Source organism: Bradyrhizobium jicamae, assembly GCF_001440395.1.
GTDB lineage: Bacteria > Pseudomonadota > Alphaproteobacteria > Rhizobiales > Xanthobacteraceae > Bradyrhizobium > Bradyrhizobium jicamae.
Genome location: NZ_LLXZ01000227.1, coordinates 30,513 through 72,817, shown reverse-complemented (window position 1 = coordinate 72,817; position 42,305 = coordinate 30,513). Strand labels below are relative to the sequence as shown.

48 protein-coding genes, 1 tRNA gene and 3 pseudogenes are annotated in these 42,305 nt (G+C 62.7%); 31 read left to right on the top strand and 21 right to left on the bottom strand.

Annotated elements, in window-relative coordinates; all coding sequences use genetic code 11:
- The first annotated feature begins 299 nt into the window (after window positions 1-299).
- Window positions 300-2,978 carry a glycosyltransferase gene (locus tag CQ12_RS40485; RefSeq protein WP_057840809.1) on the top strand — a complete coding sequence of 893 codons (2,679 nt, stop codon included), beginning with the start codon at window positions 300-302 and terminating at the stop codon, window positions 2,976-2,978.
- A 146-nt stretch (window positions 2,979-3,124) separates the two neighbouring features.
- Window positions 3,125-3,200, top strand: a tRNA-Lys gene (locus CQ12_RS40480).
- A 214-nt stretch (window positions 3,201-3,414) separates the two neighbouring features.
- On the opposite strand, the gene CQ12_RS44755 is transcribed toward CQ12_RS40480, so the two are convergent.
- The gene (locus CQ12_RS44755) at window positions 3,415-3,573 is read right to left on the bottom strand and encodes a hypothetical protein (protein WP_157088791.1); all 159 of its coding nucleotides are present in this window, start codon (window positions 3,571-3,573) and stop codon (window positions 3,415-3,417) included.
- Window positions 3,574-3,741: 168 nt separating this feature from the next.
- On the opposite strand from CQ12_RS44755, the gene CQ12_RS43170 reads away from it, so the two are divergent.
- Window positions 3,742-4,062, top strand: a complete 321-nt coding sequence (locus CQ12_RS43170) for a hypothetical protein (protein ID WP_083519708.1) — start codon at window positions 3,742-3,744, stop codon at window positions 4,060-4,062.
- A gap of 374 nt (window positions 4,063-4,436) precedes the next feature.
- Entirely contained in the window at window positions 4,437-4,733 is a 297-nt protein-coding gene (locus CQ12_RS40475; protein ID WP_057840808.1) for a hypothetical protein, read from the top strand.
- 1,412 nt (window positions 4,734-6,145) lie between these two features.
- On the opposite strand, the gene CQ12_RS40470 is transcribed toward CQ12_RS40475, so the two are convergent.
- Complete coding sequence (locus CQ12_RS40470) at window positions 6,146-6,352, bottom strand: hypothetical protein (RefSeq protein ID WP_057840807.1); 207 nt, start codon at window positions 6,350-6,352, stop codon at window positions 6,146-6,148.
- On the bottom strand, window positions 6,352-6,585 hold the full coding sequence (locus tag CQ12_RS40465; RefSeq protein ID WP_057840806.1) for a hypothetical protein: 234 nt from the start codon (window positions 6,583-6,585) through the stop codon (window positions 6,352-6,354). Before CQ12_RS40465 ends, CQ12_RS40470 begins: the two co-directional genes overlap by 1 nt.
- On the opposite strand from CQ12_RS40465, the gene CQ12_RS40460 reads away from it, so the two are divergent.
- The 7 genes from CQ12_RS40460 to CQ12_RS43165 all read left to right on the top strand — a co-directional run bounded on the left by CQ12_RS40460 (window position 6,575) and on the right by CQ12_RS43165 (window position 9,472).
- Complete coding sequence (locus tag CQ12_RS40460; RefSeq protein WP_245310357.1) at window positions 6,575-6,997, top strand: hypothetical protein; 423 nt, start codon at window positions 6,575-6,577, stop codon at window positions 6,995-6,997. The genes CQ12_RS40465 and CQ12_RS40460 overlap by 11 nt on opposite strands.
- Window positions 6,994-7,254 carry a hypothetical protein gene (locus CQ12_RS40455; RefSeq protein WP_057840804.1) on the top strand — a complete coding sequence of 87 codons (261 nt, stop codon included), beginning with the start codon at window positions 6,994-6,996 and terminating at the stop codon, window positions 7,252-7,254. The genes CQ12_RS40460 and CQ12_RS40455 overlap by 4 nt, the downstream gene beginning before the upstream one ends.
- A 282-nt stretch (window positions 7,255-7,536) precedes the next feature.
- Window positions 7,537-7,791: a DUF3551 domain-containing protein gene (locus CQ12_RS40450; protein ID WP_057840803.1), complete on the top strand. Its 255-nt coding sequence runs from the start codon at window positions 7,537-7,539 to the stop codon at window positions 7,789-7,791.
- A gap of 213 nt (window positions 7,792-8,004) precedes the next feature.
- Complete coding sequence (locus CQ12_RS44750) at window positions 8,005-8,277, top strand: hypothetical protein (RefSeq protein WP_157088790.1); 273 nt, start codon at window positions 8,005-8,007, stop codon at window positions 8,275-8,277.
- A 313-nt stretch (window positions 8,278-8,590) separates the two neighbouring features.
- On the top strand, window positions 8,591-8,713 hold the full coding sequence (locus CQ12_RS47345; protein ID WP_283807443.1) for a hypothetical protein: 123 nt from the start codon (window positions 8,591-8,593) through the stop codon (window positions 8,711-8,713).
- Between the two features lie 18 nt (window positions 8,714-8,731).
- The gene (locus CQ12_RS40445) at window positions 8,732-8,989 is read left to right on the top strand and encodes a DUF3551 domain-containing protein (protein WP_057840815.1); all 258 of its coding nucleotides are present in this window, start codon (window positions 8,732-8,734) and stop codon (window positions 8,987-8,989) included.
- 300 nt (window positions 8,990-9,289) lie between these two features.
- The gene (locus tag CQ12_RS43165) at window positions 9,290-9,472 is read left to right on the top strand and encodes a hypothetical protein (protein ID WP_083519707.1); all 183 of its coding nucleotides are present in this window, start codon (window positions 9,290-9,292) and stop codon (window positions 9,470-9,472) included.
- Window positions 9,473-10,145: 673 nt separating this feature from the next.
- On the opposite strand, the gene CQ12_RS40440 is transcribed toward CQ12_RS43165, so the two are convergent.
- Entirely contained in the window at window positions 10,146-10,403 is a 258-nt protein-coding gene (locus tag CQ12_RS40440; protein ID WP_057840802.1) for a hypothetical protein, read from the bottom strand.
- Between the two features lie 804 nt (window positions 10,404-11,207).
- On the opposite strand from CQ12_RS40440, the pseudogene CQ12_RS47890 reads away from it, so the two are divergent.
- From CQ12_RS47890 to CQ12_RS40420, 5 genes and pseudogenes are all read left to right on the top strand, one after another.
- Window positions 11,208-11,306 (top strand): annotated as a pseudogene (locus tag CQ12_RS47890) (choice-of-anchor K domain-containing PEP-CTERM protein); the annotation flags it as partial.
- 999 nt (window positions 11,307-12,305) lie between these two features.
- Window positions 12,306-12,458, top strand: a complete 153-nt coding sequence (locus CQ12_RS44745) for a hypothetical protein (protein ID WP_157088789.1) — start codon at window positions 12,306-12,308, stop codon at window positions 12,456-12,458.
- Window positions 12,459-12,645: 187 nt separating this feature from the next.
- A complete protein-coding gene (locus tag CQ12_RS40435; RefSeq protein ID WP_057840801.1) occupies window positions 12,646-12,828 on the top strand; it encodes a hypothetical protein in 183 nt (60 codons plus the stop codon).
- 836 nt (window positions 12,829-13,664) lie between these two features.
- Window positions 13,665-14,042 carry a hypothetical protein gene (locus tag CQ12_RS40425; RefSeq protein WP_057840799.1) on the top strand — a complete coding sequence of 126 codons (378 nt, stop codon included), beginning with the start codon at window positions 13,665-13,667 and terminating at the stop codon, window positions 14,040-14,042.
- 214 nt (window positions 14,043-14,256) lie between these two features.
- Window positions 14,257-14,655: a hypothetical protein gene (locus CQ12_RS40420; RefSeq protein WP_057840798.1), complete on the top strand. Its 399-nt coding sequence runs from the start codon at window positions 14,257-14,259 to the stop codon at window positions 14,653-14,655.
- Window positions 14,656-14,684: 29 nt separating this feature from the next.
- Here CQ12_RS40420 and CQ12_RS40415 read toward each other — a convergent pair whose 3' ends face one another.
- From CQ12_RS40415 to CQ12_RS40405, 5 genes and pseudogenes are all read right to left on the bottom strand, one after another.
- On the bottom strand, window positions 14,685-15,161 hold the full coding sequence (locus CQ12_RS40415; protein WP_083519704.1) for a response regulator: 477 nt from the start codon (window positions 15,159-15,161) through the stop codon (window positions 14,685-14,687).
- 11 nt (window positions 15,162-15,172) lie between these two features.
- The gene (locus tag CQ12_RS47885) at window positions 15,173-15,709 is read right to left on the bottom strand and encodes a sensor histidine kinase (protein WP_430642309.1); all 537 of its coding nucleotides are present in this window, start codon (window positions 15,707-15,709) and stop codon (window positions 15,173-15,175) included.
- Window positions 15,710-15,751: 42 nt separating this feature from the next.
- Window positions 15,752-16,528, bottom strand: a pseudogene (locus tag CQ12_RS47880) (PAS domain-containing protein); the annotation flags it as partial.
- Between the two features lie 48 nt (window positions 16,529-16,576).
- Window positions 16,577-17,506, bottom strand: a pseudogene (locus tag CQ12_RS47875) (PAS domain S-box protein); the annotation flags it as partial.
- Window positions 17,507-17,709: 203 nt separating this feature from the next.
- Window positions 17,710-18,108 (bottom strand): hypothetical protein, encoded by a 399-nt coding sequence (locus CQ12_RS40405; RefSeq protein WP_057840796.1) that lies wholly within the window; start codon window positions 18,106-18,108, stop codon window positions 17,710-17,712.
- A 150-nt stretch (window positions 18,109-18,258) separates the two neighbouring features.
- Here CQ12_RS40405 and CQ12_RS40400 point away from each other — a divergent pair, with 150 nt between their 5' ends.
- The 4 genes from CQ12_RS40400 to CQ12_RS40390 all read left to right on the top strand — a co-directional run bounded on the left by CQ12_RS40400 (window position 18,259) and on the right by CQ12_RS40390 (window position 20,282).
- Window positions 18,259-18,504: a hypothetical protein gene (locus CQ12_RS40400; RefSeq protein WP_057840795.1), complete on the top strand. Its 246-nt coding sequence runs from the start codon at window positions 18,259-18,261 to the stop codon at window positions 18,502-18,504.
- A 121-nt stretch (window positions 18,505-18,625) separates the two neighbouring features.
- Window positions 18,626-19,225, top strand: coding sequence for a formyltransferase family protein (locus CQ12_RS40395; RefSeq protein ID WP_057840794.1), 600 nt, complete (start codon window positions 18,626-18,628; stop codon window positions 19,223-19,225).
- A 204-nt stretch (window positions 19,226-19,429) separates the two neighbouring features.
- On the top strand, window positions 19,430-19,783 hold the full coding sequence (locus CQ12_RS43155; protein ID WP_083519702.1) for a hypothetical protein: 354 nt from the start codon (window positions 19,430-19,432) through the stop codon (window positions 19,781-19,783).
- A complete protein-coding gene (locus CQ12_RS40390; RefSeq protein ID WP_057840793.1) occupies window positions 19,728-20,282 on the top strand; it encodes a hypothetical protein in 555 nt (184 codons plus the stop codon). Before CQ12_RS43155 ends, CQ12_RS40390 begins: the two co-directional genes overlap by 56 nt.
- 95 nt (window positions 20,283-20,377) lie before the next feature.
- Here the strand turns inward: CQ12_RS40390 and CQ12_RS40385 are convergent, their stop codons facing one another.
- A complete protein-coding gene (locus CQ12_RS40385; protein ID WP_057840792.1) occupies window positions 20,378-20,578 on the bottom strand; it encodes a hypothetical protein in 201 nt (66 codons plus the stop codon).
- A 71-nt stretch (window positions 20,579-20,649) separates the two neighbouring features.
- Window positions 20,650-21,048: a RidA family protein gene (locus CQ12_RS40380; protein ID WP_057840791.1), complete on the bottom strand. Its 399-nt coding sequence runs from the start codon at window positions 21,046-21,048 to the stop codon at window positions 20,650-20,652.
- Window positions 21,049-21,206: 158 nt separating this feature from the next.
- Between CQ12_RS40380 and CQ12_RS40375 the strand changes: the two genes are divergently transcribed.
- Together CQ12_RS40375 and CQ12_RS40370 are read left to right on the top strand one after the other, a co-directional pair.
- Window positions 21,207-22,085, top strand: coding sequence for a DMT family transporter (locus tag CQ12_RS40375; protein ID WP_057840790.1), 879 nt, complete (start codon window positions 21,207-21,209; stop codon window positions 22,083-22,085).
- 176 nt (window positions 22,086-22,261) lie between these two features.
- Window positions 22,262-23,695: a caspase family protein gene (locus CQ12_RS40370; RefSeq protein ID WP_057840789.1), complete on the top strand. Its 1,434-nt coding sequence runs from the start codon at window positions 22,262-22,264 to the stop codon at window positions 23,693-23,695.
- An 84-nt stretch (window positions 23,696-23,779) separates the two neighbouring features.
- On the opposite strand, the gene CQ12_RS40365 is transcribed toward CQ12_RS40370, so the two are convergent.
- Both CQ12_RS40365 and cysK read right to left on the bottom strand, forming a co-directional pair.
- Complete coding sequence (locus tag CQ12_RS40365; protein ID WP_057840788.1) at window positions 23,780-24,019, bottom strand: BrnA antitoxin family protein; 240 nt, start codon at window positions 24,017-24,019, stop codon at window positions 23,780-23,782.
- Between the two features lie 2 nt (window positions 24,020-24,021).
- On the bottom strand, window positions 24,022-24,999 hold the full coding sequence (gene cysK, locus CQ12_RS40360; RefSeq protein WP_057840787.1) for a cysteine synthase A: 978 nt from the start codon (window positions 24,997-24,999) through the stop codon (window positions 24,022-24,024).
- A 233-nt stretch (window positions 25,000-25,232) separates the two neighbouring features.
- On the opposite strand from cysK, the gene CQ12_RS40355 reads away from it, so the two are divergent.
- Window positions 25,233-25,448 carry a hypothetical protein gene (locus CQ12_RS40355; RefSeq protein ID WP_057840786.1) on the top strand — a complete coding sequence of 72 codons (216 nt, stop codon included), beginning with the start codon at window positions 25,233-25,235 and terminating at the stop codon, window positions 25,446-25,448.
- A gap of 9 nt (window positions 25,449-25,457) precedes the next feature.
- Here the strand turns inward: CQ12_RS40355 and tgt are convergent, their stop codons facing one another.
- On the bottom strand, window positions 25,458-26,591 hold the full coding sequence (gene tgt / locus CQ12_RS40350; protein WP_057840785.1) for a tRNA guanosine(34) transglycosylase Tgt: 1,134 nt from the start codon (window positions 26,589-26,591) through the stop codon (window positions 25,458-25,460).
- Between the two features lie 306 nt (window positions 26,592-26,897).
- Between tgt and CQ12_RS40345 the strand changes: the two genes are divergently transcribed.
- From CQ12_RS40345 to CQ12_RS40320, 6 genes are all read left to right on the top strand, one after another.
- Window positions 26,898-30,239, top strand: coding sequence for a peroxidase family protein (locus CQ12_RS40345; protein WP_083519706.1), 3,342 nt, complete (start codon window positions 26,898-26,900; stop codon window positions 30,237-30,239).
- Window positions 30,240-30,450: 211 nt separating this feature from the next.
- The gene (locus CQ12_RS40340; RefSeq protein WP_057840783.1) at window positions 30,451-31,629 is read left to right on the top strand and encodes a patatin-like phospholipase family protein; all 1,179 of its coding nucleotides are present in this window, start codon (window positions 30,451-30,453) and stop codon (window positions 31,627-31,629) included.
- Between the two features lie 130 nt (window positions 31,630-31,759).
- Window positions 31,760-32,500 carry a TetR/AcrR family transcriptional regulator gene (locus CQ12_RS40335; RefSeq protein WP_057840813.1) on the top strand — a complete coding sequence of 247 codons (741 nt, stop codon included), beginning with the start codon at window positions 31,760-31,762 and terminating at the stop codon, window positions 32,498-32,500.
- A 357-nt stretch (window positions 32,501-32,857) separates the two neighbouring features.
- Window positions 32,858-33,385 carry a PepSY domain-containing protein gene (locus CQ12_RS40330; protein ID WP_245310356.1) on the top strand — a complete coding sequence of 176 codons (528 nt, stop codon included), beginning with the start codon at window positions 32,858-32,860 and terminating at the stop codon, window positions 33,383-33,385.
- Between the two features lie 239 nt (window positions 33,386-33,624).
- Window positions 33,625-34,650, top strand: a complete 1,026-nt coding sequence (locus CQ12_RS40325; protein ID WP_057840781.1) for an aspartate-semialdehyde dehydrogenase — start codon at window positions 33,625-33,627, stop codon at window positions 34,648-34,650.
- Window positions 34,651-35,023: 373 nt separating this feature from the next.
- Complete coding sequence (locus CQ12_RS40320) at window positions 35,024-35,542, top strand: SgcJ/EcaC family oxidoreductase (protein ID WP_083519701.1); 519 nt, start codon at window positions 35,024-35,026, stop codon at window positions 35,540-35,542.
- Window positions 35,543-35,641: 99 nt separating this feature from the next.
- Here the strand turns inward: CQ12_RS40320 and CQ12_RS40315 are convergent, their stop codons facing one another.
- The 6 genes from CQ12_RS40315 to coaD all read right to left on the bottom strand — a co-directional run bounded on the left by CQ12_RS40315 (window position 35,642) and on the right by coaD (window position 40,373).
- A complete protein-coding gene (locus tag CQ12_RS40315) occupies window positions 35,642-36,943 on the bottom strand; it encodes a PQQ-dependent sugar dehydrogenase (protein WP_057840779.1) in 1,302 nt (433 codons plus the stop codon).
- A gap of 286 nt (window positions 36,944-37,229) precedes the next feature.
- Window positions 37,230-38,306, bottom strand: coding sequence for a tRNA preQ1(34) S-adenosylmethionine ribosyltransferase-isomerase QueA (gene queA, locus CQ12_RS40310; RefSeq protein WP_057840812.1), 1,077 nt, complete (start codon window positions 38,304-38,306; stop codon window positions 37,230-37,232).
- 89 nt (window positions 38,307-38,395) lie between these two features.
- The gene (locus CQ12_RS40305; RefSeq protein WP_057840778.1) at window positions 38,396-38,860 is read right to left on the bottom strand and encodes a peptidylprolyl isomerase; all 465 of its coding nucleotides are present in this window, start codon (window positions 38,858-38,860) and stop codon (window positions 38,396-38,398) included.
- Complete coding sequence (locus tag CQ12_RS40300) at window positions 38,836-39,276, bottom strand: hypothetical protein (protein ID WP_057840811.1); 441 nt, start codon at window positions 39,274-39,276, stop codon at window positions 38,836-38,838. The genes CQ12_RS40305 and CQ12_RS40300 overlap by 25 nt, the downstream gene beginning before the upstream one ends.
- Window positions 39,277-39,280: 4 nt before the next feature.
- Complete coding sequence (locus CQ12_RS40295; protein WP_057840777.1) at window positions 39,281-39,823, bottom strand: peptidylprolyl isomerase; 543 nt, start codon at window positions 39,821-39,823, stop codon at window positions 39,281-39,283.
- Window positions 39,824-39,875: 52 nt separating this feature from the next.
- Window positions 39,876-40,373, bottom strand: a complete 498-nt coding sequence (gene coaD / locus CQ12_RS40290; protein WP_057840776.1) for a pantetheine-phosphate adenylyltransferase — start codon at window positions 40,371-40,373, stop codon at window positions 39,876-39,878.
- Window positions 40,374-40,651: 278 nt separating this feature from the next.
- Between coaD and CQ12_RS40285 the strand changes: the two genes are divergently transcribed.
- Window positions 40,652-40,909: a hypothetical protein gene (locus CQ12_RS40285; protein ID WP_057840775.1), complete on the top strand. Its 258-nt coding sequence runs from the start codon at window positions 40,652-40,654 to the stop codon at window positions 40,907-40,909.
- Window positions 40,910-41,027: 118 nt separating this feature from the next.
- Here the strand turns inward: CQ12_RS40285 and CQ12_RS40280 are convergent, their stop codons facing one another.
- On the bottom strand, window positions 41,028-41,810 hold the full coding sequence (locus CQ12_RS40280; RefSeq protein WP_063799902.1) for a GntR family transcriptional regulator: 783 nt from the start codon (window positions 41,808-41,810) through the stop codon (window positions 41,028-41,030).
- 127 nt (window positions 41,811-41,937) lie between these two features.
- On the opposite strand from CQ12_RS40280, the gene CQ12_RS41550 reads away from it, so the two are divergent.
- Window positions 41,938-42,305: lyase family protein (locus tag CQ12_RS41550; protein ID WP_245310355.1), on the top strand; the 368-nt coding region annotated here is incomplete at its 3' end.

Genomic DNA, 42,305 nt, shown 5'->3' with positions numbered 1-42,305 from the left:
CGCCGGCAGCCCCCGCGACCGCGGGCAACGCGGCGCCCGCGCCGGCCGCTTCGCCTTCACCGGCACCCAGCCCCGCACCTGCCCCGCCGGCGAAATAACCGTCCGGCATTCAGGAAACGTTCAGCGGAACGATCCTATTTTTTCGACGTTTCGATTGGTAACGCCCTTAAAAAGTCATGGGCGCCATACCAGTTGTGAATTCGTGCGGCAGGATTATCCTAATGATGCCGCTATGTCGGTCGAGCCTAGGGGACAGGTTCGCTTTCCATAAATCTCAGCCCCGTATGGTTTAGCCGCCGATGCGTGCCGTCGTCGCCGTTCTGCTGTTTGTCACCGCAGCTCACGCCGGGTTGTGGGGCCTGTTCCAGCAAAAGCTGCCCGCCCCCGATTTCCGCGGCATCCTGCCGAGCGTTTCCTATGCGCCGTTCGAAGGCAGCGCGCATCCCGACGTCGACAATCTGCCGCAGGTCGAGAAGATTCGCGCCGACCTGAAGAAACTCTCGACGATGACGCGTGCGATCCGTCTCTATTCGTCGACCGGTGGCGTCGAGCTGGTTCCGCCGATCGCTGCGGAGTTCGGTTTGAAAGTCACGCTCGGCGCCTGGGTCGACAAGAACGCCGACCGCAATGAGCGCGAGATCGACGCCGCCATCAATCTTGCCAAGCGCAACAGCAATGTCATCGGCATCGTCGTCGGCAACGAAACGGTGTTTCGCGGCGAGCAGAAGGTCGAGGACCTGATCGCCCTGATCAAGCGGGTGAAGAAGTCGGTCAACGTTCCCGTCACCACAGGTGAAATCTGGAACATCTGGCGCGACAATCCGGAACTCGGCTCCTCCGTCGATTTCGTCGCCGCCCACGTGCTGCCCTACTGGGAAAACTTCACCGACAAGCAGGCGGTCGATCAGGCCGTTTATCTCTACGGGCTGCTGCGCGAAAAATTCCCGGGCAAACGCATCGTCATCGCCGAATTCGGCTGGCCCAGCGCCGGCTACAATTTGCGGAACGCTGAGCCCGGCCCGTTCGAGCAGGCCGCGGTGCTGCGCAACTTCGTCACCCGTGCCGAAGCCATGGGCATGGAATACAACATCGTCGAAGCGATCGATCAGCCCTGGAAGTTCTTCGAAGGCGGCGTCGGCCCTTACTGGGGCATTCTCGATGCCAACCGCGAACCGAAATTCGCCTGGACCGGACCGATCGTAAACGAGAACTACTGGAAGCTCGCGGCGATTGCGCTGCTCGTCGGCATCCTGATGTCGCTGCCGATCCTGCGACTGGAGCGGCCGACCGTCATGCAGGCGCTGGTGCTCTCGGTGGCCGCCAACGGCGTCGGCGCCTGGGCCGCCACCGTCTTTGCCTTTTGGGCCGGACATTATTTCGTGTTCGGCTCGGCGTTCGCGCTGACGCTCGGCCTGATCCTCTTGGTGCCGCTGATCCTGATCGCGATGGCGCGGATCGACGAGATCGCAGCCGTTGCCTTTGGCATCGGCCCGCGCCGGCTGATCACCAAGAGCGCGCCGCTGGCGCCCGCCACCATCGGCGAGAACCTCGCCTTCCCGAAGGTGTCGATCCATATCCCCGCGTATTTCGAACCGGTCGAGATGCTGAAGCAGACGCTGGATGCGGTGTCGCGGCTCGACTACCCGAATTTCGAATGCGTCTGCATCATCAACAACACGCCCGATCCGGAATTCTGGCGGCCGATCCAGGACCACTGCCGCGCGCTCGGCGAACGCTTCAAGTTCATCAACGCCGAGAAGGTGCAGGGTTTCAAGGCCGGCGCGCTTCGCATCGCCATGGACCGCACCGCGGCGGACGCCGAGATCATCGGCATCATCGACGCCGACTATGTCGTGCATCCGGACTGGCTGAAGGATCTCGTGCCGGTGTTTGCCGACCCGCGCGTCGGCCTGGTGCAGGCGCCGCAGGAGCATCGCGACGGCGATCTCTCGCTGATGCACTACATCATGAACGGCGAATATGCCGGATTCTTCGACATCGGCATGGTCCAGCGCAACGAGTTCAACTCGATCATCGTGCACGGCACGATGTGCCTTATCCGCCGCTCCGCGATGGACATGGCCGGCGGCTGGTCCAGCGACACCATCTGCGAGGACACCGATCTCGGCCTGACCATCCAGCAGCAGGGCTGGCTGACGCACTACACCAACGTCCGCTATGGCGAGGGCCTGCTGCCTGACACCTATGAAGCCTTCAAGAAGCAGCGTCACCGCTGGGCCTATGGCGGCTTCCAGATCGTCAAGAAGCACTGGCGACGCTTCCTGCCCGGCGGCAGCCGGCTGACGCCGGACCAGCGCCGCGAGTTCTCGCTGGGCTGGCTGAACTGGCTTGGAGCCGAAAGCCTCGGCGTGGTGGTGGCGATCCTCAACCTGATCTGGGTGCCGATCGTGGCGTTTGCCGACATCGCCATCCCCGACAAGATCCTGACGCTGCCGATCATCGCCTCCTTCATCGTCTCGCTGGTGCATTTCATCGCGCTCTATCGCCTGCGGGTGAAGATCAAGGCCGGCCAGATGCTGGGCGCGATGATCGCGGCGATGAGCGTGCAGTGGACGGTGTCGCGCGCTGTCGCCCAGGGTCTGATCACCGAGCATCTCGCCTTCGCCCGCACCTCCAAGGGCGGGCTGTCGCGGATGTCGATCGAATTCCAGGCGTTCTGGGAAGCCGTGATCGGCGTGCTGCTGCTGATCGGCGCCGCCGTGCTGGTTGTCACCAACGGCTACAAGGAAGTGCGCGAGATCTATATCTTCGCCGGCGTCCTGGTGCTGCAGAGCCTGCCGTTCCTGGCGGCGGTTTCGATCGCGGTGCTGGAAAACTCCCGCATCAATTCCTTCGCCTTCTGGCGCAACAGCGCGGTGCGGACGGCGGAACTGATCGGGCTTCGCCCGGTGAGCCTGCCGCGGGTCTCCAGCCAGTCCCAGCCGGTCGCCTCCGAAGTCCGCCGCGAGGTCAATTGACGCGGTAGATTGATTGGCCGGGGATAGTTGAAGAAGCTGAACTAAGCTTTAGCTATTCAAGGAGAAATACGGTCAAGCGATCCACGAATTTGTCGCGCCGACGCTATTGACCCGCAAGGGCTCGCCCCCTACACAGCGCGGCAAGTGAGCGCGTAGCTCAGGCGGTAGAGCACGTGACTTTTAATCATGGGGTCGAGGGTTCGAGTCCCTCCGCGCTCACCAATGCACTTTTTGATATTGTGACGCCTCTGGCGAGGCGCTCGTCAGAAAAGGTCTTGAGAAGGCTGGAGTAGAGATCGACCGAGTGAGTTAAAGCTCGCCAGCGTGAACCGGCAGGCTTTGATTTTCGTAGCAATCAAAGTTTTCAGATGCCGCGAGCCGGCACGCACCGTTATTTATTAGTCTTCGGCCTCGCCGCTTCTCCAGCTCTCTCAGCTTACCAAGCATCGTAGGCGGCCGTTCCGGGTCTCGGAGGCGCATTGGCCGGCAGTCCACCCATCCATGACGGCATGTCAGCGACCGGATTGCTGCCGCTGGTCGCGCATCCTGCGATCAGGTTGGCAATGGCAAACAGAAGGATGAGGATGGGCTTCATCGTCGCTCCCCGGTGGCTGGCCCGGCGCGCGACAATTCCGGACGACACACGCCGGGCCATGCCACTGCCGGTCACCCCCGGAATGGCAAGTCAGGCTTACGAATGGGCACTGTGATTCCGTTTGATTCAGATCAACGCAGGGCCCCGAACGAGGTCAACGATCAACCCATGGCGCGGACCGACGGGACGTTTGCATTGTCCATTGCCGCCGCGCTGGCCCTGGCGGTCGGCGCGATCAGCATCCTGTTTGCCGCGACCGGCGCCAACGCCATGCCAATCGCGCCATCCGTGGCGCCAACGTCAAGCGTGGAACAGGTCGGCTGGGTCTGCAACCCCTGGGGACGTTGCTGGTGGCAGCCGAACTCCTATCGTCGCTATGGGTACTATCGTCGACATCGATTTGACGACGATGACTGGCCTCGCCGCCACGGCTATGGTCCATCTTATTGGGGCCCCGGTTACAGTTGGGGCAACGGTCACCGCGGTTAGTGAGCCGTCGGCATGGCCGGCGGCTCCCCCAGATCGACCGATCAGCGTGCGAGGGTGGCGTGACCAGCAGCTTGGATTTCGGGCTAGACGCTCGACTCGATAGCGTGGTCGACACCAATTGGCACGCCGGTGCGAGCGGAAATGATCACGGCAATGCCCTGCCCCGCTGCCCTGGTAAACCTCGTCCGACCAGCAGTGCTAGGCCGCGCTGCCACGCGCGCGCCAAGCGTCTAAGACCTCGCCGCGCCATTTGGGTCTCGGTGAAATAGCCAAATGAGCATGCGAGTCCAGGCCGGGCTTCCTCGCAATGCCTACTGGAACCCCTCGTTTTCGTGCCCGTTACACCTCCCTGAAAAGTCCAAGGAGAACTCCCCATGATGAAAGTCGCTTTTGTCGTTGCGGCAGCGATGGTGACGACGGTCCCGCTCAACACTCCGGTCAGGGCCCAAGGCGTCAAGATGGCCCAAATCGATATGCAGACCGGCCGGCACTACGAAGACCGCGACGACCGCGACTATAGGGACCGCCGGCGTTATGACTCCAACGCCACCGTTGGTGTCGGTCCAGGCGGTGTCACCATCGGCCCACGACAGCGCTGCCGCACGGTGACTACCCAGGTTGAACGGGACGACGGCCGCATGATTACGCGCAGGGAACGCCGCTGCGACTAACGGCGCGCAATGAAGCCCGCCAGCCGGCGGTAGTTGCATCGAATGCCAGCCTAACTCTCAAAGCTATAAATGATGAGCGTAGGTTGAACGCTCACATCATTTCCTATCGCGCGGCGGCAACACCTCCGCTGTTTCTATCGTGGAACAGAAAACCGGACTCCTCATGCATCCGTGTTTGGATCAGTTTCTAGAAGCCGGAGCCGGCGGTTCGTCGTTTCACCACATTGGAATATTGCCCGGCTAAAGCCGCAGTGCGCCAATGCCTGCGGCTATTTAATTAGCCCTGAGCGAGGCGCGCCGATGTCCGCCCGGGTTTCCACGGTAAGCCGGAATATCCGTTGCCGCCGGTCTGAACAGGCCTAGCATGGCCGGCAGGTCGCGCAGAAAAGCCATCGTCCCACACACACCTGCGTACTGCGCGATTAAGGGGCCGCCTCGCTCTGCCCGCGGGCGGTCCCGCCCATTTTGAAACGCTACTCCCTCCCCTCAGGTGCCGTACAGATACGGACTGGCCGCGCCCCAGTCTGCCGATGGCCATAGCTTCCGCCCTGGGCAACCCTTGCAATTAGCTCGTCCCTGCTCTCCGGACTGGCGCAATGTCAAACTCGCCGAACAAGCCAGAACTGCCGCCGAATACCGCTATTGGGAACAGGTTTCAGTCAAGGGAGTTGGCTTGGCGCAGGGATGGCAACGGCAAACGGGTGGACGCCATGACGACACTGGAAGCTATTTGGCTTGGGGCGATGCTAGCCTGGACGCCAGGACTCTTGGCACTTGCAGTGTTGCTCTGGGAAGAACCGCTAGACGAAGCGGACCTGAGAGGCCGTTTTCCTCGAGCGGGTGGCCGCGCGCCGCTACCAGGGAAGAAACCCGCTTCTTATGAACATCCCCGACCAAGTTGCGATTTGGGAATGGCTAGCAGGCGCTATCCCAGACGGGTCGTCGGCGGACGCACGCGATTCCGCTTGATGACCCATCCCAGGGGACTTCACGCACTGCCTGCCCGATCGCGGTGATGCAACTGCGGTTTCCAAAGGTCCCGAGCGGACCGTCCGCCGCGTCGACAACCGCGGACTACTCTATCTCCTCAAACTCCCGAACATCCCAAAGCGAAACTGCCAGGATGATGAGCCCTGGCGTCCATGCGAGCATGGCGCCTAATGCTATAGCCTGCAAAGTGGTCATGGATCGGTCCCCAAATCCTATCAACCAGCGAACGACTCAGCGTTTCGACTTCGACCGGCGCATGACAAGACCAAGGCTTTTATGCGATGTGAACAGCCCCTAGCGCAGCGACCTTTCCGGTTGCGATCATGTGCAATGCAGAACAATCGGTACATGCGGCGCGTTTCCTCCCAAGACTTGGGCCGCAAACGCCGGCGGCCCTTTCTTCGAGCGGAGCTGTCGTGGGGTCAGCCGGTGCCGTAAGGCTTGTTGAGGAAGTAGTCGCGGTTGCCCAGCGCCTTCTCGGCGTATTGGTCGATCGCGACGATGATCGCCTGGACGTGCTGATAGCAATAGCCCTCGCGCGCGGCGCGCTGGCGCACTTCGGCGAGCGCTTGCAGCCATGGCGAGTTGTCAGCCGCCTTCTCGTCGTACCATTTCAGCGGTTCGGGCATCACCAACTCCGGCCACCGAGCACGCGCCCTTTCGTCGGGCCGCCGCGTTCTTTCTTGAGCCGGTCCCGCTCGGTGCACAGCCTTTCGATCTTCGCCAGCATTCGCCCGAGCAAGAGTTCAGCGGCCGCAGTTGCGATGCCGGCGCGCTGAAGCTGCAGGATCTCTTTGCGCTGTCTTCCGACCTGGGTGCGCATGTGCTCGATCTCGGCTCGGTAGAAGTCGATGTCGGGCATGCTATATCCCCCTGAACTGCCAACTTTTCCCGATAAGAACAAAACTAGAACATTTAAGCAAGCCGCTAGTGATGGTGGTGTCTCAGAGCACCGCCCCAACAATTTGAAAGAAGTCATTCCCTTGCCCTGGTCGACCTCGTTTGAGGACCCAATACCGCTGCCCGGGGGCGGACAACTGCTCACGCTGAAAGATGCCGGCGAGTACATCCAGTCGTTGCCAAAGGCGGTGCAGGAAACCGAGCCGTGGCAGACCGCCACGGAGGCCCTGCTGCTGGTCATCAATCAGAACGGACCCGCGATGTTCGCGCGAATTGGGATGATGAAAGCGCTGTATCCGCCGGCTGAGCAGGTGTTCAGCGAGAACCGCAAGAAAACCCATTGGGGCAAGCGCAAGCTGAAGAGAGACCAATGACCGTTTTTGTCTGCGTCAACGCGAGCAAGCAGGTCGACCACCCCGAACACATCAAGGTCTTCGCCAATCAGGACGCCGCGGAGAAGTGGTTCGAGGAGAACGATCCGAAAGGCGTTGCCTTGAATACCCAGTCCTCGAATGAACGAGGGCGCCAAGTGACGGCGCACTCTACGCTGGCGATCCTGGGTTTGCTCGGTCTCGATGGCCAGGTGCGGAGAATCCATTTAAGCATCGCACCGCCTTTCTGCCCGGACTGACCCGGGCGGCTACTGCCCGATCTAATCAGGGCGTTCGAAACCAGCGCGAACCGGCGAACACGGGATCTCTCGACCCCGTGAACTGACTTCACCGCCTCGGTTCCGAAGAAACGATCCCGCAGTCATTTTCTTTTTGAGTGAAGACGGCCGGAAACAATCTCCTGTCAATGTGCGAATGCGACGAGCTCAAGAGGCGCTTTGCTTCTCGGCGCGTTTCCTCCCAAGACTTGGGCCGCCGAACGCCGGCGGCCCTTTTTTTGAGCGGAGCTGAAGGAGGCTTTGATGCGCATTCTGGCCTTGACGATACTGGCGATCGGGACCGTCTTAATACGGCCGGCGGCCGCCCAGATGTACGATCCGGCTTACCCGGTTTGCCTGCGGGTATATGGCCCGGCCACCTATTACGAATGCAGCTACACGTCGCTGCCTCAATGCAACGCGTCGGCATCGGGCCGCTCGGCACAGTGCGTCATCAATCCATATTTCGGGGGCGCGCAGGAGTCCGCGGGTTATCGGCGGCATCCCCGGGTCTACTAGAGGTTGGCCGCAGGACCGCATACGCCGAGCCGGTGCTGCGGCGGATCGTCGACGTCCGCCCCAAGACCGCGGTCGCTGATCGCATTGGAACTGAACATCTCCTAAATTCTCCGTTCAGCGGCCGTTGCGTCCGGGAACGTTACCATCCTTTTTCGGAGAAACCGCGCGCGGCTTTGCCGCGTTTAGTTCCTACAAACCTAATGGGAGACGAAAATGCCTTTGATCAGCGGAGCAGCTGCGGTCCTCGCTCTCCAGCTCGGGATGCCCGCAGTCCAGCACGATCAGAACGAAGTGCCAGTGGTTCAGGTTCGTGGTGGTTCGTGCGGCCACGGCTATGACGTCGATATTCATGGCCGCTGCTATCCCAACGGCGTTATCCCGCCGCAATACCAAGCAGCGCGCCAGGGCTACGCCTACTATCCGTCGCGTCGATACTACAGGGAAGAGTACCCGCCACGGCGCCGCCACTACTATCGCGACTATTGAGGCTTATGGGCCTTGGTTTGGACGATTGCTTTGTAAATCTCGGCGTAGAGCTTTGATCAAAAAGGCCCGCCAGTATCTCTCGCGCGCGGCGCGCTGGCGCGCACTTCGGCCAGCGCGTCGATCCATGGCGAGTTGTCCGTCTTGTCGCCATACCATTTGAGCGGCTCCGGCATCACCAACTCCGGCCACCGAGCACGCGCCGCTTCGTCGGACCGCCCCACTCTTTCTCCAGCCGGGCTCGCTCCGCGCATAGCCCCTCGATCTTCGCCAGCATTCTTCCGAGCAAGAGCTCACCGCTGCTGTCGCGATACCCGTGCTCAAGCAGGTCGGCGACGCTGCGCACATCAAGGTCTTCACCACTGCGGACGCCGCAGAAAAATGGCTTGAGGAAAACGACGCCGAAGGCGTAGCCTTTGAGTATGAGGTCCTGGCGTGAGTGCTGAAGGAGGCTCTGATGCGCATTCTGACCTTGGCAATTTTGGCGATCGGAATGGTCTCAATAGGGCCGGCGGCCTCGCAGACTTACGATCCGGCTTTTCCGGTTTGTCTGCGCTTGTACGACCGGACCATCTATTACGAATGCAGCTACACGTCGCTGCCTCAATGCAACGCGTCGGCATCCGGTCGCTCGGCGCAGTGCGTCATCAATCCCTATTTCGCGAGCGCGCAAGAGCGCGGGTTATCGGCGGCATCGCCGCGTCTACTAAGGTAACCGCATTGATCGCAGGACCGCCCACGCGCAATGCTCGTGAATCCCTGTAGTGGTGATTGTCTGGCAGGTGTTGGAGCGATCACGAACTTGGTACCGGCCCTTGTTCGTCGAGTGCGCGCGACCGAGGCGCCGCGTCACGTCCTTGTAATCAAAGCGTCACGAACCCGCGACAGACTTAACTAGCCGGCATTTCAGGAGCCGGCCAGGGAAATGCCACTGCCGCCGAGCGAAGATATTCCGCTCTGGCCAGCCTGTGGCCTTAAGCAAGGGAATTAACCCACTCGTCAAAGGACGATGATGATGATTGATCAACAATTGGCTCGCTTGCGAACGCATCACCGTAATATTCAACGTTATCGCAACCTACTGCAGACCAGCCTGACAGAGCTTGAGCGCGAGTTTGTCGAAAAGCGACTGACTGAAGAGCAATCAAATCTGGAGTGCTTGGCATCACTCATTCCCTTGCGTCCTGTCTCGCGCTGAAAGGGGCAGCCGTGATTGTAGAAAACAAACAATCTCAATCTACGAAAAGCCCGGCAAAATGCCGGGCTGATTGCGAATATGCTTCCAATTTAGCAATGGCGGGATTTAACCACACGACGTTCTCGTTGTCGGTTCGCTTGTCGACTCCACGGGAGAAATCGGCAAGGCATTTTAGGAACTGGCTTCGTTTATAGGAGTCGAATCCATCGCTCCCGGGGGATCTGTGGAGACGAACCGGGAGAAAGTGGCGGCCCCAGCTATCGCAGCGGCTGGGGCCGTTCGAGCGGGCGATTACGAAGAGGCTGCCAGCGTGAACCGGCGGGCATGAAAAAGCCGCCGCTGGGGCCGTGTCAGCGACGGCTCTACTCCCGCGGTGTTACGACCTCCGCGATTGATCGAATTCTAGGCGGTCCGGGTTAAGGATACGTTGGCGGCCACCTGAGGGTGCCCTTATTGTACCCCAAGCTCGTTGATCGCCAGGGCAGAAATGGCCGCAGGAACGCGCACACCAGCTTTGCCCGATCTCAATTATCTTTTTGGCGATCATCGTCGCCTGCGATATCGCGCTGCGGCTGGTGAACACCGCTCTGCTTTCCGCCGGACACCGAACCGGCGTGATCGCTCCCGGCCGGGCTCGTCTATAAGGCGTGATCTGGCGTCCGCCGGCGTCAGACTAGTGCTGCTCTATCGTCTTCCACGAGGTGTCTGGCGCTTCCTGAGCGGCAGGTACGATCAAACGAGGTGAGTGAATGTTGTCCGGCTCCCCTCGCCTGTTGACCCACCAGCGGCTTCTCAAGATCAGGCTTTCGACGAGGTAGCAATATTCGCTGGATCGCTCGACGCCGGCCGGCGGATCGATCACTCGGGCTGCGGTGCCGGGAAAGCCGAGCCGGTACAGCTTTCCGATTTTCAGACCGTCTGTTGGGTACATCGCTCAGTCTCCACCGCTGTCGCGAATCGTCATGCGATACCCAACCGATTTGGGTCCACGGATGGTTAACAATGAACTAATGGATGGTTGAAGCTGCGGGTGGGAGCAGCGACGATTACCGGATGGATATTGTCAGTCTTGGGATCGCTGCGGGCCTTTACATCGCGGCAAGGCTGGCTTTGCGGTTCTTTCCCGCTCGATACCTGACGCATGGGCGCCCGGATAGACGCCAAGACTCACCCGCCAGAACTCGGGGGAAGCCTCCGGCAGTGCAAAGGTGGCCCGACGCACGACGCTTCCGGACGACACGCGCCGGGCCTCCGCCACCCCGGGTCACTCCCCTTAAATGGCGCATTCAGGCTGGGTCTGATTCTTGGCAAAATTGGGCGCGATGGAGCGCTCCCGGAAAATCACCTTCGGAGAAATGCGCGAATCCGGCGTGCTCGGTATCGTCGTCTTCTGCGGCGACTATCGCTGTAGCACTCAACCACCCTCGCCGCCGACCGCTGGCCCGATCAGGCAAGGCTGTTCGACGTCGAGCCGCAGTTCGTCTGCAATATCTGTGGCAAGCGCGGCGCCGACGTCAGGCCAGACGGAGCAGCGGATCGGCGCGCTACGAGTTAAAATACGGCCCCAGCGGGGATTGGAAAGGGGGGCAGACTGGGGCCGTAAGTAAGGGATATGCGTCCGTGCCGAGAAACAAAACTGAGTTCGGCACATCCCTTGATAACAGATGGCGCCGATCTTGCGCTTGCGCTTTAGGGCGTCCGACAGGATCTTTCGGGGTACCGTTCCTGAGCCTTAGACCCTGAGCCTTGGGCAATGATGATCCTCGGTTTCGCTGGTGTGGGCTTCATGGCCTACCGTTGTCGCAAACCCGCATCTGCGCTTACGGTAGCCTGATCCAATCAGAATCCAGCGACCGCCTTCGGACGGTCATTCTATTTGCGGTTCCAGAATTAACCTCCGCGGCGAACATCAAGCTTAACGCGGGAGTTTCGTTGCGGCCGGCAGAAACAGGTTTAGCGTGGCCATAGGTCGCGCAGATGGCAAGAGTTGCCCCCGCCTGTGTACTGCGCGATTAGGGGCCGCCTCGCCCTCGGGGCGGCCCCGCCCCCATTTGGCATGGGCATTGCTACTTGCCCTGCGACTGAGATTTCAGAGCCAGTCTGAGACATGGCGCCGCCGGGACAATGCATTTCGAGCCCGGCGGCGTATCTTTTTGAGACTTGCCGAAAACAAACGGCCAGGCGGGCGTTACACCGCGTGGCCCAGCTGCATCACGAAGTTGCCGAACGCCGAGCACGCCGCGCCGGAATGACGGGCCGCCATGGAGGCGCTAGTCCTCGTCGCAGAGAAAAGCGGCCGACGATGTTGGCCCGGATCGGCGTCATACTAGTCTGCGAAATTGGTCGCAGCAGGCGCACCGCGGTGTCGAACTCATCGCGCGCAAATCCCGTTCTTTCAAGCTTGGAGGCGCAGTTGCCTGATTTAATGCGCAACTGATGCGGCAGGAGCCAAAAACCCGGCGGCCATTTACGACCGCCGGGCGATAGGCAAATACAACTTGACCTCGAAAGCCGTCATTAAATTGGGAAAAAGCGGTAACGTCTGCCCAAAAGTGAACAGAAGAAATCGATTATTAAAGCGATACCCGGCGTAAACAGACCCAAGCAACAACCCCCTGCGTCGCCGAGGCCGCAGCTCCAGGACTGATGGCGTCGCGATCGGTAAGGTTGACTGGTTAGGTTAAATTGCGAGTTCGGTTGCCGCGCTTCAAGAGTCTGCCTAGTGGTCAGCCACCGGACAATTTCCCAAGTCGTCCGGGCCCACACAGCAAAGCCGTCGGGCGATCATACTCTGCCTGGCGGCTTTGTCTTAAGGATGATCGGTGCGCCACCAATGGCTGAAAGTGAATTACGTCGTCGCCGTCGTGATCGCGATGATTGGCTGGCTTTTTCTCATCGTCTGGATCGTGAGGCAGTTCATTTGATCGGCCGCAACAGGTACGCCGCGAACAACAAAGGCGGCCCCCACAAAGCCAGCAAGCCGTAAATCACGAGCTCCACAACGTCCATGCTCATCCCCAATGACATGTCGTTGCCCAAGCTTTGCCCAGATTCGCGCTCGGCAAAAGCGAAACAATTTGTGCGCTGCACTCTGAGGCCGGTGCGCTGGTTGCCCGGCCTCACATTCGGGTGAAGGGATCATGGCCGGTCACAACACGTTGGAGCGATGCTAGATGCATACGCGGTCCAAACGATATGTCAGGCGCCAGCGCGGACGGCAGAAGGCGGCCGACCGTCGCGCTCGTGCCAAATATGGGCCATCGACGCGATCCGAAAATCGCCTGGCCTTCCAGGTCGCCGCCGGGCTGAAGAAGCGCTGGCCGAACGTCCTCCCCTTCTCCATTCAGCTCCGCTAGCTCGCCAACCGCAGCGTCCGAGATCGCTCGACCGCGGCCTGAAACAAACGGCTGTGTTCCTCGTTGTTAATGAAACAGGGACGCGGGCATGCAATTTTTCTTCAATCTGATCTGGAACCAATCACGCGGCAGATTCCTCGCGGCAATGGGCAAGCGGGAGGTCAAGCAATGATCGAACTCTCAGCAGGAATCCTCGCGTTGGTCAGCATCGGAATCTTCGCTGCCCACGCACTGGATGCTTACCACACCGACTAGCGCGCCAGCGTAGCGCGACGTACAGGCGAAACCTCGCCGTAAGCGCCGCAGTGACACCGGATCAGGCGTCCGCTGCCTCGCGGTGATCCCTGTCCAATGAGGGTCCGTCGATATCGGCGAGACGCGAGCGTGGCTTTAGATATAATCCCAGCTGATGGGCCTTGAAGGCCCCCCCGCCCACGCTCCGATCCATCTTTTCCGCAATTGCCTGGGCTGAATATTCCTGAGCAAGGGCCCTGAGATCTCTAATATCCTCGGCACTCCAGCGCTTGGCCATCCTGATCCCTCCATGCTCCCGCGATTTAAATCGGGAAAAAACGGAAAGTTCCGTGGGCGCTACGATTAAACCAAGTATTGCTGCGGCTACCTCACCGAAAGGCAATCGCAAGACAAGGCCGCCTCCGGGCGGCCTTGTCTTTTCATCCCAGGCTCCCCTGCCGCAGGACGTCGCCTTGCATAACGTCCAATTTTCGTCGCCGTCTTTCCGACAGCTCACACAACATCGATATGGAATCGTACAATCCGCCGTAGCCGTAAGATCGGCTGCCGGGGAGCCGGTGTTCATCGGAGGGAAATGAAAGATGTTCGCAAGCATTGCCGGCATAGCCCTCGCGCTCCAATTGGGCGCACCTGCGCACCCGCAATACGAAAGCGCCCCGTTAGCCCAGGAAATCCGTTACCGGCGTAACGGCCGTCCGCCGCCATGCGGCGACGGCTACGATCTCGATGAGCGCGACGGCAAGTGCTACCCGAACGGAATGGTGCCGCCGCGATATCAGTCGGGTCGGTATTATCCGCTGGAGTACGGCGGCGGCCGGCGGCCGATCCCGTGCGGCCATCGCGCAGACCGCGATATTCGCGACGGGCTCTGCTATCGGACCGGCACGGTGCCACGGCAGTATCAGGCAGGCCGCAAAGGTTATCACACTCGACGAAACGGCTATTACGAGATGCGCTAGCGCGGCGAACCAAGCCGCCTCGATTCGCCGAACCGCGACCAGCCGTTGGTGACGTTGCGGATTTGACTTCCAATATCTGAAATGCGTTCATCGGATATTCAGAGCGTGTTTTGATATATTTGCATGGCGGCACAGCGCCCTTGATCGCGATCGGCAACCGGTCAGCGTATCGTAGGAACGCCAGCCGCCATTGGATTGATCGAAGACCGACCCCATGATTGTCAGCATTGCCGCCGCTGCACTGGCCGCTCAGTTGAGCGTGGCGCCTGAAAGCGTGGCAACCCCTGTCATGCCTCAAACGGTGCAATACGGTGTACCCGTTCGTCCGCCGCCATGCGGCCATGGCTGGGATCTGAGCGCGCGCGACGGCATGTGCTATCCGAACGGTTATCTGCCGCCGCAGGACCAGGCCGCACGGCAATATCGTTACTATGGCGGCGGCTACGGCGGCGGCCGCTACTCCGTTCCATGCGGCCATGGCACGGATCGGGATAGCCGCGACGGTCGATGCTATCCGACCGGAACGGTCCCGCCGCAGTTTCAGTCAGGCCGCCAGCAGTATTACGACGATGACGGATATTATGACCGTCCCCGCCGCTATTACCGATACTGAACTTTCCTGACCGGCTGACGCCGGCAGCTCTACGGCCGGCGCAGCTGCGCAAGAGCTTCGGCGACCACCGCGACGAGTGAAGCCATGGTGTACGGCTTCGGCAGCCATCCGAGCGGCGCATAGGGCTCGGCGCGCCCGCGCGTGTGCACATCGTCATGTGCGGTCGCAAAGATGCAGCGAATGGCGAAGTCCTGATACAATTGGCGCGCGGCATCGATGCCGTCACGACTGCTGGCGAGGCGAATGTCCATCACGGCAAGCGAAGGCTGCGCCTCACCGGCCAGCGCGACGGCTTCCTCCGCCGTCGTGGCCGGACCCACCACTTGAAAGCCGGCCGTGGTGAGCGCGACTTCGGTCTGCATCGCGATCAGAAAATCATCTTCGACGACGAGAACGCGCGGGGGGCCTTGCCCGGCTTCCATCCGCCGCGTCTCCTCGGCCGGCGGCGCGTTCCGGTCCGGCTCGGACGATGGCGCAAAATGCGCTGCGCTGTGCGGATGCGTCATTGGTGACCGCACTAAATTTTTGCCGCAGGAAAATCGAGGCAGGCCCGCGACGGATTTTTCGTGACGTGAAGCGTTCCATGTAGCTGGCGCGCGAGGCCGAGCACGAGCTGGATCCCGGACGAGGTTTTGCGGACGGCTTCCAGGTCGAACCCCTCGCCGTCATCCTCGACGCAGAGCGCCAGCCGTCCGTCCTGGCCGGTCAGGCTGACCCGGACGCCCTGCCTCGCGTGATCCGTGATGCCGTGCTTGACCGCATTCGTCAGCAGCTCGTTCAGTATCAGCGCGAGCGGCATCGCCACGTCGTTGGAAAGCACACCGCGTGCCGCGCCGCACTCAATCCGCACGTCCGCCGGCAGCAATTGCCGGATGGTCTCGCAGACCGCCGGCAGAAATTCTTCAGCCGTGACGCGGCTGGCATCGCTTCGGCCGTACTGCACGCGCTGTGCCGCCGCCATGGCCGCGATCCGCGCACTGGCTTCGTTAAGCACTTTCCGCGCTTCGTCGCTTTGCGCGGTCCTTGCCGCGGAGAACAGCAACGCCTGCAGCATCTGTATGTTGTTCTTGGTGCGATGGTTGAGTTCATCGAGCAGCAGCCGTTGCTGGGTCTCCGCCTGCCGCCGCTCGCTGATGTCGACCAGCATGTTGATGGCGCCGGTGACGTTGCCTGAGGAGTCCCGCAGCGGCGTCGGGAACGGAATGAAGGGCACCCGCGTGCCGTCCGGCCGCTCGGCGACAGCTTCGGCGCCGCGCACAGCGCGTCCCTCTTTCAGCGCAACCGCCATCGGACACGCATCGTGCGGCAGCGGCGTGCCATCCGGCATGAACAGCTTCCACGTGACACACCACTCGTCGCTGCCGAGCGTGGGGGTACGGCCGGAGAATTCGACCGCCGCCTGGTTGAAATAGGTGATCTTTCCCTGCGCGTCGGTCGTGTAGATCGCGGCCGGAATCGCCGCGAGCAATTCGGTGAGCCGTCGTTCGCTCTCCCGGAGCCTGCGTTCGGCCTCCTTGCGACCGGTGATGTCGCGGGCGATCTTCGATGCGCCAACAATCATTCCTGCGCTGTCGCGCACCGGCGAGACGGTCAGCGAAATGTCCAGCAGGCGGCCGTTTTTGCGCCGGCGGACGGTCTCGTAATGGTGGATGCGCTGGCCGCGCCGTATCCGCGCCAGGATGCCGGGCTCCTCGTCCTCGCGCCCCGGCGGAAACAGAAGCGTCACGGGCTGGCCGATAGCCTCGGCGGCGGTATAGCCGAACAGCCGCTCGGCGCCTGGATTCCAGGTCCGGATGATCCCATCGAGATCCTTGCTGATAATCGCATCGTCGGAGGATTCCACGATGGATACGAGTTGCTGCGCGCGCTCCTCGGCGGCGCACCGCGCGTGTTCCGCCCTCAGTCTGGCGATGCCGAAGCCGAGTTGCCGCGCGAGCGTCAGCGCGACGTCGATCTCCGGTCCGGTGAACTGCTGTGGCCTGTCGTAATAGGCCATGAATTTTCCGGCGAGCCGGCCGCCGATCAGGATCGGAATGAAGGCAACGGCTGCGATCTTTTCTCGCGCTACCGTTTCCTTGAGCGTGTCCGGAAGAGCGGAAGCTGCAACATCCTCGAAATAGACCGGACGCGGATTGGCTTCATCCCTGCCCCATGGCGAATGGCCTTCGACGGCCTGCCGGTACTCGTCCGACAAGCCCCGCCATCCGACGAAGCGCATCACGTCGCTGTCGTCGAACAGCAGGATGGAGGCGCGCTCGCAGGCAAGCGCGGCGAGGATGGCGTCGAGGCCGGCGTCGTAAACCTGCGGGAGCGATGTGGCGTATTGGAGCCTTTCGGAGAACTGGAACAGCGCCGCCTGCTCTTCGCTTCGCCGCGCCAGCGCCTGTTCGGCTGCCTTGCGCAGACCGATGTCATTTTGAACGCGCACCGCGTAAAGGAAATTGCCCGAGGGATCGCGGACGCTGGTAGACGTGACCTCCGCCCACAAATACGAGCCGTCCTTGCGGGCGAAACGCTTTTCGATGGTGTAGCGATCGATTTCTCCCGCAACCTGTCGCCTGAACTGCGCCAGATCCTGCACGACGTCCTCAGGCGAGGTCTCGTCAAAAATAGAGCGGCCGAACATGTCGGCCGCTTCGCGTCCTACCAGTTCGCAGGCCTTCTGGTTGACGCGCCTGATACGTCCGGCCTGGTCGATCTCGATGATGCCCACACCCACATGTTCGTAGGTGACACCCAGCCTTTCTTCATGCCCGGACGACCATTCCCCCGCGGGCGCGCGGGCGACGTCAGTCGAGGCGGACCGGCCTGGCTTCGAGAGAGTCTTGGCCGTCCGTTGCTGGATGTTCATTCCCGCCATCCCTGCCTTTAGGGGCAAACCTGCCTCACGCGATACTTGGCTTCGGCACATGCAGGAATCAGCACGCATGACCGCTGAACTTAACTTTGGACAAGTTCGAAAAGAGAAAATTGTTCCCCGCCATGGCCGGCCACCGAGGCCGTCCGTGGCAGGCGCACGTCGTTTGCGGCCGGGATGGATCGGCAACTTGATCGCTAGCAGCCGCGACAGATCCCAGTGAAACTACTCACCTCCGGCCGCCCCCGCCGGACCGGCGGCTTGCGCGGCTTGGCCTGACGCGCGCTGATGATCCGCTGCGAGGCGCTTGGATACGGCGGCGTCACGAGGCGTGTGCGCTGTCTCGGAGATTCGATCGCGCCGGAGGAGATGGACGGAGGCGGCGGATTGGGCCTGAGCGGCGGCGTGCTCGCGGCATTGCCGATGCCGCTGGGATCGGAGAGCGAGCGAGGGTTGGCCGGGCCGAACGGCACGCCCGATATCGACGAATTGCCGGCGCCGGCCGAGCCGGCCGGCGGCGTCAGTTGCGCAAATGCGCTGGCGGGAATGATCAGGCCGACAGCCACGAAGAGAACAAGCGCCGGATTGCAGGACATAGGTCTCTCCAGGAGGCACCTACCCAACGAACATCTAGGGCGCGCGTTCCCGCGCTTCCAGATGTGCCTGTTTTTCCCGCTTCCGGAGTAGGCGTCGGCGGGAGAATCAGACCTAATTGAGGCGCGATCACGTTTTGAGATTCCGGCGGCATGAACCAGCCTGAAACGCTCGATTCCGATATCCGCGCCCTGCAGCAATGGCTGCGCGCCGCCTGGCGGCAGCTCGGCGATCCCGCCCTCACCACCTTTGCCCGGCGCGAGCTGCGCAACCAGATGAAGCAATGCAGCGCCGACTTGCGGGACTGCCTGCAACGGGCGGCCGAACAACAGTCTGAGCCGGTCCGGCCGCCGGCGCCGGCCCATTCCAGGGCGGAACTGCGAATCCTGTCGTGGTAGCCGAGCCATAACCGGCCGGCCCGCCCCTGTTGATAACCCGCTAGCTGCCCAGCCGGCATCGTAACAGGCCGCCATGGTGTGCTATCGGCATACCGGCCTGACTAACCACGGAAGAAAACACATGCGGATCACCCTGGTCGGTTCCCGCCATTTCGGCGTGACGACGTTCAACACGCTGCGCCAACACGGGGTCGATATCGTCCGCGTCGTCGTTCACGATGGCGAGGACCGGCTTGCCGCCACGGGGCGGGCTGCCGGGATCGAAGTCGTGGTGCAGGCCGACCCGAAACACGTCGTCGCGTCTGAAATCGCGCCGAATACCGACCTGATCGTCACGGCGCACAGCCATGCCCGCGTCGACAGAGACGCCTTGGCGGCATCCAAACTCGGCGGCATTGGCTATCATCCGTCGCTGCTGCCCCGGCATCGCGGCATCGCCGCTGTCGAATGGACCATCAAGGAAGGCGATCCGATCGCCGGCGGCACCGTCTACCACCTTGCCGACCGGATGGATGCCGGCGCCATTGCCGCGCAGGAGTGGGTGTTCGTCAAGAAAGGCGAAACGGCCCGGGAGCTCTGGGAGCGCGCGCTGGCGCCGCTCGGCCAGAAATTGCTGGCCGATGTCATCTACCACGCCAAAGCGCACGGCAGCCTGCCGGCGACGCCCCAAGACGAGGAGTTCGCCACCAAGGCGCCAAGCTTGTCCGACGCCAAACACTGAGCTCTACTATAATACCTGCACACCGCGAGAATCAGGCCCGAACCGCGCCAAATTGGTGAATTCTTCCGTTCCCCGGCGGAACCGGATTCACCTTGATGTGTTTGAACCCACAGGAACTTTCCTCAGTGCTGCGTCGCACCCAAGTTTGAACACATTGTGACAAGATAAGGCGCTCCATCACACACATTTCAGGGGATTTGACCCATGCGCGCCAACCGCATCCGCAACCTGTTGCTTGTTCCGTTCCTCGCTTCCGCCGCGACCTTTGCCAGTGCTCCCGCCTCCGCCCAGAACCCTTATGACGGTCTCTGGCAGGTCACCGTTGTCACAAAAACAGGCAGTTGCGATGCGCAGACTACGTCGACCGTGAATGTCACCGACGGCAAGATTTCGGGCGGTCCGGTTTCCGGCAGCGTCGGCTCCGGGGGACTTGTGCGAGTCTCGATCAATGGTGCATATGCGAACGGTCAACTCAGTGGCAACTCCGGATCGGGGAAATGGAATGGGGCTTCAGCTGGTGTCGCATGTAGCGGTCGATGGGAAGCATCCCGTCAGTAAGGCAAGCCAGACTTTTGAATTTTTCGCCAAAGCGCGGCGGCTGACATTGGCAGCCGTCGCTTTTTTTATGACGACTTTTGCAGCATCGACGAGCTACGCGCAGTCCAGCGCCTTCGCCGGCATGGCCGGCACCTGGTCCGGTCCCGGCACCGTGACGCTGGATGACGGTTCGAACGAACGGATCCGCTGCCGCGCTACCTACAAGGTGGCCGGAGCCAACATGGAAATGGTCCTCACCTGCGCCAGCGACGCCTACAGGTTCAACCTGCAGGCCGCCGTGGTCGCGGCGGGGGGCGAAGTCAGCGGTACCTGGAGCGAGTCCAGCCGCAATGTCGGCGGCAGCATTCAGGGTCGTGGCGCGGGAGGCAGCTTTCAGGTGATCGCCCAGGCGGCCGGCTTCGCCGCCAGCATTGCGCTGAAGACCACCGGCAACAAGCAGCAGATCGCAATGAAAGCCGACAGCCAGTTCCGCGCCGCCAATATCACGCTGTCGAAGTAGACTCGTTTTCCCCCCCCCCTCAACTGTCATCGCCCGCCTTGTGCGCAATTGCGCACGAGGCGGGCGACGACAACTGCGGTCGCTTACCTCGTTTTTTAGCTCGTCTTCGGCTGCTCGAGCTTTGCCGCCGTCTGCTTGATCGTCTTGGCGATCAGCAGGGCCTGTTCCTTGTTGAAGGCAAAATCCTGCACGCCGCGCTGCGTGGTCAGCGACAGCACCATGATGTCCGGCTGGTGCTCGGGCCAGCCGGTTGCGAAAGCGGTGACGAAGTCTGCGGTCGTCGATCGATTGGTCATTGGCTCAAAATATCCTCTGGTCGGACAGCGCCCTTGCCTTGGCGCTTGATCTTGGCGCTTGAGATGTTCGGTTACGCCTTGGGCACGAAGGCGGTCACTTCGATTTCGACTTTCGCCCGCTGGTCGACCAGCCCGTCGATGTAGAGCAGCGTCGATGGCGGGAAATTGCGCCCGAGCGTTTCCTTCCACGCCGCACCGATGCCGGGCCCTGCGGCCTCGTATTCGCTGCGGCTGGTCAGGTACCAGGTCAGGCGGACGATGTGTTCGGGACCGGCGCCGGCTTCTCCCAGCAGCTTGACGATGCGCTTCAGCGCGCTGCCGACCTGGGCGGCCATGTCAGGAGCATAGTCGCCCTTCTCGTCGCCGCCGGTCTGGCCGGCCAGCACGATCCATTTGCCAGGCCCATCGACCTCGACGCCGTGCGAGAAGCCACGGGGTTTCGACCATTCGGCCGGTTGCAGAATACGCATGCAGTTTCCTCCTTGAGACCGCCGCTCTTAGCACTGAACTGGCAGCCGCTCCCACAGCGAAATTGCGATGCCACGCATCGCTGTTCAGCGCATTTGCGCGTTGCAAATTGTGGCGCGCTCGCCGATACCGGCCTGCCCCAACCCCTGCTCGCTCCCAAATGGACCGCACACCATCCAAAACCCTGGCCGCGCTGTGGATGGCCGGCTGGCTCACCCTGATGCTGATCATCGCGATCGCCGGACGCGAGGCGGCGCGCGAGATCAACCTGTTCCAGCTGATGGAGATGCGCTCGATCCTGGGCTTCCTGATGCTGTATCCGCTGATCCACGCCGCAGGCGGATTTGGCATGATGAAGACGAAGCGGCTGCCGCTCTATGTCGCGCGCAACCTCATCCACTACGGCGCGCAGCTCGGCTGGTTCCTTGCGCTGACACTGATCCCGATCGGCCAGGTGGTAGCCATCGAATTCACGATGCCGATCTGGACGGCGATCCTGGCAGCAAGCTTTCTCGGCGAACGCATGACGGTCTGGAAGATCACGGCGATCGTGCTCGGCATCGTCGGCGTCGTCGTGATCGTTCGCCCCGCGACCAGCGAGGTCAATCCGGGACAGCTGATCGCGCTGGCGGCCGCGGTCGGGTTCGGTATCGCGGTCGCGATGGTCAAGTCGCTGACGCGCACCCAACAGCCGCTCGCGATCTTGTTCTGGATGCTGGTGATACAGTCGGCGGTGGGATTGCTCCCCGCGCTCTACGTCTGGGAGTGGCCACCGGTCCATCTCTGGGGATGGGTCGTCATCATCGCGTTTTGCGGCACGTTCTCCCATTACTGCATGGCGCGCGCGATGCTGCATGCGGATGCAACCGTCGTGATCCCCATGGACTTCCTGCGGGTTCCCCTGAGCGCCGCCGCAGGCTGGCTGATCTATTCGGAACGGCTCGACATGCTCACCGTGCTCGGCGCCGCGCTGATCCTCACTGGAAATCTTTTGAACCTGAAGCCGAATCCTTCGACTAAGGCATCGGCCCGAAGCTGAATTTTATTTGCCTGGCTGTGATCCAGATCACGCTAAGACGCGTGTCGCGACGGTAACGGATGGTCCCGGATTTGGTTGTGCGCCTGCTTTTTTGTGGTGCGAAGCAGGCGATTCTTTGTAATGTCCCGCCAGCGTTGCAACCAAAGCCTTTTTGTCGATTCTGCAGGGGGATTCCTATGCGTTACCCGACCCTCATTTTGTCCGTCATCTGCTTGGCCTTTACGGCCGGCGCTGCCAGCGCCGAGAAGCGCGTCGCTTTCGTCGTCGGCAACGGCACCTACAAGAACGTCGCGCCGCTTCCGAATCCTTCCGTTGACGCGAAGGCAATGGCGAGCGCGCTGCGCAATGTCGGGTTCGAGGTGGTCGAAGGTTCCAATCTCACGCGCGACAAGATGACGGAGCGGCTGCTCGACTTCGGCAAGAAGGCGCAGGGCGCCGACGTTGCGTTGTTCTTCTATGCCGGCCACGGCATCGCCATCTCTGGAACCAACTATCTGTTGCCGATCGACGCCGACATCAAATCCGAAATGGACGTCAAGCTGGGCGCTGCGATCAACATCGACCTCACCCTCGAGCAGACCATGGGCGACGCCAAGGTCAAGCTGGTGTTCCTCGATGCCTGCCGCGACAATCCGTTCGCCGCCAAGATCAAGTCGAACTCGGCGACCCGCAGCGTCAACGTGCAGACGGGTCTTGCTGAAATGAAGTCCGGCGAAGGCACGTTGATCGCATTCGCGACCGGCCCGGGCCAGACCGCGCTCGACGGCCAGGAAGGCGGCAACAGCCCGTTCACGCGCGCCTTGCTTGCCAACCTCACCCAGCCCGGGATGGAGATCCAGCAGGCGATGACCAAGGTTCGCGCCCAGGTCAACGAGGAGACCAACAAGGGTCAGCTGCCCTGGGGCCACACCAACCTGATCGGCGCCGTCTACCTGAACGGCGCGCCCGCGCCCGGCGCGGTAGCCGCGGCAGCACCAACGGCAACGGGTTCTACAAAGGCGTCGGACGTGGAACTGGAGTTCTGGCGTTCGATCAAGGATTCCAACAAGCCGGAAGAACTCAATGCCTATCTAACCAACTATCCCAACGGTCAGTTCCGCTCGCTGGCCTTGTCGCGGATTGCGTCGCTGGAGAGCGGTGCGAAGGATGCGACGCGCAACCTGAGCTCCGGGATAGATCCTGCGACCTTCAAGGACGAAGCCAACCAGACCACCGAGGATCAGATCGGCCTCGACAAGGGCCAACGCCGCGACGTGCAGCGCCGCCTGACCGGGCTCGGCTTCGACGTCAAGGCCACCGGCCAGTTCGACGCCCCGACCCGCGCCGTGATCACGCGCTGGCAGGCCGCCCGCGGCTATCCGAAGAGCGGCTATCTCAACAAGCTGCAGCACAAGGCGCTGCTGACCGAGATCGTGGCGGCAGCACCGACCGCGAGCACCGACGAGGAGCGCCCGAAGCCGCGCCGCGCCCCAAGCAGCGGTACCGCCCAGGCCCAGCCCCAGCCGCAGCAGGCTCCGCCGCCGCGCCAGTACAGCGCCCCTGCCCCCGGCCCCGATCCGGCCGGTGCCGGCCGCTTCATCGGCGGCGTCGTCGGCGGCATGCTGCGCTAACGGCGAACAGATCTACAAAAAGGCCCGGGATGATCCCGGGCCTTTTACTTTGCGTTTCGGAAAAGTGAGTTCGACGGCGACGCGCTACTTGCCCGCAGCCTTTCGCAGCGCCTCGTTGATGCGATCCTGCCAGCCCGGACCGCCCTCCTGAAACCACTCCAGAACGTCCTGGTCGATCCGCAGCGTCACCTGTTCGCGCACGCCGGGAATGGCGGCTTGCTTGGGGGGCGCCTCCGCCACCTTGGTCGTGGTCCGCTTGAATGCAGCCTCGGCTTCGGTGCGTGCATCGTTCAGGGTTCTCGGCCGCCTCGGCTGGTCCGCCATCGCTATATTCCTTCAAACAGTGCGGTCGACAAATACCGTTCGGAGAATGATGGCACGACGGCGAGAATGGTCTTGCCGGCGCTCTCGGGACGCTTGCCGATCGCCAGCGCCGCCGCGATCGCAGCACCCGAGGAGATGCCGCCGGAAATGCCCTCCATGCGCGCCAGCGCACGCGACATCTCGATCGCCGCCGGGCCGTTGACCCTGACGATCTCGTCGATGACCGAGCGATCCAGAATGTCCGGAATGAAGCCGGCGCCAATGCCCTGGATCTTGTGCGGCGTATGGTGCCCGCCGCCCAGTACCGGGCTTTCCTCGGGCTCGACCGCGACGATCCGCAAGCTCGGCTTGCGGGGCTTGAGCACCTGTCCGACGCCGGTGATGGTGCCGCCGGTTCCGACGCCGGCGACGAAGAAATCGATATTGCCGCCGGTGTCGTTCCAGATCTCTTCCGCTGTGGTGCGGCGATGGATTTCGGGATTGGCGAGGTTCTTGAACTGCTGCGGCATCACCGCGTTGGGCGTCGTCCGCACCAGTTCCTCCGCGGTTGCGATCGAGCCCTTCATGCCCTGCGCCGCCGGCGTCAGGATGATCTCGGCGCCGAGGAAGGCCAGCATCTTGCGCCGCTCGATCGACATCGATTCCGGCATCACCAGTTTCAACCGGTAGCCGCGCGAGGCCGCGACGAAGGCGAGCGCGATGCCGGTATTCCCTGAGGTCGGCTCGATCAGCACGGTGTCGGCGTTGATCACGCCGGCCTTTTCCATGGCGATCACCATCGCGGCGCCAATGCGGTCTTTCACGCTCGCGGCGGGATTGAAATATTCGAGCTTGGCGAGGATGGTTGCGCTAACACCATGCGCTTCCGGCAATTTGCGCAGGCGCACGATCGGCGTGTCGCCGATCGCATCGACGATGGAATCGTAGACCTTACCCCGCCCCGGACGTTGCACTGCATTCGCGGCTGACGACGCATCCATCTCAACACTCCCAAGCGATCATGTGGGGAACTGGCGACTCTCGCTACTTAGGAGGCGCTCTCGTCGATGCGCAAGCCAGAAACACCAAACTTGCGAATTCGCTGCATCGCAAAATGCAATTGTCGCAAAATATCGCGAAATCAACGCATTTGTGTTGCGACAACGTCAAAGATTTCTGCTTATACTTTGGTCGTGAGCTGAGCCAGAGTTCAGATCGCCAGGGAGGGTCATAAATGCGAGCAATCGCTGAAATCCTGTCGACCGTAGCCTACCGGCCGGATCCGCGCGGATCCGATCTACCCACGTGCCCGGTGTGTGCCGACACCATGGTGGCCGCAGAAGCTTCCGCCTACCTCACCGACAACGTGATCAGCTATCTCTGGACCTGTGACACCTGCGGTTACGGCTTCGTGACCAAGCATTCGGCGAAGAGGTTCGCCTGTAACTAACCTCCAGCTCTATCGTGGAGCAATGTCACCGCGCGCCCAACCGGCGCGCGTTTGATTTTGGAATGTCTCGAACATTCCGCTCGCGATCGCTTCGCGCATGCCCCGCATCAGATGCTGGTAGTAAGCCACGTTGATTTCAGACAGCAGCATCGCGCCGAGTGTTTCTCCCGACCTCACCAGATGATGCAGATAAGCGCGGGAATAGTTGCGCGCCGCTGGCCATTCGCTCTCCTCGTCGAGCGGCCGCGGATCGTCGGCATGGCGGGCGTTGCGCAGATTGATCTGGCCGAAGCGCGTGAACGCCATGCCGTGGCGCCCGTTCCGGGTCGGCATCACGCAGTCGAACATGTCGATGCCGCGCGCCACGCTTTCCAGCAGATCCTCGGGCGTACCGACGCCCATCAGGTAGCGCGGGCGATCCGCTGGAAGTGCCGGCGCGGTTTCCTCGACCATCGCAAGCATCACCACCTGCGGCTCGCCGACCGCAAGCCCGCCGATCGCGTAGCCGTGGAAACCGATCTCCACCAGTTCACACGCGCTGACGTGGCGCATCTCGGGAATGTCGCCGCCCTGCACGATGCCGAACAGCATGTAACCATCGAGCGCGCTCTCGAAGGCGCGCTTGCTGCGCTCGGCCCAGCGTAGCGACAGCCGCATTGCGCGCTCGATGTCGTCGCGCGTGGCCGGCAGCCGCACGCACTCGTCCATCTGCATCGCGATGTCGGCGCCGAGCAGCCGCTGCACCTCGATCGAACGCTCTGGCGACAGCTCAACCTTGGCGCCGTCGATATGCGAGCGGAAGGTCACGGCCTTCTCGGTTACCTTGCGCAGGTCCGACAGCGACATCACCTGGAAGCCGCCGGAGTCGGTCAGCATCGGGCCGTTCCAGCCGGTGAAAGTCTGCAGGCCGCCTAACGCGGCGATCCGCTCGGCGCCCGGCCGCAGCATCAGGTGATAGGTGTTGCCGAGCACGATGTCGGCGCCGGCGTCGCGCACCTCGCGCCAGTGCATGCCCTTCATCGCGCCTGCGGTGCCGACCGGCATGAATGCCGGCGTTTGCACCACGCCATGCGGCGTCGTGAGGCGCCCGGTGCGGGCAGCGCTATCGGTGGCGAGCAGTTCGAAATGATTGGGAAGACTCATGGCGCCTTATTGCGCGCCGGGAACGGTCAATCAACCGCCCAGTGGATGAAATCTGACGCTTGGTGCCCCAACACGGAAGCACGCGGGCTCCCCCGCTATTGGATAAAACTCGGCACTTTGCCTCAGTTGTTGCGGATCGCACCGGCGTCGGTTGCGGCCAAATATGTGACTGCCTGCGCGCGACAATGCTTTCATACTTTCGCATTCTCATCGCTAAAGCGCCACAGAGTGGGCTCCCGATCTCCAGACTGCATGCGTTCGCAGAGGCGTCCGGAGTTCCAAAACTCGGAAATCAGGGAGACGGACATGCAACTCATTCGATCAGACCTCGATTTCATTCTCGCGCAAATTCGATCCGCCGAAACCGGCGCACCTTTGGAGAACCCTTCCCTTCCGTTCGGGCTGCGGACGGTTGACGGCACGAACAACAGCGTGGTGCCAGGCCAGTCGGAGTTCGGCGCCGCGGATCGGGTGTTCCCGCGGATGACCGATCCAATGTTCCGCGAAGCGGACTCAGCGACGTCCTACGCCCAGACCACCGGCACAGTGATCGACGCCCAACCGCGGATCATCAGCAATCTGATTGTAGACCAGAATGCGAACAGCAACCCGGCGGCCGCCGCAGTCGACAGTGATGGCGACGGGGTTATTCCGAACGTGAATCCCGATGGCGCGGCGCCGTTCAATCAGTGGTTCACGTTGTTCGGCCAGTTCTTCGACCATGGCCTGGATCTGGTGAACAAGGGCGACAGCGGTACCGTGTTCATCCCGCTGCAGCCGGACGACCCTCTCTACGTTGAAGGCAGCCCGACCAATTTCATGGTGTTGACGCGTGCGACCAACCAGGCCGGCGCAGACGGAGTCGTTGGGACTTCGGACGATATCCACGAGCACACCAACCAGACGACGCCGTTCATCGATCAGAACCAGACGTACACATCGCATCCGTCACACCAGGTTTTTCTGCGCGAGTACGCGCTTGACGCCAACGGCCATCCGGTGGCAACCGGGCGTCTGCTCGAAGGCGCCGACGGCGGCCTGGCGACATGGGCTGACGTCAAGGCGCAAGCGCGGCAGCTGCTCGGCATCGACCTGACCGATGCCGATGTCACCAACATCCCCTTGCTGGCAACCGACGCTTATGGGCGCTTCCTGCCCGGAGCTCATGGATACGCCCAACTCGTGATGCCCGGCGCTGACGGCATTGCGGGCACGCCCGACGACGTCCTGACGGAAGGCAACCCCGCCAATCCCGTCAGCACCACCGGGGCGGTTCTCACCGGACACGCCTTTCTGAACGACATTGCCCATGATGCCGTTCCGACCGACAAGGTCGCGGACGGCGACACGGAGGTCAGTCTCTCGAACCTTGATGGATCGGATACCAGCGGCAACTACGACAATGAGCTGCTCGATGCCCACTACATCACCGGCGACGGACGCGGGAATGAGAATATCGGCCTGACCGCCGTTCATCACGTTTTCCATGCGGAGCACAACCGGCTGATCGGGCACCTGAAGGAAGTGATCCTGGCCGAAGCAGACAATGATCCTGCATTCGTCAGCCAGTGGCTGAAGCCGGGGGCGGATATATCCGACGGCATCCAGGACAATGAGTGGAATGGCGAGTACCTGTTCCAGGCCGGCAGATTTGCGACCGAGATGCAATACCAGCATCTCGTCTTCGAGGACTTTGCACGCAGCATCCAGCCGAACATCGATGAATTCGAGGCGCACGACGTTACCATCGATCCCGCGATCGTGGCCGAGTTCGCGCACACGGTCTATCGGTTCGGGCACTCGCTGCTGCGCGAGACCGTTGACCGTATCGATGCCGACGGCAACGTGGTCGACGCCAATACCGAGGTGGCGGGCGATCAGCAGCTCAGCCTGATTGACGCCTTCCTCAACCCGCTCGCCTATGCGGAGCGTGGCGCCGACGGCGATGCGGCAGCGGAGATTGTGCGCGGAGCAACAAACGAGGTCGCCAACGGCGTCGACGAATTCGTTACCGATGCGCTGCGTAACAACCTTCTCGGTCTGCCTCTGGACCTTGCGACAATCAACCTCGCGCGCGGCCGTGACACCGGCGTGGCACCGCTCAACGATGTCCGCGAGCAGTTTTACGCAAAAACCGGAGATCCCGATCTCAAGCCATATGCGAGCTGGGCGGAGTTCGGCAACGGCATCAAGCACAAGGAGTCTCTTGTCAACTTCATTGCCGCGTACGGCGTTCATCCGCTGCTCGCTGCTGCCGCCACGGTGGCGGAGAAACGCGCCGCTGCCGTCACCCTCGTCTATGGGACGGCGGATGACCCGACCACGGCGGTAGACGAGACCGTTGGCCCGGACACCGATTTTCTCAACGGCACTGGAGCCTTCGCCGGTGTCGAGACGGGTCTCAATGACGTTGATCTGTGGATCGGAGGCCTGGCGGAGAAGCCGCTGGCGTCGGGCGGGCTGCTGGGCTCGACCTTCAACTTCGTCTTCGAGACCCAGATGGAAAATCTGCAGAATGGTGACCGCTTTTACTACCTGTCGCGGCTGGAAGGTACGAATTTCCTGAATCAGCTCGAGGGCACCTCATTCTCCGAGCTGGTGATGCGCAACACTGGCACCACTCACCTTCCCTTCGACGTCTTCTCGGCGCCCACCTACACGATCGAAGCCGGCGACAAGTCGACCTATCCGGTCGACGCGGCCGGAAATCCATTGGTGAGCAAGCATGGAGGCAAGCTGGCGTTTCTTGGCGACGATCACGTCGTGATCGGCGGCACCGATCGGACGGACAGGATTCAGTCCGGCGCCGGGGACGATACGCTCTGGGGCGACGGTGGCGACGATGTCCTCGACGGCGCCCTCGGCAACGATTCCGTGATCGGTGGCGACGGCAATGACCACCTGACGGGCGGCGACGGCGACGACTTCGTTAACGGCGCCGCCGGAAACGACAAGGTATGGGGCGGCGCGGGTTCTGATCTGCTGGTCGGCCTGGAGGGGCGCGACCGCATCGAGGCCGGCGATGGCGACGACGAGGTCTTCGGGGGCCTCGACAATGACCAGATACTGGGAGGCGCCGGCAACGACGAGCTACTGGGGAACGAGGGCGATGACTGGATGAAGGGCGGCGAAGGCGACGATCACCTGACCGGTGATAACGGCAATCCGTTCGGCGAGCCGCTCCCGGACACGGACACGGCCGTATTCTCGGGCAAGGCAAAGAACTACACGATCACTCACAATGCCGATGGGTCAATCACCGTCACCGACAAAGTCGGTACCGATGGCACGGACACGCTGCAAAATATCGAACGCCTGCAATTTGCCGATCGGACGATTTCGGCAGACGGGGCGACCACCTCAGGGTGTGACCAGCGCTTTGGATGGCGAGAGGAGTTTCGCGACTCGGTCACCAGCGGTCAGACGCTCGCGACCGGCACGAGCGCGGGAGGCCCGGCAGTTCAGGGATCGGCTACCCCGCCTGCGAACGGCTCGACCGCATCGTCCCTGGCAAATCACAGCTTTGCGCTGCTGAACCAGTATCTGGCCGGCAACCCCGGCCGGGTCGATCCCGGTCAGATCGTGGCGACCGGGTCGAATGCCGCCACCAGGGGTCAGGATTCCTTCCTGACCAGACCGCAGCATTGATCCGCTTCCGTACCCGGGCGCCCGGCGCCCGGGTGCGGGTGAGAATCCCGATACGCAGGTGCCGCAACGGCCAGCATTTTCTGGCGCCTTTGCCGCCTTGACTTCCCCTTGCCAAATAAAACGATACCGTATAGTTTTATTGGACAGGACAGGACCCCACTGGCGATGAGGCTGGCGGCGGGCCGGTAGCGCGTGCGGTGACTGACGGCGAATGCCCTCCCTCTCTTTTCTGACTGGATCAATCCTCTCCGACAGCCGGATCAGGAGGACAGGCTCACGCCTGCTTAAGTCGGCCGTCCTGCTGTGCGGCCTCGCGATGGCCGCCTGCACGTCCCTGCCGCGGACGCCCTACAGCGCTGCGGATGCCGCTGGCTCCCGCGTGCTCGACATCGACGGCCTGCGTCGCTACGCCGATGAGCCCGTGACGAAATTCCGTTTCGAGAAAGAAGATCGCTCCTCGACCAGGACCTATCTCGCGCTTTCCGGCGGCGGCGCCGATGGCGCCTATGGCGTGGGCGTGTTGAACGGCTGGACCGCGGCCGGAAACCGCCCGACCTTCTCGGTGGTCTCGGGCGTCAGCACCGGCGGCCTGATTGCGCCGTTTGCGTTTCTCGGGTCGCAATATGACGACACGCTGAAGGAGGTCTATACCAGCGGCATCGCGGAGAGCCTGCTCGATGATCCCAGCATCATCCGCGTGCTGTTCGGCTCCGGCCTGTTCGGCAACAAGCGGCTGCGCGAGCTGGTGGCCCGCTATGTCGGGCCGGAGATTCTGGCCGCTGTCGCCCGCGAAAACGCCAGGGGTCGAAAACTGCTCGTGGTGACGACCGATCTCGATACCCAGCGCACGGTGGTCTGGGACATGGGGAAAATCGCCGCCGTCGGTTCGCCCGAGGCGCTGCACCTGTTTCGCGACGTGATGGCGGCCTCCGCCAGCATTCCCCTGGTTTTCCCGCCCATCCTGATCAAGGCCGGGGGCCAGGGCCGCAGCTTCGAGGAGATGCATGTCGACGGCGGCGTGACCGCTCCGGTCCTGACGCTGCCGGATGCCCTGCTCTTCCAGGGCCGCCTGCCCGGAAACAGCCGGATGAATATCTACATCCTCGTCAACAAGAAGCTCGAACGAACGTTTGAACTCGTGTCCAACAGCACGCTCGATGTCGCCTCGCGCAGCCTGTCGTCGATCACCCAGTCCCAGACGCGGTCGGTGATCTTCTCGACCTACGATTTCGCCAAGCGCAATCGGTGGGGTTTTCACCTGTCCTATATCGAGCGCGACTATCCCGCGTCGCCCAAAGAGGGCTTCGACACCGGCTATATGCGCGCCCTCTATCAGCATGGCTATGAGAAGGCTGCGTCGGGTCACGCCTGGACCTCGACGTTGCCGTGAGCCACCCGGAACGACGACCTGCCCAAACCGTTGACGATATGGCCAATTCGGCCAGATTCGCCATGACGCCCCTCTTGCTGCGCGTTATAGAGCAATGAACAATATCGCGACGGGGCAGGAATCATTGGGCATGGGATTGACTGCGACCAAGGCCAGACCGGCGAAACGGGACGTCCCGAAGTCGCGCGGCGGCCGGCCGACAAAGAGCGCTGCCATCGAGCGCGACCAGCGGCTGATCGAGGTTGCCACCCGTCTTTTCCTGGACCGGGGCTATGACGCGACCTCGCTTGATGCGGTGGCCGAAGCGGCCCGGGTCAGCAAGCCTACCGTCTATGCGCGCTACGGTGACAAGCGCGGCCTGTTTGCGGAGGTGCTGAGGCGCGAGATCGACCGCTGGCTTGCCCCGCTTGCCGAAGCAGCGGAAATGCAGCTGACGCGGCCCTCGGACATTTCAGTCGAGCAGCGGCTGATAGAGGTCGGGCGTGAGATGCTGATGTTCACCTGCGGGCCCGATGCCGTCGCATTCAGCCGCATGATGACGTCGCAGGCCATCAACTTTCCCGACATCGCCAAACTCGGCAAGGAAGAGGGCTGGTTGAAAGCCGTTTCAACGACCGCGCGCTTCTTCGATCATCTGGTCGCCCAGGGCGCCATGGACGTCGAGGATACCGGCATCGCGGCCGAGGTCTTTCTCGACGTGGTCGTCGGCCACACCCACCGGATGGCGACGTTCGGAACGCCGCTCGAGATGAAGTCCGCCGAAAAGCGGATGCGGCTGGCGATCAGGCTGTTCCTGGCCGGCGCGCTCGGGCCACCGAGCCGCGTCCAGCCCAATCCCAAGGGAACCATCCGGCGACGTCCCTCCCGCTGACAATTCCGTGAGAACGGCGTTTCAGATGCGGTACGGGCGGGATGCATCCTTGACCGTAATAAAACGAAACGGTATGGTTTTATTATAAGTGAAGTAGCGGGAGTTCCTGCTTACCAGTCCCGGCAGGGCTCGCGCCGCTTCGATCGCCGCAAACGGCGGTCCCCGTTTGCGACGTTCCGCGGCCGACCCATATACCTCCAAGGGGTCGGCCGCGCTTCTTCGAGACGATCCCGCCCTCCGCCGGCAGAGAGACAGGCTCAAGCACGGAGACTTGCAAACATGCGTGTGCCCCGATGTTGGAGACCATTGCTTGCAGTCGCCCTGCTGGCGATCATTCTCCCTGCCCCGATCTATGCCATGGCGTCGTCGGCCGACGAGCCGACCTCGCTCCGCAATGAGACCGACGATAGCGCCGCGTCCGACCAGCGGGCGATCAACCGTGAGCTCGAGCTTTTCCGCGGATCGGCAGTCTCGCTGAGCCAGGCGATGGCTATCGCCGAAGCCTTGCATGCCGGCGCAACCACCGCCGACGTCAGCTTCGACGGCGCGCCGGAGGCACCGGTCTATCGGGTAAAGACGCTGCACAAAGACCGCATCTGGCACCACGCTATCGACGCCGCAACGGGCAAGCCCGTCGGCGGCGAAGCCGCCCTGCCCCTGAAGGAGTTCGACGCGAACGACCGCAGCAACCTCGTTGCGCTCAAGACGGTTCGGCACGGCCTGGCGGATGCCGTTCGGGTGGCCGAGCATGCGGCGGCGGGCAAGGCCATCAGCGGCGGCCTGATCCGCGAACGCGGCCGGCTGAATTTTGCGATCGTCGTCATGAGCGGCAACGACCTGAAGGCGGTGGTTCTCGAACCTCCTGGCGCCGCAAGGCGTCGGTGACTGGCCTTTTGGCAGCCCGGATCAGACTAAAACCCCGTTGACGGCCGCTCAAAGCTGCCGCATAAGTCCGCGCCATGATGATCTCGACCAAAGCGACCACGAAAACCAAAGCACCCTTCGGGGGCTGGGGAGCCGTGCGCGCGTAGTCGAACGACCGCATCATCCAAACCGAGCCCCGCCTGAAAAGGACCGGGGCTTTTTTATTGCCCGCAACATGCGCGAACCAGGAGGATAGACCCGTGAGCCACGAACCCGTTGTAGCCATTGCCGGCGTGACCGGCGCAGTCGGCGCCGAATTCATCGCCACCATGGATCGGCGCGGCTTCCCCGTCCGCAAGCTGAAGGCGCTGGCCAGCGCCCGCTCGGCCGGCAAGACCATCGATTTCCGCGGCGAGAAGATCGTGATCGAGGAGCTCACCGAGAAGTCGTTCGAGGGCGTCGACATCGCGCTGTTCTCGGCGGGTGCCGGCACCTCCCGGAAGTTCTCGCCTGCGGCCGTCAGGGCCGGCGCGGTCGTGATCGACAATTCCTCGGCTTTCCGCATGGACCCGAACGTGCCGCTGGTGATCCCGGAGATCAACGCGGCCCGCATCCGCGAGCACAACGGCATCATCGCCGTTCCGAACTGCTCGGCGATCACGGCGCTGGTGCCGCTGTGGCCGATCCACAAGGCCAACCGCATCAAGCGCGTCATCCTGTCGACCTATCAGGCGGCGAGCGGCGGCGGCGCCGCCGTGATGCAGGAGCTGGTGGAATCGACCCGCGCTTATCTCGACGGCCGGCCGTTCTCGCCGAAGGTGATCCAGCACCCCTACGCCTTCAACCTGTTCAGCCACAACACGGCGATCGATCCCGAGACCGGCTACAACGACGAAGAGACCAAGGTGATCAAGGAGACGCGCAAGATCTTCGAGGACGACAAGATCGCGATCGGCGTCACCTGCGTCCGCGTGCCGGTGCTGCGCGCCCATTGCGAGGCGATCACGTTCGAGTGCGAGAACCCGATAACCGAGGATGACGTGCGCGCCATCCTGTCGAAGGCACCGGGCGTCAGAATCGTCGACGACCGGGCGAAGAACTATTTCCCGATGCCGATCGATGCCTCCGGCCAGGATGACGTCCTCGTTGGCCGCATCAGGAAGGACCTCAGCGACGCTAGCGGCCACTCGATCTCGATGTTCGTCTCGGCCGACCAGTTGCTGAAGGGCGCGGCTCTGAACGCGATCCAGATCGCCGAGTTGTTGCCGCAGCGCGCGATGGCGTGAGGCTGCCGCTGTGCCGTAGGGTGGGCAAAGGCGCACTTGCGCCGTGCCCACCATCTATCCGCATCGGTGGCATCAGTGGTGGGCACGCTTCGCTTTGCCCACCCTACGAATCTCTGCCCGAGATCGATCTTGGATTCCGGATCGACGTCTGATGGTCGCCGGTGTGGACACGGCGCTTGCGCGCCTTTGCCCACTCTACCGCACGAGTAAGTCAACTGCTCTGACTTATGGTTCGCCGCTCGCGGATGATGTAGCTTCACTCGTGTGAGGTCACGAAACACAGCCAAGCCAGGTTGGGACAGTTCAAGTTCAATTCATCAGCCAGGTAACATCGTTACCTGACGTTGATTTATGCATTCAGTAGCCGCTCGCATTGCAAGAGGCCGTCTCGTATCTGGCCGGTATTCGCAAGGAGTGTGTCATGCGATCCTTTTCAAAAGCAGCTAGTGCAGCACTTGCCCTGTGCATGGTGCTACTATCGTTTGGCTCCAGCGCGTTGGTCGAACCGAAAACGGACGTGGCGGCCGCGGCATCCGCATGGGGGCAAGCTCTTGCCGGAGGCGATCCCGAAAAAGTCCTGGCGCTCTATGCGGACGATGCCGTGCTCTGGGGCACGCTGTCGCCGACGGTGCGTTCCAACCGAGCAGCGCTACAAGATTATTTCGTGGGCGCCTTCAAGGTGCTACCCAATCTGAAGGTTGCTTTCGGCGATCAGTTGATCCGCGTGTACGGAAATGCGGCGATCAACACCGGCTACTACACGTTCTCCTATGGCAGGGATGGCGAGGCGAAGACCTTGCCCGCGCGTTACAGTTTCACCTACGTCAAGAACGGCGAGCGCTGGCTGATCGCCGACCATCATTCCTCGGCCATGCCGGCACCACCAAAATAGTGCCGTAGGGTGGGCAAAGGCGCGTCAGCGTCGTGCCCACCATCTATCCGCGGTCGGTAGCGTCAAGGGTGGGCGCACGCTTCGCTTTCCCCACGGCCCTCATGCGCCCGTGACGCGCCAGATGACGTTGCCGACATCGTCGGCCACCAGAAGCGAGCCATCGGGACCGAGCGTGACGCCGACTGGCCGCCCGTAGGAGACCTTCTCATCGGGTGCGAGGAATCCCGTCAGGATATCGCGCGCCGGGCCGGAAGGGCGGCCGTTCTCGAACGGCACGAAGACGACGGCATAACCGCTCAGCGTGCTGCGATTCCACGAGCCATGCTGGCCAATCACCATGCCGTCCGGGAAGCCCGGCAGCGTGCCTGCCGGCATCCAGCACAGGCCGAGCGAGGCGGTGTGGCCGCCGAGCGCATAGTCCGGTTGAATCGCTTTCGCGACCATCGCCGGGTCCTGCGGCACGCGGTCGTCCACCGTCTGTCCCCAGTAGCAATAAGGCCAGCCGTAGAAGCCGCCGTCGCGCACCGACGTCAGATAGTCCGGCGGCGTCTCGTCGCCGAGGCCGTCGCGTTCGTTGACGACGGTCCAGAGCACGCTTGTGCCGGGCTCCCAGGCGAGGCCCACGGCGTTGCGCAGGCCGCTGGCGAAGATGCGGCTCGTGCCGGCGACGAGGTCAAGTTCATAGATCGCGGCGCGGCCCTCCTCCACCTCCATGCCGTTCTCGGCGATGTTGCTGAGCGAGCCGACACCGGCATAGAGCTTCTTGCCGTCCGCGCCCGGCAGCAGGCTCCGCGTCCAGTGCCCTCCGGGCTTGAACGTGACGAGCTTTTTCCCCTCCGCGGTGATCCGGTCGGCGCCTGCGGAATACGGAAAAGCCACCACGCCGTCGGTGTTGCCGACATAAAAGGTCTCGCCGACCAGCGCCATGCCGAACGGCTGGCTCAACCCCTCCATGAAAACCCCGCGCGCCTCGGCGACGCCATCGCCGTCGCGATCGCGCAGCAGCGTGATGCGGTCGGCGCTGACGCCGAGCGCCGCGGCGCGCCGCATCGTCGCCTGCATCGCGTAGTGGAACACGCTCCTGGGCGGTCCGGCGATCTGTGTCGCCTCGGCGATGAGGACGTCGCCATTCGGCAGCACGTTGATCCAGCGCGGGTGGTCGAGATCGGTCGCAAAGGCGTTGACCTTGAGCCCGGGTGCTGCGGTCGGCTTCTGCCCCTTGCTCCAGCCCTGCGCCGTCGGCATCTTCAGCGTCGGTATCGGGCCTTGCGGCTTCGCCTCCGGGATCGCCGGCGTATTGCCCCAGGCCGGCGCTGGCGCGGATCCCTGCAGACGGCGCCATTGCAGCGCGACGGCGCCGATCAGCGCGACGAACCGCGCAAAAATACCCGACATGTCCATGAAGTTCTCCAGATGATCGCGCGCGCACCCTATCCGACGCCATGAAGCGTTGGAACCTCGTAGGCGGCGCGCAAACCCGCCGGCACCTATGCGTTTTCGGGTGAAAGCAGCCGATGTCGCCGGCCGGCCGCGGCGCCGATGGGTAGACACGGTAGTACTACGACCTTGGCGGCATCAGCCGAATCGCAGAAACACAATCTTGGCGCTTCTTTGTCAAAGCGCTTCCTCCCTGAACCTTGCGCCCGCCCGGTCGGCGGGCCTCTTTTTCAAGTGAAGGGAGCCCGGCTCAGTCCGTCGCGCGAAACAGCAGGCAGGCGTCGCCGTAGGAATAGAACCGGTAGCCGGCGGCGATCGCGTGCGCGTAAGCCTGCTTCATGGTGTCGAGACCGGAGAATGCCGACACCAGCATGAACAGCGTCGAGCGCGGCAAATGGAAATTGGTCATGAGGATATCGACCGCGCGAAAGCGATAGCCCGGCGTGATGAAGATCGAGGTCTCGCCGTCGAACGGCTGAACAATACCGTCTTCGCGCGTGGCGCTCTCCAACAGCCGCAGCGACGTGGTGCCGACGGCGATGATGCGCCCGCCCCTGGCGCGCGCGGCGTTCAATGACGCAGCTGTCGCGGCCGAGATCGAACCCCACTCGGCGTGCATCTTGTGCTCGGAGGTCTCCTCGACCTTGACCGGCAGGAAGGTCCCTGCCCCGACATGCAGGGTCAGCCGGTGCAGCTCGACGCCACCGCCGCGCAGCGCAGCCTCCAGCGCAGGCGTGAAATGCAGGCCTGCCGTGGGCGCCGCGACCGCGCCCTCGTTCGCCGCGAACATGGTCTGGTAGTCGGCGGCATCGCGATCGTCAGGCGTTCGCTTGGAGGCGATATAGGGCGGCAGCGGCGGCGTGCCGAGATCGGCGATGGCCTGGTCCAGCGTGGGGCCATGGAATGAGAACGACAGCGTGATCTCGCCCTCCTCGCCCTTGGCCTCGACCTCGGCGTCGAGATGGCCGAGCAGGCAGACCTTGCCCTCATTGCCGAAGCGAACGGTGTCGCCGGGCGCGAGCTTCTTCGCCGGCTTGACCAGCGCCTGCCAGCGCGAGCCGTCGAGCCGCTTGATCAGCGTCGCCTCGATCTTCGGCTCGGTCTCGCGCCCGATGCGCCGGCCCTTGAGCTGGGCTGATATCACCTTGGTGTCGTTGACGACGAGCTGGTCGCCGGCTTTCAGCCATTGCGGCAGTTCGGCCACGGTGCGGTCGTGCAGCACACCGCCCTGCTGCACCACAAGCATGCGCGCAGCATCGCGCGGGCTGGCGGGCCGCAGCGCGATGCTGGTTGGGGGAAGTTCGAAGTCGAAGAGATCGGTGCGCATGTTCAAGTCGTCATTGCCGGACTTGATCCGGCAATCCATCTTCTTCGCAAGATGGATACCCGGGTCAAGCCCGGGTATGACGGATTACATCAAGCCGCGTCCAGCGCCATCCGCGCCTTGACGATCTTGTCCGGGTTCTGCACCGGCTCGCCGCGCTTGATCTTGTCGACGTTCTCCATGCCCGAGGTGACCTTGCCCCAGACCGTGTACTGGCCGTTGAGGAAGGAAGCGTCGTCGAAGCAGATGAAGAACTGGCTGTCGCCAGAATCGGGGTTGGCGGCGCGGGCCATCGAGACGGTGCCGCGCACATGCGGCTCCTTGTTGAACTCGGCCTTCAGCTTGTTGCCGGAACCGCCGGTGCCGGTGCCGTGCGGGCAGCCGGTCTGCGCCATAAAACCCTCGATCACGCGATGGAACACGATGCCATCGTAGAATCCGTCGCGCACCAGTTTCGTGATCTGGGCGACATGGCCGGGCGCGAGGTCGGGGCGCATCTCGATGGTGACGGGGCCCTGGGTCGTTTCAAGGATCAAAGTATTTTCGGTATCAGCCATGCTCTTTTCTCTTCTGGTTTGGGTGGACGTTTGCGGGTTCTGAAGGTGACCGCGAAAGGCCGGCCGGCAACCGCACCGCCCAGTCCCTCGGTAAATGACAACGGCGTACAGCGTTGCAAGGTTTCCATGACGGCAATCCGGTACGCAATCCGGTCGTTCTCGCTGGGATTTCCGGATTCATAGGTAATCCTGGGTTGACCGAGAATGGCGCCTGTGCGGTTGAAACTGACGACGACGGTGATGTCCATCGGCTCGGCGCGCGAGTAGGACGGCGGCTGCCAGCACGAATACAGCTTGGCGAAGACGTCCTTGAGGGTATCGAGCTGCTGCGGCTCGGCCGAGGCGTCAGCCCCCGACGCCAGCCACACCAGAGCGGCGGCAAACCACAGCGTTGGCTTGCTGCGCGGCCGTTTCATGACCTCACTTGATGTCGGATGCGACTTGCACCTTCACCATCTTGTCGGGATCGGCGACCGGCTCACCGCGCTTGATCTTGTCGACCACATCCATGCCGGCCACCACTTCGCCGATCACGGTATACTTGCCGTTCAGCGACGAGCCTTCGGCGAACATGATGAAGAACTGCGAATTCGCCGAGTTGGGATCGCTGGTGCGCGCCATGCCGACGATGCCGCGCTTGTACGGCACGTTGGAGAATTCGGCCGGCAGGTTCGGATATTTCGAGCCGCCGGTGCCGTTGAAATTCTTGCCGTCGCCGGTCTGCGCCATGAAGCCCTCGATCACGCGATGGAACGGCACGTTGTTGTAGTAGCCCTCGCGCGCGAGCAGCTTGATGCGCTCGGCATGCTGGGGCGCTAGATCGTTCCGCAGCTTGATCACGATGCGACCCTTGGTGGTGTCGATCACGATCGCGTTCGCCTTGTCGAGATTGGCGGGCAGCGGCTGCGCGATCGCGGGGGCCACAACGAACAGCGCGGCGAGAACGGCGAGAATTCGGATCATGAAAGCTCCGGTGATGTGAAAACAGGAAAACGTCGTGACGCGTACTGGCGCCTTAGCCCGCGAATTTGGTCTTCAGGCTGGCGGCAACCGACGGCGGCACGAACGCCGATACGTCGCCGCCCATTGCCGCGATTTGGCGCACCAGTGTGGCGGTGATCGGGCGGACCGCGACCGAGGCCGGCAGAAACACCGTGTGCACCTCCGGCGCCATGGTCTCGTTCATCCCCGCGATCTGCATTTCGTAATCGAGGTCAGTGCCGTCGCGCAGACCGCGGATCATGATGGTGGCCCCGGCCTTCTGGGCCGCGGTGACCGTCAGATTGTCGTAGGTCGTGCAGTCGAACTCGCAGCCGACCTTGGCGGCCAAGGGCGCGAATACCGCCCGGACCATCTCCAGGCGCTCGTCGGTCGAAAACAGCGGCTTTTTGCCGGGATGAACGCCGATGGCGACGATCAGACGGTCGCAAAGGCCGACGGCGTTCCGGACCACGTCCAGATGGCCATTGGTGACGGGATCGAAAGAGCCGGGGTAAAGCGCGATACGGGGCATGGACCCTCCTACCTCGCCCCGGGCGGCCCGGCAAGCCGGACCCGGTTCCACCGGGGGCCGGCTTTTTATTTCAGATCGGCCAATGAACCAGTCCCCCGCGCCGAGCGTCTTCCCGGGGCGGGCCGGAATGTTTCGTCCGCCACTGGCCGACGAAACAAAACTCGGCCGGGACGAAACCATTTTCGTAGCTGGCGAAGACAGCCGGAAACTTGCGCTGGCTACAAGTCCATCCAACGAAACGACGACGGGCCGCGAAGGGCCCACGACAGGGGACCGTCATGATCAAGGCTTTTTCTGCAGTCGCTGCTGCCGCGTTCATCGCTGCCGCGCTGACCGTCCTGCCCGGCTTTGCGCCGCAGGTCGAAGCCAGCGTGCCGCAGGCGCTGGCCAAGGGCGACCGCCTGCCGGTCCGCACCGTCGGCAAGGATTGCGCGCAGCAGGCCTGGCCGAATTTCGATGCCTCCTGCCTCCGCACCGCCGGCTCCAATGCGGGTGTTCGTGAAGCCCGCCTGGTGACCGCCGACCGCACCCCGTAACGGCAAGATTTGGTTCCGCCCCCCACCTCCAAGGAACCGCAGTGATGGCGAGCAGGGATCCCCCCTCCCTGCTCGCCATTTGCGTTCTGGATGCCTGCCTCTAATTCTTCCGGCTGCGTCAGGCGCGCGATTTGGCCTTGCCGGAAGATCGCACCGGGCGGCCATCCGCCGTTGCCTGATTGCCGACGCGCTTCAGCACCGAAGTTACGACGTATCGACCGGCGGGATGGATGCTTTCCGATATTTCGAACAGACGGCCGTGCGCGTCCAGATAACGGCGGATGACTTCGAGCGCGGGCGATCCGGCTTCCGCCCCCAGCGCCTTCGCGTATTCGGTCGGAATCACGGTCGCCGCCACGGTCTGATGCACTTCGGAAGCGATCACGCCGTAGCTGTCCGCAATCATGTCACAGACCAGGCGGCGGTCTTTCCGGATGTCGCTTACGGCATCCGCATAGCTCTCCTCGACATAAACATTGACCCAGGCGAGCGGCGCGCTTTTGGGTTTTGTCGAAGCACGAACGTACGGGATCCGAAGCCAGCGTGACCCTGGCTGGCAGCCAAAACGCTTCGCGGCCTGGCGATCCATGACGACAGTCTCGATACGCCTGATATCGCGGTCCGTCGCCGCGGCGAGTTCAACGAGATCGCTCAATGCGCCCAGCGTCTGCTGAAAGCTTTCCTGCGGACGCTCGCGGCTTTCGACCCGCGTGCCGGAGCCCTTCCGGCGCGACACCGCCCCGAGCTCGGTGAGCCGGCGCATCGCCGCCCGCACCGTCTGCCGGCTGACATCGTAGCGCGCGGCAAGCTCGAGCTCAGTCGGGATCAGGCCGCCGACCGGATATTGGCCGCGGTGGATCGCTTCCAGCAGATCGCGGGCAATGTCCTCGTAGATGGGCATGTCGAACGGTTCTCGCGGGGTCGGGCCGCTGCCATAGCACGGCTTCGATAGCCCGCGCACCGGAGCTTGACAAATTTGTACGCATCAATCATATGGCCGTACATATTAACAGGAAGGAAACACGCGCGTGGCCAGCACGATGTTCGACAGCGCCCTTTATCGCGACGTTTTCTCGACGCCCTCCATGCGGGCGGTATTTTCCGACGAAGCGCAGCTCAAGGCGTATGTGCAGGCCGAGGTGGCGCTTGCCGTGGCCCAGGGCGAGATCGGTGTGATCCCGCGCGAGGCGGCCGAGGCGATCGCGCGGCAGGCGCCGGCGGTCACGCTCGACAGCGAACAGTTGAAGCGCGACACCGAGAATGTCGGCTATCCCATTGTCGGCCTGGTCCGCCAGCTATCGGAGCGACTGGGCGAATCCGGCCGCTATCTGCATTGGGGCGCGACCACCCAGGACATTATGGATACGGCGACCGTGCTGCAACTGCGCGACGCGGT

What these genes read in the sequence shown, in the direction of transcription:
- CQ12_RS40485 (WP_057840809.1), top strand. Translation starts at nt 300, where the DNA reads ATGCGTGCCGTCGTCGCCGTTCTGCTGTTTGTCACCGCAGCTCACGCC.
- CQ12_RS44755 (WP_157088791.1), bottom strand. Translation starts at nt 3,573, where the DNA reads ATGAAGCCCATCCTCATCCTTCTGTTTGCCATTGCCAACCTGATCGCA.
- CQ12_RS43170 (WP_083519708.1), top strand. Translation starts at nt 3,742, where the DNA reads ATGGCGCGGACCGACGGGACGTTTGCATTGTCCATTGCCGCCGCGCTG.
- CQ12_RS40475 (WP_057840808.1), top strand. Translation starts at nt 4,437, where the DNA reads ATGATGAAAGTCGCTTTTGTCGTTGCGGCAGCGATGGTGACGACGGTC.
- CQ12_RS40470 (WP_057840807.1), bottom strand. Translation starts at nt 6,352, where the DNA reads ATGCCCGAACCGCTGAAATGGTACGACGAGAAGGCGGCTGACAACTCG.
- CQ12_RS40460 (WP_245310357.1), top strand. Translation starts at nt 6,575, where the DNA reads ATGTCGGGCATGCTATATCCCCCTGAACTGCCAACTTTTCCCGATAAG.
- CQ12_RS40465 (WP_057840806.1), bottom strand. Translation starts at nt 6,585, where the DNA reads ATGCCCGACATCGACTTCTACCGAGCCGAGATCGAGCACATGCGCACC.
- CQ12_RS40455 (WP_057840804.1), top strand. Translation starts at nt 6,994, where the DNA reads ATGACCGTTTTTGTCTGCGTCAACGCGAGCAAGCAGGTCGACCACCCC.
- CQ12_RS40450 (WP_057840803.1), top strand. Translation starts at nt 7,537, where the DNA reads ATGCGCATTCTGGCCTTGACGATACTGGCGATCGGGACCGTCTTAATA.
- CQ12_RS44750 (WP_157088790.1), top strand. Translation starts at nt 8,005, where the DNA reads ATGCCTTTGATCAGCGGAGCAGCTGCGGTCCTCGCTCTCCAGCTCGGG.
- CQ12_RS40445 (WP_057840815.1), top strand. Translation starts at nt 8,732, where the DNA reads ATGCGCATTCTGACCTTGGCAATTTTGGCGATCGGAATGGTCTCAATA.
- CQ12_RS43165 (WP_083519707.1), top strand. Translation starts at nt 9,290, where the DNA reads ATGATTGATCAACAATTGGCTCGCTTGCGAACGCATCACCGTAATATT.
- CQ12_RS40440 (WP_057840802.1), bottom strand. Translation starts at nt 10,403, where the DNA reads ATGTACCCAACAGACGGTCTGAAAATCGGAAAGCTGTACCGGCTCGGC.
- CQ12_RS44745 (WP_157088789.1), top strand. Translation starts at nt 12,306, where the DNA reads ATGGCTGAAAGTGAATTACGTCGTCGCCGTCGTGATCGCGATGATTGG.
- CQ12_RS40435 (WP_057840801.1), top strand. Translation starts at nt 12,646, where the DNA reads ATGCATACGCGGTCCAAACGATATGTCAGGCGCCAGCGCGGACGGCAG.
- CQ12_RS40425 (WP_057840799.1), top strand. Translation starts at nt 13,665, where the DNA reads ATGTTCGCAAGCATTGCCGGCATAGCCCTCGCGCTCCAATTGGGCGCA.
- CQ12_RS40420 (WP_057840798.1), top strand. Translation starts at nt 14,257, where the DNA reads ATGATTGTCAGCATTGCCGCCGCTGCACTGGCCGCTCAGTTGAGCGTG.
- CQ12_RS40415 (WP_083519704.1), bottom strand. Translation starts at nt 15,161, where the DNA reads ATGACGCATCCGCACAGCGCAGCGCATTTTGCGCCATCGTCCGAGCCG.
- CQ12_RS47885 (WP_430642309.1), bottom strand. Translation starts at nt 15,709, where the DNA reads ATGCTGCAGGCGTTGCTGTTCTCCGCGGCAAGGACCGCGCAAAGCGAC.
- CQ12_RS40405 (WP_057840796.1), bottom strand. Translation starts at nt 18,108, where the DNA reads ATGTCCTGCAATCCGGCGCTTGTTCTCTTCGTGGCTGTCGGCCTGATC.
- CQ12_RS40400 (WP_057840795.1), top strand. Translation starts at nt 18,259, where the DNA reads ATGAACCAGCCTGAAACGCTCGATTCCGATATCCGCGCCCTGCAGCAA.
- CQ12_RS40395 (WP_057840794.1), top strand. Translation starts at nt 18,626, where the DNA reads ATGCGGATCACCCTGGTCGGTTCCCGCCATTTCGGCGTGACGACGTTC.
- CQ12_RS43155 (WP_083519702.1), top strand. Translation starts at nt 19,430, where the DNA reads ATGCGCGCCAACCGCATCCGCAACCTGTTGCTTGTTCCGTTCCTCGCT.
- CQ12_RS40390 (WP_057840793.1), top strand. Translation starts at nt 19,728, where the DNA reads ATGGGGCTTCAGCTGGTGTCGCATGTAGCGGTCGATGGGAAGCATCCC.
- CQ12_RS40385 (WP_057840792.1), bottom strand. Translation starts at nt 20,578, where the DNA reads ATGACCAATCGATCGACGACCGCAGACTTCGTCACCGCTTTCGCAACC.
- CQ12_RS40380 (WP_057840791.1), bottom strand. Translation starts at nt 21,048, where the DNA reads ATGCGTATTCTGCAACCGGCCGAATGGTCGAAACCCCGTGGCTTCTCG.
- CQ12_RS40375 (WP_057840790.1), top strand. Translation starts at nt 21,207, where the DNA reads ATGGACCGCACACCATCCAAAACCCTGGCCGCGCTGTGGATGGCCGGC.
- CQ12_RS40370 (WP_057840789.1), top strand. Translation starts at nt 22,262, where the DNA reads ATGCGTTACCCGACCCTCATTTTGTCCGTCATCTGCTTGGCCTTTACG.
- CQ12_RS40365 (WP_057840788.1), bottom strand. Translation starts at nt 24,019, where the DNA reads ATGGCGGACCAGCCGAGGCGGCCGAGAACCCTGAACGATGCACGCACC.
- cysK (WP_057840787.1), bottom strand. Translation starts at nt 24,999, where the DNA reads ATGGATGCGTCGTCAGCCGCGAATGCAGTGCAACGTCCGGGGCGGGGT.
- CQ12_RS40355 (WP_057840786.1), top strand. Translation starts at nt 25,233, where the DNA reads ATGCGAGCAATCGCTGAAATCCTGTCGACCGTAGCCTACCGGCCGGAT.
- tgt (WP_057840785.1), bottom strand. Translation starts at nt 26,591, where the DNA reads ATGAGTCTTCCCAATCATTTCGAACTGCTCGCCACCGATAGCGCTGCC.
- CQ12_RS40345 (WP_083519706.1), top strand. Translation starts at nt 26,898, where the DNA reads ATGCAACTCATTCGATCAGACCTCGATTTCATTCTCGCGCAAATTCGA.
- CQ12_RS40340 (WP_057840783.1), top strand. Translation starts at nt 30,451, where the DNA reads ATGCCCTCCCTCTCTTTTCTGACTGGATCAATCCTCTCCGACAGCCGG.
- CQ12_RS40335 (WP_057840813.1), top strand. Translation starts at nt 31,760, where the DNA reads ATGGGATTGACTGCGACCAAGGCCAGACCGGCGAAACGGGACGTCCCG.
- CQ12_RS40330 (WP_245310356.1), top strand. Translation starts at nt 32,858, where the DNA reads ATGGCGTCGTCGGCCGACGAGCCGACCTCGCTCCGCAATGAGACCGAC.
- CQ12_RS40315 (WP_057840779.1), bottom strand. Translation starts at nt 36,943, where the DNA reads ATGGACATGTCGGGTATTTTTGCGCGGTTCGTCGCGCTGATCGGCGCC.
- queA (WP_057840812.1), bottom strand. Translation starts at nt 38,306, where the DNA reads ATGCGCACCGATCTCTTCGACTTCGAACTTCCCCCAACCAGCATCGCG.
- CQ12_RS40305 (WP_057840778.1), bottom strand. Translation starts at nt 38,860, where the DNA reads ATGGCTGATACCGAAAATACTTTGATCCTTGAAACGACCCAGGGCCCC.
- CQ12_RS40300 (WP_057840811.1), bottom strand. Translation starts at nt 39,276, where the DNA reads ATGAAACGGCCGCGCAGCAAGCCAACGCTGTGGTTTGCCGCCGCTCTG.
- CQ12_RS40295 (WP_057840777.1), bottom strand. Translation starts at nt 39,823, where the DNA reads ATGATCCGAATTCTCGCCGTTCTCGCCGCGCTGTTCGTTGTGGCCCCC.
- coaD (WP_057840776.1), bottom strand. Translation starts at nt 40,373, where the DNA reads ATGCCCCGTATCGCGCTTTACCCCGGCTCTTTCGATCCCGTCACCAAT.
- CQ12_RS40285 (WP_057840775.1), top strand. Translation starts at nt 40,652, where the DNA reads ATGATCAAGGCTTTTTCTGCAGTCGCTGCTGCCGCGTTCATCGCTGCC.
- CQ12_RS40280 (WP_063799902.1), bottom strand. Translation starts at nt 41,810, where the DNA reads ATGCCCATCTACGAGGACATTGCCCGCGATCTGCTGGAAGCGATCCAC.